The sequence below is a fragment of the Paraliomyxa miuraensis genome, assembly GCF_026337845.1.
Taxonomy (GTDB): Bacteria; Myxococcota_A; Polyangia; order Nannocystales; family Nannocystaceae; genus Paraliomyxa; species Paraliomyxa miuraensis.
The window spans coordinates 632,657-690,327 of record NZ_JAOVZF010000162.1; the positions used below are offsets into that span (position 1 = coordinate 632,657).

Consider the following 57,671-nt stretch of genomic DNA (forward strand, 5'->3'; position numbering starts at 1 on the left):
ACATCGAGCTGCTCGACGTGCAGGGCAACGTGGTGCACGTGCGGCTCACCGGCAACTGCATCGGGTGCCCGAGCTCGAAGGCCACGCTCGAGCAAGGGATCGCGCGGCGGCTCAAGCTTCGGATCCCCCAGATCATCGGGATCGCGTCGCCGCAGCTCGGGTGAGGGCCCGGGATCGCGCCGCAGTCCCGTCCGAGGCTTGCATGGCAGTCTCGAGGGCGTAGGGGGGTACCCGTACGCGAGGTCCCGAGTATTCACTGGTTGAAATCGCGCTTCGTCCCGCTCATGGCGTGGTCTCGATGCGGGATGGCCCCGCCGATCCAGCTCGAGCGTACGGGCATCTCGCTCGTCTCGCTCCACAATGGGACGTCTCGTCGACCATCCGTCCGTCAATGGCCATCACGCCGTTCGCAGTGGTCATCGTTCACAACGATCGATCGATCCGCGTCCCGAAATCATCAGTACCCAGATGGCTCGATTCGGTCATGCTGATTCTTGCGGACGTCCGAGCCGTGCCCCCAAGTCGGCTGTCTTCATCGCGTCGCTGGCCATTGGTCTGCGAGCTCGATGATGCCAGCCCAAACGACGACTGGACCGAGCCCCCCCACCGTCGGTCCCTTCCCCACAAGAGGAGTAGCGTGATGATCCACCAAGCACCCATCGTTCATGGCCACCCCCAGTCCCGACGCCGCATGACCGCGGCGACCCTTGCCGCGATGTTCCTGTTGCTTGCCGGCCCCGTGTCGGCCGCGCCCATCACCTTCCAAGACCATGCCGCCGACCCCGGGTCGGGGATCACCTACGAGCGCGTTCCGACCCCGGACTACCTCATGGCGCTCGAGGAGCTGCGGCAGGACTCCCTGGTCACCCCGCTGACCCTGGCGGACTTCGTGGGCTCGCCCTATAGCCCCCACGGACAGCCCGGGGTGGTGATCTTCGACCACGACGACGACGGAGATCTGGACGTCTACGTGACCAACGGTCCCGGGGCCGACAACAGCCTGTACTCCAACCAGCTGGTCGAGACCGGCACGGTCGGCTTCGTCGACGTGGGCGTCGCCACGGGTACGGGCGTATGGTGGCAAGACGGGCGCGGCGCGTGCGCGGGCGACGTCGACAACGACGGTGACAAGGACCTCCTGGTCCTCGGCGGAGACTCGCCCAACGTTCTGCTCGAGAACCTCGGTGGCGGGCAGTTCGCGGAGGTCGTCGCCGCCGGGATCGAGGGTGGGGATCGCAGCCACGTGTCCTGCGCCATGGGCGACATCGACAACGACGGCTTGCTCGACGTCCTGGTCGCGAATTCCTACGACCACCACAGCCTGGTCGCCTGCGTCGTCGAGACGCTCGCCGAGAATCAGCACAACCAGCTCTACCTCAACCTCGGCGGCCTCGCGTTCCAGGACATCAGCGCGACCTCGGGGATCGAGGATCTGACCGGGTTCGGGCCAGGCAACGATGGCTCGGCCGGCATCACCTGGGCCGTGGGCATGGTCGATCTCGACACCGACGGCGACCTCGACCTGGTGTTCGGCGACGACCAGTGCGCCTTTCCCAAGGCCGCGTACGGCGGCTTCGACCGCGGGTTCATCCACATCCTCATCAACGACGGTACCGGCAGCTTCGTGGACCACCCGCTCGTCGACTCTCCGGTGGCTTCGGGCTCGTGGATGGGCCTGGGCTTCGGCGACTTCAACTGTGACGGCAACATCGACATCTTCGGCTCGAACTTCGGCGACTACCACCTCACCACCGAGGGCCTACCCTTCACGTTCGGCGACGAGGCCAGCCGCTGGCTGCTGGGCGACGGCACCGGTGGGTTCTCGGACCCCGGTGTGGGCACCAGTGGTGCTTCGGTGTTCGGCTGGGGCAACGCCGTCTTCGACTACGACAACGACGGCGACCACGACGTGGCCTACTTCGGAGCGCTCCATGCCAACTTCTATGCCACGGCCGACAACCCCGGGACGATGCTGCTGAACCAGGCCTGCACTGCCGAGTTCGTGCCCGATCTCGATGCGCTGCGCCTCGACTACACCGACAACAACGTTACCGGGGTCGCCGGGGGCGACCTCGACGGCGACGGGTTCGTCGACCTGGTGACGGCCTCGCGCTACGTCCTACCCCCCGGAACGCCGCTGGCGTTCGGCGTGAATTCGTGGGGCGTGGTGTGGGATCCCACCGCCTACTTCGTACCCTCGTTCGGCCCCGGGCCCGACCCGGGTGAGTTCGTGTGGGCGGGCGTCGAGTTCGACAACGGCACCCTCGGCATCGAGCTCAACAGCGGCAACGGCAACAACCATGTGGGGGTGACGGTGGTCGGCTCGGTCGACCTCACGCCGGGGGGCTCGGTCAATCGCGATGGGGTGGGTGCAGTGATCACGTTCACGCCCCACAACAGCGCGAAATCCACGGTGGTCCCGGTGCACGCCGGTTCCAGCTTCGGGTCCCAGCACGCCCTCGAGGCCCTGTTCGGCCTGGGCAACAAGCAGAAGGGCGTGGTGGACGTCATGTGGCCCGGCGGCGTCAGGAACCGACTGTACAACGTGCACGACGGCGAGCGCGTCACGTTCCCGGAGATCCCGTGCAGCTACGACGCGAGCTGGGCGAACTTCCAGGCGTACAAGGGGTGCGTAGACGATGCTCTGGACGACCTGCAGGATGCAGGGGTCATCTCTGCGCAGATGAAGGGGCGCCTCTACTCCAGTGCCGTCAAGGCGTACCACCAACCGTAGCGTTCGCGTCGGGTGAGCGATCCTCTCACCCGGCACGCACGGTCCCCGAGGTGCGTTTCCCCGAGCAGAACCCCGGTCGCCCGAGAGCGGTCGGGGTTCTTCTCATGGTTCGTCAGTCCAGCCGGCGAGTCGGCAAGCCCTGCCGCGTGCCGGCGCGGGTTCGTTCTCCACGGCTGGTGGGACGCCTGGTGGCGGTGCGAGTCTGTGGGGGGACTTCGCCTCTCCTCCGCTCCTCCGATGGTGCGCATGGCTACTTTGGTCCAATTTTTCACCCTCGGAGAGCGGAGCAATCGTGTACCATCCGGGCGTGTGAACGGCGCGCTCGTGGCATTTCGGCCCATCGGCGCGTGATCGAGCGGCGCGACCACCCGCTGCTCCGTACCCAGGCGGGGACCGAACATGGATGTCGTCGAGCACCATTACGAAGAGATCTTCCAGCTCACGCCGGTGAGCTTGTGGGAGGAGGACTGGGCCGTCGTCTATGCCGAGCTCGACCGGCTTCGGGACGAGGGGGTGACCGACTTTCGGGCTCACTTCGCAGGGAACCCGGCGCAGGTGTTCGAGCTGGCATCGAGGGTCCAGATCACCGACATGAACGAGTACACCCTGGAGCTGTTCGAGGCCGAGTCCAGGGAGCAGATACTCGGGGCGCTCGCGACGGTGTTCGATGCGGAGTCGTTCCCCGTGTTCGCCGCACAGATGGTGGCGGCGGCGGAGGGCAAGCAGCAGGTCAGCTCGGAGGCCTATGCGCGAACGGTCAAGGGCAAGCGCATCCACGTGCTCATGACCCTCCGCATGCTCGAGCGTCGCGAAGGGCGCGTGCCCGTGCTGCTCAGCATGTTGGACATCACGGAGCGCAAGGCCATGGAGGACAAGATCCGCGAGGTCGTGGCCGCGCTCGAGCGCTCCAACAAGGAGCTCGAGCAGTTCGCCTACGTGGCCTCGCACGACCTTCAGGAGCCGCTGCGCATGGTCGCGAGCTACACCCAGCTGCTGGCCCAGCGATATCGGGAGCAGCTCGACGAGCGAGCGCACAAGTACATCGACTATGCCGTCGATGGTGCGAAGCGGATGCAGGACTTGATCAACGATCTGCTCCATCTCTCGCGTGTCGGCACGGAGGGCAAGCCGCTGGTTCCGGTCGCCCTCGAGGCCGTCCTGGACCAGGTGCTGGTGGATCTGCACGGGCGCGTCGTGGATACGGGAGGAGAGGTCTCGCGGGGTCCGCTCCCCACCGTCGACGCCGATGCGGTGCAGATGAGTCAGCTGTTCCTGAACCTCATCGGCAACGGCCTGAAATTCCGTCGTGAGGGGGTGGCACCCGCGGTCCATGTCTCGGCGCGGCCCGAGGGGAACGAGTGGGTGATCTCGGTGCGCGACAATGGCATCGGGATCGAGCAGCAGCACCACGACGACGTCTTCGTGCTCTTCCGCCGGCTGCACGGACGCGGCGAGTACTCCGGCACCGGCATCGGCCTCGCCATCACCAAGAAGATCGTGGAGCGCCACGGCGGCCGCATCTGGGTGGAGTCCACGGTGGGTGAAGGTTCCAACTTCCATATCGCGCTGCCGCGCTCGAGATCCACGCCATGATGCCCATCACCCGAATCATCGAAATCCTGCTCGTCGAGGACAATCCAGCCGAGGTCGATCTCGCCCGCGAGACGCTCGAGCTGGCCAAGATCCGCAACAACCTGCACGTCACCATGGACGGCGTGCAGGCGCTCCGCTTCCTGCGTCGCGAGGGGGAGTACGCCGCGATGCCCCGCCCGGATCTGGTCCTCCTCGACCTCAACCTGCCGCGCAAGGACGGGCGCGAGGTGCTCAGGGAGATCAAGGGAGACGCCAACCTCCGCTCGATTCCGGTCGTGGTCCTCACGTCGTCGAGCGCCGAGCGCGACGTGGTCAAGACCTACTCGCTCGGGGCCAACTGCTACATCACCAAGCCCGTCGACCTTCAGCAGTTCTCCGACGTGGTCAAGAGCATCGAGGACTTCTGGTTCGTCGTGGTCAAGCTGCCGCCGACGGAAGCACAATCGAGCCCGTGAGCGAACCCCACGGGAACGGGAACGGCGCGTGAACGGGGCGCAACCCACGGCTCGAGGCGCTTCCTCGGCAGACCAGGATGCATCGCGGCGTCGGGTTCTCGTGGTCGAGGACAACGAGGGCGACGTCGACCTCATTCGAGAGGTGCTGAAGGCACGGGCGCGGATCACCTGGTGTGCGACCGTGAGAGCGGCCCGCGAGACGCTCGAGCACCAGGACTTCGAGCTGATCCTCCTCGACCACGGGCTGCCGGACGGCAATGGCCTCACGCTGCTGGCCGAGCTGGTCAAGGCTCGGCCGACACGGCCGGTGATCATGCTGACCGGCCGTGAGGATCGCACGCTCGCACTCTCGGTGCTGGAGATGGGGGCGAGGAACTACCTGGTCAAGAGCGAGATCCTCGAGCACCTCTGGCCTGCGGTGTGCAGGGTGCTCGGCGGCGATCCAGAGGAGCCCTCGGTGCCTGGCACCCGGTTCGTGGACACGGCCGAGGCCTTCTATCCGCTCCTGCTCGAGACCATCGGCGAGGGGTGCTTGGTGTTCGACGAGGACGGAATCGTCACGTTCGCCAACCGGGCCGCGCGGACGTTCGTGGAGCGGCCCGACTCGCTCCTGGGAGCACCGGTGCTGGAGCTGTTGACCCCCGAGACCTGCGAGCCGCTGGCACGAGCGCTCGAGCAAGCGCGTGGGAGCACGAGCTCGGTTGGGTCGCACTTCAATGCGCGGATCCGGTCCCGCGGTGCTCCGCTGCCGGTGCGGATCTCCATGCACACGCTCCACCGGGGTGGCGGCAACGGTGGATTCGAGAACGGGATCCTGGTCCTGACCGACATGACCGAGCAGGTGCGAGCCCAGGAGCTGCGAAACGACGTGGTGCGCGCCATGCTGCACGACCTGCGCTCGCCGCTCAATGCGATCTACGGGTCGCTCAGCATGCTCGAGATCCTGGATCTGTGCACGGAGACCCAAGAAGCGCAGGAGTTCATCTCGCTGATCTCGATCGGGGCCCAGCAGCTGCTGGCGCTGGTCGACCAGAACCTCGACATCGAGCGGTTCGAGGCGGGGGACCTGCCGCTTTCGTGCACCGAGGCGGATCTGGCCGAGGAGCTGCGGCTCGCGATCCGGGCCCAGAAGGCGATCACGACGGACAAGGCGCTCGCGATCGTGTGCGACATCAAGACCGCCGATTCCGTGGCGTGGTGCGACGCGAAGCTCATCGGTCGGGTGCTGCAGAACCTGCTGGGCAACGCCATCCGCTACTCTCGCACGCACGAGAGGATCGTGATCGCGCTCGAGCGCATCCGCGGTGGCTCGTTGTCAGATGCCCACGTCGACGGGTCGTCGGCCGAGCCCGGCCCCGAGGAAGTGCTGCGCCTGTCGGTGAGCGACGAGGGGCCCGGCGTGCCGCCGGAGATCGGCGAGCGCATCTTCGACAAGTTCATCCGTGGCAAGGACGGCGGAAGTGGCCTGGGGCTGACGTTCTGCAAGATGGTCGTCGAGGCGCACGGCGGGCGCATTTGGTTCGAGAAGAACACGCCGCGCGGCACCAGGTTCATGGTGGAGATTCCCGTCGTTCGGTCCGCCTGAGAGGCGCGGCCGAGGGCTGTGGCCGCGGGCGTCGCGACTGGTCCCCATGACCGGCCTCATGACCGCGTCTTCTCCGCACCGAAGGAGGACGGCCGGAATCTCTCCGGTTGGGAACCAATCGCATCGAGGCGATGATGGGCCATGCAGTCGCCGCCCCCCGCTGGTATGCCGACCCGCCCCGGTTGGTACCCCGATCCGTGGAATCGGAACCAGTGGCGTTGGTGGGATGGCTGGACGTGGACGACGCACGTCAACGCCCGCGCCAAGAAGCCCGCGCTTCCGGGCTGGTTGAGCGTACCGGTGATCATCGCCTCGATCCTGGTCGTGCCCGTGGTGGTGATTGCGGCCGCGATGCTCCCCGTGGTGGTGGCGCTGGCGATGGTCCCCATCGCCATCGTGCTCCCGGTGATGCTGTGGCTCGATCGGGTGGAGCCCGAGCCCTGGGCGGCGCTCGTGCACGCGTTCCTGTGGGGAGCCACCGTGTCGGTGCTGGTGGCGTCGATCTGCAACGCCACGGTGGGGATCATTGGAGGGCCCGTGCTCGCGTCGGTGACCTCGGCGCCGCTGGTCGAGGAGGCGATGAAGGCGGGGGGCATCCTCTACGCCGTGCGGCGGCGCGAGGTCGACGGTCCGATGGATGGGATCATCTATGCCGGCTGGACCGCGGTCGGCTTTGCGGTGGTCGAGAACGTCGAGTATCTCGTGCAAGCGCAGCAAGAAGGACAGCTCGCCGCCGTGTTCGTGCTGCGAGGTCTGATGGGTCCGTTCGCGCATCCGCTGTTCACCGCGTGGACGGGGCTCGCGATCGGCGGTGCCGTCGCGGCCGGGCGTCCCGTGTTTCCGCGCATGCTGTGGGGCTACGCGCTGGCCGTGCTCAGCCACGCGCTCTGGAATGGATCCGCCGCGGCGCCGCAGCTGCTCGGTGACATGGGGGTGCAGCTGCTGGGGGCCACGGTGTTGGCGTTCGTGACGGTGTTCACCACGTTCGGCATCGTGCTCTACGTGGTGCGTCGCAAGGAGGAGCGGCGGTTTGCCCAGGCGGTGCCCTGGCTGGCGCAGCAGTACGGGCTGGCCGTGAACGAGGTCGCGCTGTTCGGTGATCTCGGGGCGATGAGCAAGACGCGGCGACGTCTCACCAAGGATCAGCGACGGTGGTTCGATCGCATGCATGCCGCGCTTGCCCGGCTGGCCGTGCTGCACGCTCGACCGGGGACGCCCGATCCGGGGACGCACCAGGCGCTGGCGGAGCAGCTCCAGCAGGCGCGGTTCGGGACGGGCGGGTGAGGTGCGGATTGCGGTGCAGGGGCGGCTGGAAGCGGGATCGCGGGGCGGTAGCGCTTGGGATGGCCCTGGTGCCCGGTCGCGGTCGGCTCGCTTGACCAGACCGAGGTCGACCGCGAAGCGTCGGTCGTCCTCGGGCACGTTGCCCAACAGCTCGCCGGCACGGACCCGCGGTGTTGAAGAACCGGGCCATGGGGACGGGCGCGACGATAGCAGGCTATCGTGGGTCATGCGCTTCGCTTCGCTTTGCCTCCGCACCCTCGCCATTCCCCTGGTCGTTGCTCCTCTCTCCGCTTGTGGCGACGACGAGGGCGAGACCGGCGCCACGACGACCACCACGACCAACTCGACCGCGTCGTCATCGAGCACCGATGCCGACTCGGGCACCACCGCGGTGGCGACCACCGACGAGCCCGGGACCTCGACCGACATGGCCTCGACCACGGCCGAGTCCGCCGACTCGACCACCGGGGGACCCGCGGGTGATCCCGCCTATCCCCCCATCGACAACGGCTCGTGCCCCAGTGGCACCGCGCCCGTGTTGCTCCCGGGCGCGCATGTGTGCGCGCCGTTCTGCGGCAGCGCCGATGACATGTGCCCGATGGCGGCCAGCGGCGACGCACCCGCCCAGTGCACGCCCTTTGCCGGCATGGGGGGCAGCGGCGATCCCTGCGACGACATGACGCCGTGCGCGATGAACGAGACCTGCAACGAAGGCACCTGCGCCGACGTGGCGTTCTGGGCCTGCCAGCTGGTGTGCGCCGATGGACAGGCCTGTCCCGACGGCATGCAGTGCTCCGGCGTGGGCACCTGTGGCTACCCGTAGCCGTTGCGGTAGGTTCGGCCCATGAGCCCTTCGACCCGGCGCGGCGCCCTCGAGCGCGATGGCTTCTCGCTGTCCTACTCGATCGAGGGAGCGGGCGTCCCCACGCTGGTGATCGGCAGCAGCGTCTACTATCCGCGCACGTTCTCCGCGGGCCTGCGTGGCCACCTCCAGCTGGTGTTCCTCGATCACCGCGGCTTCGGTCGCTGCACGCGACCGCTGACGCCATCCGACGTGGAGCTGTCGGTGCTCGTCGAGGACGTGGAGGCCCTGCGCGAGCACCTCGGGCTCCCGCGCGTGCTCGTGGTCGGGCACTCGGGACACGGCTACATGGCGATGGCCTACGCCAAGGCGTACCCCGAGCGCACCCTGGGGGTGGTCGCCCTGGCCATGAGCCCCGATGGGAGCCCCGCGAGCCAGGCCGCGGCCGATCGGTACCTCGAGGAATCGGTCGACCCCACGCGCAAGCAGCTGCTCGCCGCCTCGATGGAGGGCCTGGGCGCGGCCATCGAGCGCGACCCGGACCGCCGCTTCATCGCGTACTGCCTCGCGAGCGGTCCTCGCATCTGGTTCGACCCGCGCTTCGACGCCGCGGCGCTGTGGGAAGGGGTCGAGGTGATCCCCGAGGTCTTCGATCACGTGTGGGGTGCAACGTTCGCCACCATCGACATCCGCCGCGATGCCGAGCGAATCACGATGCCGGTGTTCCTCGGTCTGGGACGCTACGACTTCTGGAACCCGCCGCATCTGTGGGAGCCGCTGCGGCCGTTCCTTCCCACGCTGCACGTTCGGGTGTTCGAGCGCAGCGGTCACACGCCGCAGCTCGAGGAGCCCGAGCGCTTCGACGACGAGCTGCTGAGCTGGGCGCGAAGGCACGGGATCTCGAGCGGCGGCTGAACCGTTCGAGCGGCGAACTCGACCCCGCATCAGCTGCGCGATCGGCGAACTTGGCGCCAGCCTGGCGCGGCGCCGGTCCCGCTCGGAGCGCCGTTTCCGTCATCTGCGTGATTTCCGCCGGCGATGGACGGCGTTTCGTGAGGTCCAGGTGCGATCGAAGGCGCGCACCGGAAGGCGGGAATCCGGCCCTAGACCCCTGCTACGCCCACGATCTTGTCACTTGCGTCCCCCGGGACCCTGTGCGAGAACCAGCCTCGAAGTTCACTGACACGTGTGTCAGTGACGACATCGTCAGTGACGGCATCGTCACTGACGCAACCGTCACCGAACCTCCGGCCGCTGCCTCGCGCCCGACCCTTCTCTTCGATTTCAGGGAGACCCCGACCATGGCCACCCACGCCGAGAACCGCACCCAGCTCCTCAAGGTCATCCAGCAGCCAGAGGTGCAGCAGCTCCTCGACCAGGCGCGCGAGCGCTTCTCCGAGGAAGAGGGCGTCAGCTTCCACTCGATCAACATGCAGTTCCAGCGGCCGGTCGAGCACGGCTTCACCGCTGATCAGCGGCCGTTCACCACCATGCTGTTCGGCGGCTTCACGTTCCGGCACGAGTACCTGATCCAGGCCCACTTCCAGCGCCTGGGCTACAACGTCGAGCCGCTGCCCACGCCCAACACCGACGCGTTCCAGAAGGGCAAGGAGTACGGCAACAACGGCCAGTGCAACCCCACCTACTTCACCGTGGGCAACCTCGTGCAGTACCTCGAGTACCTGCGCGACGAGCAGGGGATGTCGACCCAGGAGATCATCGACAAGTACTTCTTCATCACCGCGGGCGCGTGTGGGCCGTGCCGCTTCGGCATGTACGAGGCCGAGTACCGGCTGGCGCTGCGCAACTCGGGCTTCGACGGCTTCCGCGTGATGCTGTTCCAGCAAAAGGGCGGCCTCAAGCAGGGCGACGTGAAGGCCGGCCTCGAGATGAACGCCGACTTCTTCATGGGTCTGGTCACCTGCATCAACATGGGCGACCTGCTCAACGAGCTGGCCAACCAGATCCGCCCCTACGAGGTGGTGCCGGGGCAGACCGACCGCGTGCTGGCGGAGGCGCTGCAGTTCATGGGCGATGCCATCAAGCAGATCCCGCCCGCACAGGTCTCGGGCAAGCTCCGCGAGATCCTCGCCAGCCAGAGCGAGGGCGCGCTCGACAAGCTCGATCTGGTGGTCAAGTTCCTCGACCTGCTCACCACCGAGGACTACACCGCGCCGCTGCGCGAGGTGGCTCGGCGCATGAACGAGATCGAGGTCGATCGCCTGCAGCCCAAGCCCGTGGTCAAGGTGACCGGCGAGTTCTGGGCCCAGACCACCGAGGGCGACGGCAACTTCAACATGTTCCGCTTCCTGCAGGGCGAGGGGGCGGAGATCATCACCGAGCCGATCGCGACCTGGATCACCTACTTGATGTGGCAGGAGAAGATCAAGGCGGCCGACCGCCGCGCGCTCGACGAGGCCGAGGGCGAGCTCAAGTGGTACGACGTCCGCAAGCGCGTGCAGCTCGAGAGCAAGTACTACAAGAAGCGCGCGATGATGGCCTTTGCCGACAAGGTCTACCGCCGCGAGTACGATCGCCTCAGGGGCGCCCTGGGCGGCACCACCCACGCCATCGTCGACATGTTCGAGATGGAGGAGCTGGCGCACAAGTTCTACCACACGCGCTCCGAGGGCGGTGAGGGGCACCTCGAGGTGGCCAAGAACATCTACTACACGGTCAAGGGCATCGCGCACATGGTGCTGTCGCTCAAGCCGTTCGGCTGCATGCCGTCGACCCAGAGCGACGGCGCGCAGTCGGCCGTGATCAACCACTTCAAGGACATGATCTACCTGCCGATCGAGACCTCGGGCGAGGGTGAGATCAACGCGCACAGCCGCGTGCAGATGGCCCTGGGTGAGGCCAAGGCCAAGGCCAAGGTCGAGTTCTTCGGCGTGGTCGAGGGCTCGGGCTACGCGCTCGAGGACCTGCGTGCCTTCCAGCGCTCGCACCCCGAGCTGAATCGGCCGCTGTTCCACGTGCCCGAGTACGAGGGCATGACCGGCACCGGTGCTCGCTTCGCGCGCTACCTGATCGAGCGCATGAAGGCCGAGGGCGTGCGGCCGGGCTCGCGCACCAGGCCGGACTCCGAGCTGGCCGCCGAGTAGGCCGCACGCGGTCCCGGCTTCTCCTTCGTCTCCTCCCGAACCGGATCATCGATGATGAGCGACCGTCAGTTTCGTATTGGCTTCGACCTGGGCTCCACCACCGTCAAGGCGGTGGTCGTCGACGTGGGCAGCGACGAGATCGTGTGGAAGGACTACCGCCGCCACGACTCCAAGCAGCCCGAGAAGGCGTGCGAGATGCTGCAAGACATCGAGCGCGACGTGGGCGTGCGGGCCGGCAACGCCCGCATGTTCATCACCGGCTCGGGTGGCGGCAACGTGGGTCGCCTGGTGGGGGCCAAGTTCGTGCAGGAGGTCAACGCCGTCTCGATGGCGGTGGAGAAGCTGCACCCCGAGGTCAACTCGGTGATCGAGCTGGGCGGCCAGGATGCCAAGATCATCGTGTTCAAGCCCGACCCCGAGAGCGGTCGCAAGAAGAAGATCCCCTCGATGAACGACAAGTGTGCCGGCGGCACCGGGGCGGTCATCGACAAGATCAACGCCAAGCTCAAGCTGCCGCCCGAGCAGCTGTGCAACGCGCGGCACACGGGGCTCAAGCTGCACCCGGTGGCGGGCAAGTGCGGCGTGTTCGCCGAGACCGACATCAACTCGCTGCAGAAGATGGGCGTGCCGGCCGACGAGCTGATGGCCTCGCTGTTCGAGTCCATCATCCAGCAGAACCTGTCGGTGCTGACCCGCGGGCACACGCTCATGCCCCACGTGATGCTGCTGGGCGGGCCCAACACGTACATCCGCGGGATGCAGGAGGCGTGGCGCGCCAACATCCCGCCGATCTGGGAGGAGCGCGAGGTGCCGCTGCCGCCGTGCGACGACCCGGCCGAGCTCATCATCGTGCCCGACAACGCGCAGTACTACGCGGCCCTGGGCGCGGCCGAGTTCGGCAAGGACGAGGACGACGTGGTCGGCCGCTACAAGGGCATGGACGGCCTGCGGTGGTACATCGACGTGGGTCGCAAGGAAGAGAAGAAGAAAGCCGGCGGCCACGGCCTGGCCAAGGACGACGCCGAGCTGCAGGCGTTCAAGACCAAGTACCAGCCCGAGAAGTTCGTGCCCGCCACCTTCGAGGCCGGCACGACCGTGCGGGCCTACGTCGGGATCGACGGCGGCAGCACCTCGAGCAAGGCGGTGCTCCTGTCCGAGGACGCCCAGATCCTCGCCAAGGTCTACCAGCTCTCGAAGGGCAACCCGATCGAGGACACCAAGGACCTGTTCGCCGACCTGCAGGGGCAGGTGGCAGAGTGCGGCGCCACGCTCGAGATCCTCGGGGTGGGCACCACCGGCTACGCCAAGGACATCCTCAAGGACGTGCTGCGGGCCGACGCCGCCATCGTGGAGACGGTGGCACACTGCGAGAGCGCGCTGCACTTCTACGACGACGTCGACGTGGTGTGCGACGTGGGCGGCCAGGACATCAAGATCATCATCTTGAAGAATGGCAAGGTGAAGGACTTCAAGCTCAACACGCAGTGCTCGGCCGGCAACGGCTACTTCCTGCAGGGCACCGCGGCGGGCTTCGGGTACGACGTGCGGCAGTACGCCGACGTGGCGTTCGCGGCCGAGTCGATGCCGATGTTCGGCTACGGCTGCGCCGTGTTCATGCAGAGCGACATCGTCGACTTCCAGCGCCAGGGCTGGGCCCCCGAGGAGATCATGGCGGGGCTGGCCAACGTGCTGCCCAAGAACATCTGGCTCTACGTCTCGCAGATCCCCAACCTCGCCAAGCTCGGGCGCCGCTTCGTGCTGCAAGGCGGCACCCAGCACAACCTGGCCGCGGTCAAGTCGCAGGTGGACTTCATCCAGGAGCGCTTCGTGTCCAAGGGGCTCGAGGCCGAGGTGATCGTGCACAAGCACTGCGGCGAGTCGGGGGCCATCGGCGCGGCGCTCGAGGCCCGACGCATGCATCAGCGGCTGGGGCACCAGACCCAGTGGATCGGGCTCCAGAAGGTCCCGGGCATCGAGTACCGGCAGAAGCGCGACGAGAGCACGCGCTGCTACTTCTGCAAGAACAAGTGCCTGCGCACGTTCATCGACGTCGACATCGAGCTCGAGAACGACGAGGCCCAGACCCGCATGGCGGGGGGCGAGCTGCTGCAGATCCGCAAGCACAGCGAAGACACCCAGATGGCCACCAAGCGCCTCATCATCGCCACCTGTGAGAAGGGCGAGGTCGAGGACGTCGAGTCGATGCGCAAGATCAAGAGCGGGCTCGACCGGGCCAAGAAGGACTACCCGAACTTCGCCGCGATCGCGGCCAAGGACGTGTGGAAGGCGGTCAAGCCGCCGCTGGTCGCCGACGATCCGGCGGAGGTCGAGCGGGGGCTCGGGCTGCCCGAGGCGATCGAGCTGCCGCCCACGCTGAGCAAGTACCAGGACAAGGTCAGCGGGCTGCTGAAGCGGATCAACCGCAGCGAGAAGGTGGCGCAGCTGCTCGAGCAGGCGGGTGATCGAGTGCCGGGGGCGCAGCAGGTCAAGGCGCGCGCCGAGGCGACCCGTGCTCGCGCCGAGAAGATCCGCGCCCGCGGCAAGCTGCGGATCGGGATCCCGCGCGTGCTGAACCAGTACTCGCAAAACCCGTTCTTCTCGGCCTACTTCGAGGCGCTGGGCGTCAAGGCGAGCAACCTGATCTACTCCGACTACACGTCGGAGGAGATGTACAAGGAGGGGGCCAAGCGCGGCGCGATCGATCCGTGCTTCCCCTCCAAGGTGTGCATCGCCCACATGCACAACCTGCTCGAGGTCAAGCACAAGAAGAAGCCGCTCGATCTGATCGTGTTTCCGCAGGTCGACTCGATGGACACGTGGCTGAGCTCGTCCGTGGGCGCGCGTGCGTGCCCCACCGTGGTCGGCTCGGCCGACACCACCAAGGCCGCGTTCGTGAAGGAGCGCGACATCTTCGTGGACAAGGGCATCCTGCACATCGTGCCGTTCGTGCACATGCGGGAGCCCAAGCTGTGCAAGCGCGAGCTGCTGGGCTACTTCGGCGACGTGCTGGGCCTGTCCGAGGAGGAGAACGCGCGCGCGGTCGAGGAGGGCTACCGGGCGCAGGAGCGCTTCGTCGTAGAGCTGCGCAAGCAGGGGCGGCAGGTGCTGAAGCAGCTCGAGGAGGACGATCGCATCGGGATCGTGCTGCTCGCCCGGCCCTACCACAACGACCCGGGCATGAACCACGAGATCCCCGACGAGCTGCAGAAGCTGGGCTACCCCATCTTCACGATCCACTCGCTGCCGATCGACGACGACATCGTGCAGCCGCTGTTCGCCGACGACATCGAGGCCGGGTTCATCAAGGATCCGTTCGACATCTACGACGTGTGGAAGAACAGCTACTCGGAGAACACCAACCAGAAGGTGTGGGCGGCCAAGTACTGCGCGCGACATCCCAACCTGGTGGCGCTGGAGCTGAGCTCCTTCAAGTGCGGGCACGATGCGCCGATCTACACGGTGATCGAGGAGATCGTGGAGACCTCGGGCACGCCGTACTTCTCGTTCAAGGACATCGACGAGAACAAGCCCACGGGGTCGATCAAGATCCGCACCGAGACCATCGGCTACTTCCTGCGGCGCTATCAGGAGGATCTGCGCACCGACAAGCCGGCGCGCGGACGCGTGGCCGAGAAGATGCGGCAGTACCAGGCCGAGCTGCTCGCGAAGATCGAGGCGGCGCAGGTCCGGTTGGGGGCCGAGGCCGCGGAGAAGCCCGACGTGCTGCTGGACGTCGCCGGGCTGCGGTCCACGGCGGTGGACAAGCGCTACCGCGACCTGGCCCACGCCAAGGAGGTCAACGCGTCGCAGGCCCAAACGCTCAACAAGACCGCAGGGGCGCACCGTGGTGCGGAGGCACCGCGTCCGGCCGAGGCGCCAGCCAGCGCGCCCGCGGCCAAGCGCAGCGAGCCGTAGACGGCTCGCCCCAGCGTCGCGACGGCGACGTCTTCCTATCCCTTGCGCGCCAGCGTGCCCTCGAGGCGGCCGAGTGTGACGTCGGCGTGATCCTTCATGATGACGAAGGGACGGGTCTCGAGATACAGGCCGCCCGAGCCGTCGTGCTCGACCACCTGCAGGGCCCCCATGCCGTAGCCCATGGGGCCGCGCGAGAAGTAGTTGGCCTCGAAGCGGTAGGGGTAGGCTTTTGGGACGCCCTCGATGGCAAAGCACTCGGGTCCGTAGCCATCGCGCACGTCGGCGTAGAGCGCACCGCCCGAAGGCAGGCTGCGCTCGCGGTAGTAGGCGTGGTCGCCGTTGCCATCGTAGACGTGGAAGTCCACGTCGTTGGCGTCCGTCTCCCAGGTCATCACGAAGCGCGTGGAGGCAGCGGTGGCGATGGTGACGCCCGCCTTGGCCGCGCGGGTGTGGATCTCGTCGGCGCGGGCGGGCTGGTCGTGGACCCACGCCGCCGCAACGAGGCCCGCATCCTCGCTCAGGATCCGCTGCGCGGCCTCGAACCGATCCTCCGGGTACTTCTGCTCCAGCCCGAACACGAGCGCGTCGAAGGCCGACTCGTACATGCCAGCGCGAGTCAGTGCGAAGGCGAGCATGCGGTGGCTCGACGGGTGATCGGGACGCTGCTCCACCGCATGTCGATGGGTGTCGATGGCCAGGGTGAGTGCCGCATCGTCGCCGAGTCGCTCGAGTCGGGAGCCGGCGTGGCGGCGTAGGTCGGCGCGAGAGGGGAACAGCTCGAGGATCGAGCCGTACGCGCGAGCGGCCGCGTGGAGCCTGCCCTGGCGCTCGAGCGCCTCACCGAGGGCCAGCAGCGCAACCACGTCGCCCGGCGACTCGTCGCGCCACTGCAGCGCCATCTGCAGCGCGGCGTCGATCTGGTCGGCCTCGAGCGCCTTCATCACGTCGAACATGCGACCCTCGTAGGGGCTGCCCTCGGTGCGCTTGGCCTCTGCCGCACGACGGGCTTCCTCTTCGATCCGCTGGGCGTCTCGTGCCTCGGCCGCGCGCTGGGCCTCGGCGATCTGGGCCTCCTGCTCGGGGGTGAGGGGTTCCGGTCGTGGTGCCGGTCCATCGCCGGGAGAGAGCACGAACGGATGGGTCACCAGCACGAGGCCGGAGCTGGGCGGCTTGGGGAATTTCCAGCGCTTGACGGCACGCGCGATGCACGTGGACACGCTGGCGTCGGGCAGCGTGGACTCGGCGACCGCCGACGAGGGCACCTTGCCCTGCGGGTCGATCGCGAACTGCACCGTCACGCGTCCGTGGAGGTTGGGGTCGCGCTCGAGCCCCTGGTTGTAGCAGTAGCGGACCTCGTTGATGTGGGCCCGCACGATGCGGCGAATGATGTCGCGGTCGAGCGTGCCCTGGACGGTGGCCTTGGCCATGCGAACCCGGGGGACCTGTCGGCCTCGGCCTCCAAAGCCGGCCCCCGCGCCTCGACCGTAGCCGCTGCGCTTGCTCGAGCCGCCGCCCTTGCCGATGAGGCCGGTGTTGCCGATGCCGACGGTGCCCTCACCGGTGCCGCCGCCACCTCGACCGGTGCCCACCAAGCCCAGGCCGCCCACGCCAAACGACTCTCCGACCTCGGTACCGGTCAGGCCGCCCCACACGTCCTCGTCGTCGTTCATCATCGGGAGCGACGAGTCCGGTGGCGGTGGTTCGACCGCGCCGAGGTCGGGATCGAATGCGCGCGCCATCTGTGGGATCGCGTCGGTCGGCGAGGGTCGACTCGCGGTGGGCTCCCCCTTGGGCTCGTCACGAGCGAGCCACTCCAGCCCGTGGGGTCCCACCACGAGAATGTCCGAGAGCCCTCGCCGGGTGAAGCCGAAGCGCTCGTAGTCCCACTCGGTCTCGAGCACCAGCAAGGCGGTGAAGTCCGACAGCACGCGGTGGGTCACGGAGAGGTCCACGATGCGCTGCTGCAGACGCACGCGACCGCCCGTGTCGCCGGGATCGAGCTGCGAGCGCTGGAGCTGGAGGTCCTGGATGCGGGCGCCCGTCCATGCGCGCTGGAGCAGCGGTCGGTCCACGGCGGTGAGCGGGACCTCGGTGCGGATGGTCTCGGTGCCCTCGAGCACCACCGTCATTGCGGCGCTCTTGGGCAGGTTGGCGTAGACGAGCACCTCGTCGCCGGGCTGTAGGCCCTCGACGGTGCGAGGCCAGCTCCACGTGCTGCCCTCGACCGAGATCGCCACGTCGGGCAGGGTGGTGCGGAGGAGAGCGTCCGCGAGGCGGGCCGGTGGACGATCGGCGTCGGCCACCGTTCCGTTGCGCGCCAGGGCGGTGGTGATCTGCTGGAGCACGGCTCGGTCTTGCAGGCCGCCGTCGATGATGGCGTCGATTCGTCCCACCCCCACGCGCTCGAGGCTCTGGGCCGCGGCCGTGAGCTCGGAGACCTCGTCGTCTCCCGCCGTGGTCACGCCATCGGTCATCAGCAGCACGCGGCCGTCGCTGCCGCTGATGGTGGCCACGCGCCGCAGGGCGCTGGCGAGGTCGGATGCCCCGAGGGCGCGGCGGGTGTAGAGCGCCTGCAGGTGCTCGGCTCCGAACCCGCTGGCCTTGCCGTCGAAGACGAGCGACATGTCCTGATCGAACGCGGCCACGCGCAGCGAGAAGTCACCGGCTCGCGAACGCAGCGCTTCGATCACCTCGCCGAGCTGGCGAACCTTGGCGTCGAAGCCGAGCGCTCGCGAGGCGCTCGTGTCGAACAGAATCGTCAGATCGGTGAGCGGCTCGGGGGCGAGCGAGCCCTCCACCGTGACGCGGGCCATCGCGATGTCGTCGTTGCGCAGCCCCACGGCGTGCCGCGGTCGAAACGCCGCCACCTCGAGGTCCCGGTCGGGCATGTGGTGGGTCTCGTGAATCTCGATGACCTCCCGCTTGGTGGCGGTGCCGCCCGGTGTCGGCTCTCCGGCGGGGCGATCGACGAGGATGCGCGCGTCGAAGGCGTCGAGCTCGGGCAGGCCCCGCAGCGGCAGGCGGTAGGGTTCTTCCGCGTCGGGAAGCTCCTGCGAGTAGGAGACGATGAGCTCCTTGGTTCCCTTGGCGGGAATGGGGAAGACCCGCGCGCTGAAGCGGTTGCCGGCCTCCTTCTCCATCAAGGCGGGGTCTTGCTTGCGGTGCAGGAAGTCCTCGTAGGCCACGCGGGCGGCCTGTCGCTCGAGCACCTCGCCCTCTTGCCACCGACCGTCGATCTTCATCGCCAGGCGGGAGATCGCGGCGCGCGGGGGTAGGTCGATGGTGAAGCGTCCTTCGAGCGTGCGGTTCTCCGGGTTCTCGAACACGAGGTGCAGCTCGGTGTAGGCCAGGGGCTCTTGCACCGAGGCGTTGGCTTGCAGCGACACCAGTCGCAGGCCCGTGCCGTCCGACGCGGTCAGCGACAGCGGAGGGGCGGTCGAGGCGGCGTCGGGGGGTGGAAGTGTGCGGCTCGGAAGATCGGACGGGATCGAGGTGACGGGCGTGGGCGGGATCGAGAGCTGCTCGGGGGTCGCCTCCTCCTGGAGAGGCTCGCGCGCCGTGCACGCGACCAGCAACAAGGGGGCCGTCAGCAGGGTCGAGCGCGAGCGTCGGGAGGGCCTACGGACGGGCGAAGGGCGCGGCATGGGCGACTGGACAAGCCGAGGCCGCTTCGGTTCCCGTGCGATCGGCCGAAAGTCCTCACCCGAGCGCACGTTGCTCGCTTGCCGGTGTGATCGCACGGGGCCAGGCCCGCAGCAGGCGCTGGCTCAAGGTCCAGGGCTGGGTCACCAGGGCGCGCGCGGTTCGGCTGCCGGTGGCGCTGAAGTAGTCGCGTAGCAGCCCGAGCAGCTCGGCACGCTCGTCCTCCTCGATGGGAGTGGCGATCACATAGCGCTCGTCGAGCTCGGAACGATGCTCGGGTGGAAGGAACAGCCGGCCTCCGGTCATGCCCGCGCCGGCGTTGGCGGACAGGGGCCCGAGGATCACCACGGTTCCACCGGTCATGTACTCGCACGCGTGTAGGCCGGCACCCTCGACCACCGCCGTGGCGCCGCTGTTGCGAACCGCGAAGCGATCCCCCGCGCGGCCATGAACGTAGAGGGTGCCCCCCGTGGCGCCGTAGAGCGCCCCGTTGCCGATGATCACGTTGTCCTCGGGGAGGTAGCGGGTGCGGATGGGCGGGCGAACGACCACTCTGCCTCCTGCCATCGACTTGGCCACGCCATCGTTGGCCTCACCGCGGAGCTCGATGTGCATGCCGTTCACCGTGAACGCGGCCAGTCCCTGCCCGGCGCTGCCCTCCAGCTGCAGGTGGAGCGTGCCGGGATCCGGGTAGAGGGCCGCGGGCGACGGTGCGGGCTCGGTGGGTCGGCGCTGGCTCTCCATGCGGCGGACGTGGGCCGCCCGCGCGAGCTCGCCCGCGAGTCCCGTGGCCACCGCTCGATCGGTATTGCGGACCGACGTGCACACCTCCACCCGATCTCCGGCCGCGAGCTGAGCATGGACCTCCTCGACGAGGGCGCGTTCGTGGTCCGACCACTCGCCGCCCTCGGTCACCGCGCGCCCGGGGTCACGTGACCAGGCGACCGGCTCGAGCATGGGCCCCACGTCGATGCCGCGCTCGGCCACCAGCGTCTCGTGGCGCGACGAAGCTCGTAGCCAGCGCCGCTGGCCGACGAGCTCGCCCAGCGAGCGGACACCGAGGCTGGCCAGCAGCTCCCGGACCTCTCCCGCGAGCCTACGCAGCAGGGCCACCACGTGCTCGGGCGTGCCCTTGTACTTGGCCTTGAACTTGGGATCGTGGGTGGCGATCCCCGTGGGGCAGCGGTTCTTCTCACAGACCCTCGCCATGATGCAGCCCTGGGCCACGAGCAGCAGCTTGCCGAATCCGAACTCCTCCGCGCCCAGGAGCGCGGCCATCACGATGTCGCGGGCGGTCGAGAGCCCACCGTCGACCCGCAGGCGCACGCGATCGCGAAGCCCCAGCTCGACCAGGCGACGATGGACGTCGACCAGCCCCAGCTCCCAGGGCAGGCCGGCATGCTGCATCGACGACAGGGAGGCCGCTCCGGTTCCGCCGTCGCCACCCGAGATCTGGATGACGTCGGCGCCGGCCTTGACCACGCCGGCTGCGATCGTGCCCACGTTGGCGCCGGCGACCAGCTTCACGCACACGGGGACGCCCGGGCACAGCTGACCGAGCTCGTAGATCAGCTCCGCGAGGTCCTCGATGGAGTAGATGTCGTGCATGGGGGGTGGCGAGATCAGGTCGACCCCCGGTCGCGCAAAGCGGGCTCTCGCGATCTGCTCGTCGACCTTGACCCCCATCAGCTGACCGCCTTCGCCGGGCTTGGCGCCCTGGGCGATCTTGATCTCGATCTCCTGAGCCGTGACCAGGTACTCGGCCGTCACGCCAAAGCGCCCCGATGCGATCTGCTTGGTGGTGGCGGTGGTCCCATCGACGAAGTAGTAGGGGTTCTCGCCGCCCTCGCCGCTGTTGCAGCGGGCTCCCACCGAGCGCATGGCCACGAACAGGTCGCGCTGGGCCTCTGCACTGATGGCCCCGAACGACATGGCGCCCGAGCCGAAGCGCGCGAGGACGGCCTCCTCGGGCTCGACCTCGGACAGCGGAAGCGGACGCTCGGCGCGCCTCAGGTCGAGGAGGTGGCGCGGGCTGATCGGCTCGCCGGCCTCGCCGAGGTGCCCGTACTCGTCCCACAACGCTCGCGGCTCGCGGCCGCGAAGTCGACCGCGGACGAGATCGTGAACCAGCTTGCTGCGCTCGGCAGTCATGGCGTGGCGCTCGCCTCCCTCGAGGCCCGGCTCGGTCCACCCGCGCTTCTTCTCCTTGAACAGGTGGGCGCTGGGCAGGGGCATGGCGGGCGGGTGTTGCTCGGCCCACGCCACGCTGCGCTCGAGCCAGGCGGCGAGCTGGGGCAGCTCGAGACCGCCGAGCGCAGAGGGAAGCAGCCCGAAGTACTGGCGCAGGAGCCTGGGGCCCAGTCCCAGCGGCGTGTAGAGCTTCGAACTCTGGTAGCTGCGTACGACCGAGATCCCCATCTTGGCCATGACCTTGAGCAGCCCGCCGAGGAACGCCTTGCACAGTCGTTCCTCGCGGAGCTCCGGGGCCACCGAGAGCAGCTCGGGGTGCTCGCCGAAGCGAGCTTGCTCGAGCGCGAGCCGAGGGCATACCGCGGTTGCGCCGAAGCCAATGGCGCACGCCAGCGCGTGAGTGCTACGGATGTCGCTGGCTTCCACGAGGATCGACGTGTAGAGGCGCAGCCCGTGGCGGTTGAGCACGGCGACCACGGCACGCAGCGCCAGCAGGCTCGGTATGGGGGGATGGTCGAAGTCCGCGTCGCGATCGCTGAGGATGAGCAACGAGCAGCCATCGCGTACCGCGGCCAGCGCCTGGTCTCCCAGCCGACCGAGCGCTGCGGCCAGCCCCGCCTCGCCTCCCCCTCGCTCGTAGACGGCACCAAGCTCGGCCGCCAGGGTTCGCAGCGGCGACGGCATGCGAATCCGCAGCGCTCGCAGCTGCTCCATCGGCTCGAGCCGTATCACCGGATCCTCGAGATGGAGCGCAGGCGGCGGTGGGAGCAGCTCCTTGGGCGCGAAGATGTTGGGCCGCCGGCCGAGCTGCGTGCGGAGATCGGTGACCATGGCCTCTCGCAGGTAGTCGAGCGGCGGGTTGGTGACCTGCGCAAAGTCTTGATAGAAGAAATCGTAGAGCGAGCGGCACTGCTCGGAGAAGATCGCGGGGCGTGCCGTGCTGCCCATGGAGCCGATGGGTTCCTTGCCCGTGAGCATCATCGGACGGAGCACGCGATCGAGCTCTTCCTCGGTCAGCCCGTGCAGGGCCTGGCGGGGGAGCGCACGGGGCTCGATGGCGGCGATGGATGCACGCGCCTCGGGATGCAGGTGGCGGCTCACCTCGCCCACCGGGACGAGGCGTGCATCGAACGTGGCCCCTGCGTTGTCGCGAGACTGGCTGGGATCGCGAAAGTGGACCTTGCCCGACGAGAGTCCCACGGTCGCGCCCGAACCCGCTCGCAAGATGCCCTTGGCGATGACCTCGGTCTCCGGCACCCCGAACGCGCCCGCTTCCGAGGCGAGGTAGAACGCGTCTTGCGTCATGCACCAGCGCGCCGGTCGAAATCCGTTGCGGTCGAGTCGCGCACCCACGGTCGCGCCATCGGCGTAGACCAGCAGCGCCGGTCCGTCCCACGGCTCCATGGCGCGCCCCCAGAACTCGTAGAAGTCGCCGCGGGCGTCGGCGGGGGGAACCATGATGGCCAGGATGTCGTCGAGGTGCGGGATGCTCGAGCGGTACTTGAGCGCCTCGACCATCTCGTTGAGGCTGCCCGAGTCGCTGATGTCCTGGCGGGTGAGCAGCTCGTCGCGGTCGAGCCCCAGCGCCTGCTCGCGCGAGAATGCCCAGGAGCGGTTGCCGGCGACCGTGTTGATCTCTCCGTTGTGCGCGACGAGGCGAAACGGCTGGGCCTTGTCCCACGTGCTGCGGGTGTTGGTGGAGAATCGGCGGTGGAACAGAGCGAAGCGGCTGAGGAAGCGAGGATTGGCGAGATCCGGGTAGAACTGGTCGAGGTCCATGCCCCGGCAGAGCGCCTTGTAGACCACGGTCGAAGTCGACAGCGACACGAAGAACAGGTCCGTCCACGCGTCGACCGCCTTGAGCTTGGTGCGGGTGACCTGCTTGGCGTGGTAGAGCCGTGCGTCGAACGATGCATCGGTGCGGCACTCGGCGGGGCGGCGCAAGGTCGCATGCACGATGCGAGGGCAGCTCTCTCGAGCCGCCGGGCCGAGGACCTCGAGATTGTGGGGAACCTCGCGATACCCCTGGATCTCCATGCCCATGAAGGCACAGGTTTGCTCGAACACCTCGAGGGCTCGCTGGGCGCGGGCCGCATCGCGGGTGAGGAACAGCGTGGCCAGGGCGGCAGCACCGGGCTCGTGGCCGAGCAGCGCGAAGGGAATCTCCGTCATGAGACCCGCTCCGTCGCTGCTGCGACCGTCCGGCCCGCACGCTCCGCGATGCTCCACGCAGCGCAGGGCATGCAGGGCCGAGCGCACGATCGCGTGATCGCGACGACCGCTTCGCGCCGCGATCAGGCCGACCCCGCAGCTCGAGTATTCTTCGACCTGCTCCATCGATGGCCAGGATGACGACCCGCCGCGGCCGCGTCGAGTCGCACGTTGGGCGATCTCCGGCTCGTGTGACGATTTACGTACACACCGGGGGCATGTGTAAATCACTTACACTGGGTCGGCTGGACGCCTGGAGCGACCAGAGCCGGGAACGGCAAGGATCGTTCCGCCAGTGGAGACCGCGGCGAAGGCAAGGGATCATGCCTCCCCATGCAGTCCCCCATCACCATCGACTCCGGGACCACCGCATGGATGCTCACCTCCACCGCCCTCGTGCTCCTGATGGTGCCCGGGTTGGCGATGTTCTACGGGGGCTTGGTTCGCACCAAGAACGTGCTCGGGACCATGCTCCACGCGTTCGCGGCGATGGCGTTCATCGGGGTGCTGTGGGCCGTGTGTGGCTATGCGATGGCGTTCGGGCCCAACGTGGCGGGTGGCTGGGTGGGCTGGAATCCGGACTACCTGTTCCTCGAGGCGGCCGACGAACGCATCATGGATGCGGGCGTGCCCGAGTACGTCTTTGCCATGTTCCAGGGCAAGTTCGCGATCATCACTCCCGCCATCATCGCGGGGGCGTTTGCCGAGCGGGTGCGCTTCTTTGGCTACTGCGTGTTCATCTGCCTGTGGGCGCTGCTGGTCTACAATCCCCTGTGCCACTGGGTGTGGGCGCCCGACGGGTTCTTGTTCAACCTCGGCGCACGGGGAGCCATCGATTTCGCGGGGGGCACCGTGGTCCACATCTCCGCGGGCGTGGCCGGCTTGGTGGCCGCGCTCTACCTGGGCGCGCGGCGCGGATACCCGGCCACCGCCATGCACCCCAACAACCTGGTGATGACCCTGATGGGGGCGGGCCTGCTGTGGGTAGGGTGGTTCGGCTTCAACGCCGGCAGCGCGATCGCGTCGGATCTCCAGACCGCGCAGGCCCTCACGGCCACGCAGATCGCGGCGGCGGCGGGCGCCGTTGCGTGGATGCTCATCGAGGCCGCCCACCATGGCCGGGCGACCAGCCTCGGCGTCGCGTCTGGCGTCCTCGCCGGGCTCGTCGTGATCACCCCTGCGGCCGGAGTCGTGCAGCCCAAGGGCGCGCTCGTCCTCGGTGCGTTGGCGTCTGCGGTGAGCTACGGCGCGATCCTGATCAAGAACCGGCTGCGCTACGACGACACCCTCGACGTGTTCGGGATCCACGGGGTCTCGGGCATCGTGGGGGCCGTGTTCCTCACCTTCTTCGTGCGCGACACCTGGATGGCCGAGGCCGAGCAGATCCGGGGGGGTGCATGGACCGTGCTCGATCAGCTCGGCGTGCAGCTGGCGGGCGTGGGGGTCACCATCGTCTATGCAGGCGTCTCGACGCTGGCGATCCTCGTGCTGGTGCAGCGAGTGGTCGGGCTGCGTCTGAGCGAGAAGGCCGAGATGGCGGGCATGGATCACAGCGAGCACGGCGAGGACGGCTACGGCCTCCTCAACGCCGGCTGAGTCCATCAGTGCGCATCGACATCCCCCGGCGCGGGCCCGCGAGGATTCCATGGCATGCTCGCGGGCGATGACGATGCGCCTGTTCGGCACCACGACCTCTCCCTACGTTCGTCGCGTGCGAATCGTCGCCCTCGAGCTCGGCGTGCCCTTCGAGCTCGTGGACGTGTTCTCCGAGGGCGGTCAGGCCGCGATGCGCGCGGTCAACCCGCTGTGGAAGGTTCCCACGGTCGAGATCGACGGTCGTGCGATCTTCGACTCGCGGGTCATCGATGAGCACCTGATGCGAACCCACGGTCCGGGTCCGCTCGCACCGCTCGGGGCCGATGACGTCGAGGCGCACAACGTCTGCACCGTGATCGACGGAGCCCTCGATGCGCTGATCAATGCCTTCTACCTCGCTCGCGATGGGGTCACGGGGGCGCAGGCCGCCTACGTCACCAAGCAGCACGAGCGTGCGGCGGCATCCCTGGCGTGGCTCGAGGCCCGGGTGGACGATGTTTGGCTCACCCGTGCGCGCGCGTTCGGGCTGCCCGAGATCGCACTGTGCACCGCGCTCGAGTGGATGCGCTTCCGCGACACGTATCCGGTGGATCGACACGCGGCGCTGGTGCGCTGTGTGGAGCACCACGGTACCCGTGAGAGCCTGGTGGCGACCAGACCGCACGCCTGATCGTCACGCGCGCCGAGTCATCAGCAGACGATGCCGCACACGCTGCCGACCTCACCCACGCAGATCCCGTCCCAGGAGGTGCTGCAGCAGAACGGGTCGACCGCGCAGATGCTGGTGACGCAGGGATCGCAGCCGTTGACCAGCGCAACGCCGGTCAGGCAGATGTCGTGGGCGCAGTTGTTGCAGCCATCGTCGATCGCACCGTCGCAGTCGTCATCGAGACCGTTGGCGCAGATCTCCGCCACGGGCGCGTTGTTCTGCTGACAGGACAGGGCGCCGCCCGTGCACTGCTGGGTGCCGGAGCTGCAGATCCCCGGCATTCCGGTGCTGCAGCCTCCTCCGCCGCCCGGGTTGCCGTCGTCGACCTGTCCGTCGCAATCGTTGTCGAGGCCGTCACAGACCTCGTTGGACGCGGCGGTGTCGGGGATGCACTCGAGGCCGCCCCCCGCGCACGAGCCCGTGCCGTCGGCACACACGCCCGGCATGCCGGTGTTGCAGGCGCCCCCTGCGTCGGGATTGCCGTCGTCGGCTTGGCCATTGCAGTCGTTGTCGAGGCCGTCGCAGAGCTCGGGCGAGGGGGCGACGTCGGCGATGCAGGCGATCGCTCCCGCTTCGCAGACGCTGGTGCCCGTGGAGCACACCCCTGGCATGCCGGTGTTGCAAGCCTCTGCGCCGCCCGGATTTCCGTTGTCGATCTCACCGTCGCAGTCGTCGTCGAGGCCGTTGCACATCTCATCGCTGGGGGTGCAGGTCCCTCCCGAGTCGGCACTGGCGGCCGTGTCCGCGCTGTCGGCCGAGTCATTGCCCGTGGCCACGGACGTGGCCGAGTCTCCGTCGTCGGTGTCGGTTGCACTGCCGGCGTCGCCCTGGGTGTTGGCCGCCGTCGGGTCTCCGAACGTCAGCGAGCCGCCGGAGAAGCTGGTGCCGGGATCTCCGACCGCGCAGCCCAGGGCGAGGAGGAAGACGGGAGCGACGCCGAGACCAGACCGAGAGAGCAAGGACATCCTGGCATTGTACCAGTCCGGGACGCTTCGTGACGTGCTCGTGACGAGCGCGGTGCGCGGGAGCCTCCGGTCGCCAGTCGAAGTCGGGCGGGGGCCAATGCCATAGTTCATCGCGGTGAGCGCCACCGACCACGAGCCCACGAGTGAGCCGACGGAAGAGGAGCTTCCACGGCTCGCGGCGTCCCTCATCGAGGAACACCTGCGCCGAGACCGGGAGCAGCCGATGCGGTCGCACCGTACGGCCGATGAACTGCTCGACGCGCTGCCCGTCGCGATCGACGGTCGGCCACTCCCCTGGCCGGACACCTGGGAGCTGCTGCGGCGGGTGCAGGAGTGCACGCCGAGCACCTCGAGCCGGCGCTTCTTCAACCAGCTCTTTGGTGGGCGCGATCGCGTGGCGACCTTGGGGGAGATCGCGGCGGTCCTCGCGAACTCCCCCATGCACACGTTCAAGGCCAGCGGCGTACAGGTGTTGATCGAGCGAGCCGTTCTGCGCCGGATGGGGGCGTTGGCGGGCATGCCGGACGGCGACGGGCTCTTTGCGCCGGGGGGATCGCTCTCGAACCTGGCCGCCCTGATCATGGCTCGCAACGAGGCGCTGCCGGAGTCGCGTGAGCAGGGCACCTCGGGGCAGCGAGTGGCGCTCTACACCTCGGCGGCGAGCCACTATTCGATCCGAAAGGCGGCCGGGATGGTGGGGATGGGGCGCAGCTGCGTGCGCGTGGTCCCGGTGGGGTCCGACGGTCGCATGCTGCCGCCGGCGCTGGCGCGGATGATTGCGGAGGATCGAGCCGGGGGCGTGGTGCCAGTCATGATCAACGCCACGGCGGGGACCACCGTGCTGGGAGCGTTCGACCCGCTGAGCGAAGTCGCCGACGTGGCCGAGCGCGAGGGGGTATGGCTCCACGTCGATGCCGCCTATGGTGGCTCGGTGTTGCTGTCGGCCCGTCATCGCCACCACATGGCGGGCTGCGAGCGCGCCGATTCGCTGACGTGGGACGCCCACAAGCTGCTCAGCATGCCGCTGACCTGCTCGGTGCTCTTGACCCGCCGTCCGGATCGAGCCGCGCGCAACTTCGACGAGGCCGCGAGCTACCTGTTCCAGGACGATGCATTGCTCGATCCCGGACGTGGCTCGCTCCAGTGCGCGCGTCACAACGATGCGCTCAAGCTGTGGCTGAGCTGGAAGCACCACGGCGATGCTGGGTTCGGGCGGCGAGTCGAGCGTCTGTTCGAGCTCGCGGCGTACATGACCGCGAAGGTCGAGGCTCACCCGCGGCTCCGGCTCCGAATCCCCACCGCGTCCATCAACGTGTGCTTCGAGGTCGATGGCAAGTCCAGCCGTCGCCTGTGTCGGGCGCTATGGGAGCGCAACGTCGTGCAGGTCGGGCATGCGGTGGTCGACGGACGCGAGGTGATCCGCTGGGTCTTCGTCGATCCCGAACGCACGGAGGAGCAGCTCGACGCGCTCGTCGACGAGGTCATCGCGACGGCGGATGCTCTCCCCGACGATGAAGGGGCCGCAGGCCCTACTCCCGCGTGATCGCTCGTCGTACGTGGGCCAGCGGTGCTTGGTCGTCGAAGAAGATCTGTCCGTCGCTCCGCTGCACGCCGAGCTCGGTGTAGAGCTGGTCGAGATCCACGTCGCCGGGGGCCTCGGCCATCCGGGCATAGAGGTCGCGCAAAACGGTGGTTCCCGTGGCCGCGTCGCCCACCTCGATCACCCGTCTGGTGGACCACGTCACCCGGCCGTTGCCACCCTCCCGCAAGAGGCCCTGGATCACGTGGCGCAGCGATCTGCGGTTGTTGGTCTGGGTGCGCAGCTCGACGTCGGCCATGAGCCAGAACAGCGCGCCTCCCCAGTAGGTGCGCCCCCATGTGTGGGTGATGTCGAGCCCCTCGTCGCCGTCGGCTGGGCGTCCGTGGTGCATGGAGCGGGTCCAGCGGCGCCAGACCTCCTCGTCGGTCGTGTTGCTGGCCCGGGCTCGAACGACGGGCTCGAGGTACGTCGACAGACCCTCTTGCATCCAGCGATGGCGCCGCTCCAGATCGGGGAAGGCGGCGTGCAGCATCTCGTGCACCATCACCCAGTCGTTCTCGAGCCCGCGCTCGGTGGTATGACGCCCGCAATAGATGGTGATCCAGCGACCGTCCTGGTGCGTGCCGAAGCCCACGCCTCCCCAGCCGCGCCCCACCAGGGTGACTTCGAGGCTGGGGACCGGGAATTCGCCGAGGTAGTCGGCGACCATGCGTGCGGAGCGTCGGACCCACGCGTCCATCACCTCGGCCGGGAGCGGCGGCTCGTTTCCGTCGTACTCCACGCGGATCACTGCGCCGCCCACGTGGATGCGGCCCAGGCCTTCGGGCTCGACGTCGGTCGGACCGGCGTCCTCGGGCGCTTCGGTCACGGCAGCGGGAGCCACCGAGGCATCTTCGGTTGGTGACTGGCAGGCCGTCGCGAGGGCCGCGCTCAGGAGCAACCAGCGGGTCACGGAGGGCGATCGTCGGCGGGCTGGCGGGTGTTACGCAACCCACGGACGACGATGGCCGACCTGGAGACCAGTACGGCGACCGCATGTGCGTTCTTCGGGCTCGCGATGAGCCTCAGCGGCTAGCGTCGCGCGGCGAGCCGCTCCCGTCGCGCACGACCCCACGCGGCGTAGACCTCGCGGCGGGCTCGCAGCAGGCGTAGCGCGTTGCGGCGGCCGCTGCGAGGGATCGGCGGCAACAGGCGCTGCAGCGCGGCCCGACGCAGCAGTGCGTCCGGGAGCTCGAGCCCGAGTTCGTCGAGGATCTCCGTGGCCACGCGTTCACCACTCTCGGCCCCGCCCTCCATCCATCCCTGGAAGTCGGGGCTGGTGTGCTCGCCACAGAAGTGCAGGTCGCCCTCGGGTTCGCCCTCGAGCGACCAGAATGCCCACTGCCCGGGTTGGTAGCAGGTGTAGCTTCCCTTCTGCGTGGGCACGGTCGGCCAGTGCATCCGTACCGCGCTACCGGAGCGGTAGGCGGCCGCGCTGCCGGGATGGACCTCGTCCAGACCGGGCAGCAGCACGGTGGTGACCCAGTCCTCGGGTTCGCCTGCGGCCGAGTCGAGACCCGCTTGGCCGCCGAGGAAGTTGGTGAGGATGGCGGTGGCCCCGTCCTGGCCCAGAGAAGTGTCCCACGACTGCTGGAAGGGAAGATCGGTGGTCACTGCCCCCGACGCCCCGTGGTCCTCGCGCCACACCGGGCGCTCGAAGCCCGCCATCACCTTGGCGTTCGTGCCGTAGCCGATGGTATCGATGATCTCGCGCTTCTCGTCGCTCAGTGCGAGGCCTGCCGTGTCGACCTCGCGCAGGATCGAGAAGGGGAGGGCAAACACGACCTTGTCGGCCTCGACGCGGAGCTCTCCGTCGGGGGTCTCGAACGTCAGCTCGAACGGTCCCTCGCCCGTGGCGGCCACCAGGCGGTGCTCGAGGGCCACCGCGCCGTCGGACAGTCGAGCGGCCAGCTCGGTGACGAACGTGTCGTTCCCCAGGTGGGTGTGGTAGCGCTCGTCACTGTCGCCGAAGATGCGGAAGGCGTCGGTGTCGAGCCCCAGCAAGTAGATGAGGTTGAGTGCCGATTGCTGGTCGTTCTCGAGCCCGTACTCCCCGCGATAGGCCACGTCGAGCACGACGTGCAGCTCCCGGTATTGTGCAATGGGTACTCGACGCTCGAGCCAGTCGGTCAGGGACTCCACGTCGAGCGCGGCGTAGGCCGCGTCGTCGTTCTCGGCTGCGTCGAAGTCGGCCTGGATCTCGCCGATCACGGCCACCAGCTGCTGCAGCAGCGTGTCGTCGTCCACGGCCGCGCCATCGATCCAGAACGTCTCCACCTCGAGCGCGGCGTAGGGCCCGGCTTGCCGGTCGTCGAGCTGGATGGAGAACTCCTCGGACAGCGCCCAGAGCGTGGCGTGATTGGTGTCGATGAGCTCACCCCCGAGCTCGCAGACCTGTCCGTCGGGGTAGAGGTCGCGCCCCGTGAACATCCGGCCGCCCAGGCGATCGGAAGCCTCGTAGAGGGTCACCGTGGCTCCGCCCTGCTCCAGTCGGTAGGCACACAGCACGCCGGCGATGCCACCACCCACGATCGCGATGCGGACGTCGCCCGCGGGGGGGTCATCGTCGCCTCTACAGCCGGCGAAGGGCATGGCCGCCAGAGCCAGCGCGCTACCCATGCCGGTCACCACGTCGCGACGCTTGAGATCGTCGCGGTACGTCGATGCCACGGCTCGAATGGCGGCAGGATCGTCGAGCCCACGAGCGCGACCAAGGCGAGCGAGGGCCACCAAGTGCTGAAATCGTTTGAACAGGGGGGAGCGGGCCATGTCCCCATGACCGTATCACCCGGGGTTGGTCCCCGCAGCCAGCGATGCCCCGCGTCGGTTTCGTGGGTCGTGGCACGGCTCTGGCCTCGAGTGCGTCGCCCGGGGGAGGCACGCTCGGACCCGCCCCTGGGTCCCCGTGCGGGCGCGCGACCATCGTGACCATCGTGACCATCGTGATGCGCTATCGTGGCCGTGATGAGGAGGATCGAGCGGTTGCAGTGGATCGTGGCGAGCCTGCTCCTCGTTGCTGCGTGTCGCGAGGATCCGAGCGAGGTCCCCGCGTCCGATCCCACGGCGACCGGCTCGACGACGGGCTCGGACGTCGATGCCGAGGATGCAACCACCGTCGTGTCCTCGGAGTGTGTGCCCGGCGAAAGCCGCCCCTGCTACGAGGGACCGCCGGGGACCGAGGGCGTGGGCATCTGCGCGGCCGGGGTCCAGGTTTGCGCAGAGGATGGCGTGGGCTGGTCGGCCTGCGGCGGGCAAACGTGGCCCGAGGCGGAGGAGCGCTGCGATACCCCGCAAGACGACGATTGCGACGGATGGTTCGTGTGCGAGCCCGCGCTCGCATGGACGCAGGAACTGCCCGGCTATGTGCGAGGCATCGGAGCCACGCCCACCGGGGACATCGTGGTGGTGGGGACCGACGGCTGGGGGGGCTTCCAGGGCGAAGACCTCGCCGGCATGTTCGTGATGAGGCTCGATTCCGAGGGCACGTTGCGGTGGGTGAGGAGCGTCGCCGGTCCGATGCCCAATGCGGTGGCCGTGGGTGAGGACGGGACGATCACGGTCGTCGGGGTCTATGAAGGCACGCCCGATCTCGGCGGAGGGCGCTTGCCCGCGTCGGTCGGCAATGATGCGTTCGCGGTGCGCTACGGCCCCGAAGGCGAGTTCCAGTGGGATCACGCGGCAACCACGTCGGGCTACCACGCGGTTGCGGTGGGCGCCGACGGCACGACCTATGTGGTCGGCGGCTACATCTTCGAGGACGATGGTCCGGAGGCGATCGAGGGGCGGTTCTTCGTGGAGGCCATCGATGCCAGCGGTGCTCGCTCGTGGATCCAGGTGGGGCAGGGAGACTTCGGCATTCCACCCGAGAGCATGTCCGTGGCCGTCGGCACGCAAGGCCAGGTGCTCTTGGGCATCGCGCTGACGGGCGACGGCCTCTCGTTTGGGCCCATGGCGATCGAGGTCGATGGGATCCAGGTGGCGCTGATTCGGATGGACCACGAGGGCAACCCGCAGGCGCTCGTACGGGTCCCGGACGTGGGCACCTCGTGGGTGGGACGTGTACGGACGATGGCGCGCCCGCAGGGGCCAATCGTAGTGGCCTCCGTGCATGCCCAGGACACCGGCCACGCGAACGTGATGCTCGCCGCGTTCGATGATGCGCTGGAGCTCCAGTCGGAGCACTGGGTGGGGCAAGATGCCTACCTGGGAAACGCAGGGGCCCTCCCGGATGGCTCGACGGTGTTCGACGTGGAGTTCGCCAGCAACCTCGAGCTGGGTCCGCTTGGGGTGACCGGGTTCGAATACCAGTGGCTCCCGGCACTGGCGGCCGTGGACGACGACGGCAACGCGCGGTGGGTCGAGGTGCTGTACTCGCAGAGCTACATCGAGATCTTTCGGATGGCGCCCACCCCCGATGGTGCGATCGTGCTGTCTGGTCTCGCGTACGAGGAGGGCGCGAGCCTCGGGGGCGGCACACTGCAAGGCTCGTTCCTCGCGCGGCTGCGTCCATGAACCGCGCGGGATCCGGGATCCCGCGCGAATCGGCTACGCTCGTCGAGATGGCGTGCAGGGCGTGGCAAGGGCTCGGTGGGATCGGCGTGGCGGTGGCGCTCGGAGGCTGCTCGGTGCCGGTTCCTCTCGTCGATGAGGCAACGGGAACGAGCGGATCGTCGACCGTGGACGACGGTGGTACGACGACGTCGAGCGTCGGCTCGGGGCCCGACTCGACCACGACTGGGCTCGAGACCACGGGGCTGGATACGACCGAGTCCGGCACGACTGGGACCGACGACGGGGCGCCGCTTCCGTGCGATCCCACCACCACCGGAGCCGAGATCCCGCCGCCCGAGGATCATGGCTTTGCCACCGAGCCTCCACGAATGGCCCTGGCCGACGCGTTCTACGGCTACGAAGCTCGGACCCGCATCGGTGATTGCTCGACCGATCGCGTGCGCTGGACGTTCGTCGCCGGCCCCCCGGGAAGCAGCCTGGAGGTGGGGGGCGCTCGGGCGCTGTCCCCGGGCGAGTCGCTACAGTGGGAGGACGGAGGCAGCGCACGCGAGCGAGCCAAGCTCGTATGGGATCTCGCGGGAGTCGGGTCAGGGTGCCACTCCCTCGAGCTGTCGTGGCAAGCGTGGCTCGATTGCGGCCTCGGCGACGACGGTGCGTGGGGTCCCGTGATCTCCCAGGCCTGGGAGCTGGCCGTGCGCGACAACCACTGGTGGTCGGGGGATCTCCACGTGCACACGCGTCACAGCGAGCGAGGGGACGAGGCAGGGGGAGTACAGGCCTACTACGAGCGCATGATCAACGTGCGGTCCGACGACGCCGGACACGACTTCTCCGACCGGCGTCTCGATTCCCTGCGTGGACGCTTGCACTGGCTCGTGTTCTCCGACCACACCAACAACGAGCTCGAGGAGTGCGGCCGGCACTTCTCCTCGTGGTGTGCGGCGGCAGAGGGGCCCGAGGTGGCGACCGGGCGCGACGTGGTGCGGGCCATCACCGAAGCCGACCCCAGTGCGCTGCTGGTGGTGGGCTCGGAGATCTCCAACCAATTCGACGGGCACTTTGGCTTCCTGCCCCGCAATCCCGTTCCTGGCCATCCCGTGTACGCGCCGGGCTACATGGCCGACCCCACCGACTACGATCACGACGCGGGCTTTGGCCCCGGCATCTTTCGCGAGCGCTGGGTCGATCCCACGGCTACCAACGCAGAGGAGCTCGCCCTCGCTCATGCGATGGGCGGGCTGGCGATCGTCAACCACGAGTCGGCGATCGCTCCGTGGGTGGAGTACGACTGGTCGAGCCTCGACTTCGACGGCCTGGAGGTGTGGAACGGCGGCAATCGTCACGACCAGGACGACGACAGCGCCTACCACGGAGGGCTGGATCTGAACGCCGTGGTCGCGGGCGATCTGCTGACGACCGAGCTCCCCGAGCAACCGCTGGAGCGCTCGTGGGTGGGCATGCTCAAGCACGGTCGCTGGCCGATGATGCTGGTGGGGGGCAGCGACGTGCACGACCACACCGAGGTCGTGTGCGGCTCGTTCCCCTGCGATCCCACCAACGCCGAGCTGGCATCGCCCACCACCACGGTGTGGGCGCCGAGCTTCGTGTGGACCAACGGCGCCGACGGTGTGCTCGACGGCCTGGCTGCGGCGCGCGTCGTGGTGCACGATCGCAGCACCTTCATCGACCTCCGCGTGACGATCGATGGCCAGGAGTACCTGCTGGGAGACACGATCGACTACGTGCCCGGCCAGACCCTCATGCTGCGCGCGTTCGGGCGGGTGTCCGACTACATCGACGGAGACAATCGCGTGCTGTTGGTGCTGGGTACGAGCGGCGACGCCGCCGACCCCGTGGTCGACGTGCTCTACAGCTCGGAGGACGCGACGCACTTCGTACAGCCGCTGGTGGGCAGCGACGAGATGCAGCGGATCCGCCCCGACAGCAACTTCGATCGGAGCATCATGGTGAGCCTGGATGCGTCACGGCTGGGCGCTTCGGGAACGTACTTGGTGTGGGCGCAGCTCATGCCCTGGCACAATCCCCTCTATGCCTTCGGCAACGGCCGCGACCATGCGCTCACGGGCGCGATTCGTCTGCGAGCGCAGTGACACGGAGGCTCGGCTCCGCACTACTCGGCCTCGAGTGCACGCAGGCGTCGTCGGGCGGCTTTGTGGTCGGCCTTGGACCCATGGGCCGCGGCCGCGAGGCGATACATGCGAATGGCCTGGGTCCTGCGATGGAGGGCCTCCATGGCCGCCCCGGCCGCCATGAGACGATCGGTCGAGGCCTCGTCATCCCAGCGACGAACCCCGCGCGGGCGGGTGCGACGCAGCACCTCGAGCACGCGGCTGGGGGCGAAGCCTGCGAGCTGCTCGAGCGCGTCGGGGTTCATCCAGCGGTGCTGCCGGTGTTGCAGCATCAGCGCCCGCACGAACGGCTCGGCGAGCACGTCCCGTGCACGACTCTCGGCTCCGGCGTCCACGAGCAGGTGGGCGAGGCGTTGGCAGGCCGGCAGGGGCAGACGCTCGGGGTGCCGAACGAGCCCGAGCAAGGGCAGCCCGAGCTCGGGACGAGCCCCGATCTCGGGCAGCGCGATCACCATGGGAGCGATGGCTTCATCGAGCTTGGGGGTATCGAGGACGCGAGCCACCAGCTGGGGGAGCGTGGCGGGGGGCACCTCGCGCAGGGCCTCGCGAAAGCTCGAGCCCTCGTCGAGCGCGGCGAGCTGGCCCACGATGTCGACGGGGCCATCGTCGTACCAGTCGGGCGCAAGGAGCCTGGGAATGGAGGCTCGACCCACCACGATCGTGCCCATGGCTTCGGCGAGCCGGCGGGTGAAGACGGTCGAGTGGTCCTCGAACTTCGTACCCTGGTCGTGGCAGTAGGCGTTGAAGGCGAGCACTGCGCCGTCCCGGGTCAGGCACAGCAACCGGCGCCCCACCACGCCACCCCGCACGTCGCGGGCGTAGAGCACCCGCTTGTTGATGTCGGCGGCGTTGGCGAAGACCGAGAAGAAGTTGCACTGGCCGGGGCTGAGGCACGTGCCGAAGTGATGACCCATGTGAAAGACCTCGAGCGGATCGTCCTCGAGGCGAAGTGTGAGCCGGTCGGTGCCCTTGCCGACCTCGACGGGCGCGAGCCCGTCGAGCCAGGGGCCCACGTCGAGGCCGCGCTCGACGAGCGAGGCAAGGAACGCGGCATTGGCCGGGCGCGTGCGCAGGTCCCAGGGTGGAGGCCCCGCCCGGGCCTGGAACAGCGTGCGCGCAAGCTGGCGGATGGCCTCGGGCTCGCGTCGCAGCGGGCCGATCAGCGAGAGCACGCGCTCCTCGAGCGCCCAGGACGGGGGTGGCGAAGGCAGACCCAGCTCGTGAGCAACGGCGCCTGGCAGGGCTGCATCGGCCTCGCGCTCGAGCGCCTCGAGCCGAGCCAGCGCTCCACGTCGACGCAGCTTGGTGCGCAGTCGCTCGAGCTTGGCGACCGAGGGCGTCGGCGCGGGCCGAGCCTGCTGCTGCTCGAGGAGCGTCAGCCGTGCCTCGAGGGTACGCCGGCGTGCGGGAGCGGCACCGGGGAGCATGGCCTCGATGGCCCGACGCTGAGCCGCGGTGTCCTCAGGGGGGCGGTGGATCGAGCGCAGCAGCTTGGCCGCGATGGCCTCGGCTCGTGGTGATTGGTGGCATAGCCACACGAGATCGTCGCGTAGCGACGCGGGGTAGTGCTGGACCCAGTCGGGGGGGAGCGCGGGCGTGGGGACGGCCGGCGCCACCGGGCTCCCGAGGGCCTGGAGAGCTGCGAGCTTGCGCCCACACCTCACCAGCAGGCCCGGATCGTCGTCGAGCAGCAGCGCGCGCAGCAGGGGGCGGTCACCATGGAGCGCCGTACCGACGGCCTGGACCAACCCCAGGGGCCGCAGCTCGGTCAGGTTCTCGATGCGCTCGAGCACTCTGACGACGTCGGCGTAGAACTCCGGGTGAGGATCGCACGCCATCCAGGCGGCGCGGAGGGTCTCGACGGAGATCCGGGCGCCGCTTACCCGAGCGCGCTCGAGCTCGACCACGAGCCTCGCAGCGAGCTCTGCATCATGGGTCGCCTCGACTTGGCGCAGCACCCCGTCGGCCGCTGCGTCGAGTGCAATCGAGGGCTCGTGGGCCTCGATCCAGCGCAGCGCCTCGAATACCCGGGGAACGTCGGCGAGTTCGATCCCGCCGTCTTCTTCCAGGAGATCTTGATCGATCGAGCTACGGCTGCGGCCCGTGGCCGCGATGGCGGCCATGTCCTCCCGCCACGGGGCGATGCGTGCAGGGGTCATGGTGTCGACTCGCAGGTGCTCGTCGATCGTTCGGAGCAAGGGCAGCAGGCGGCGTGGGTTCCACCACGCGTGCTCGGCCGTGAGCAGGTGGCTCCACTGAATGACGAGGCCGGCGCGCAGGGGGGCGAGCTCGAGCCCGGACAAGCGGCCGAGGATGCGGCCGAGCGGCGCGTGGGCCTCGGGCAGCCGCGCAACGAGCTCGCGCAGCGCAGCCAGCAGCTCGCGAACGGCGACCTCGCCGGGGTGTCGTTCGCGGAGCGCGATGGCCTTGCCGCGCAGCGCTCCCAGTCGCCGCGAGCGCTCGGGCGACTCGGCTTGATGAGCGCAGATCGCATGAGCCCGGGAGACGAGAGCGGCAGCGGCGGGCCACCACTCGTCCCAGGCGATCAGGAGCGGGACGAGGTCACAGCGTGCGAGCTGCTCCAGGGATCGCTTGGCAGTGGCCCGATCCTGGGCGAGCAGCCAGCGTGCGTGGGTGGACAGCGCGCCGGGCAGGCGAATGCGCGGCTCCGCAGGCTTCGTGGTGCGATACGGCGCGCAGAACAGGGCATCGGCTCGTTGCAGGTACTCCACCGCGCCGTGGGCCGGTGCGCGGTAGCTCGCGGGCTCGCCCACCAGTCGCAGCAAGGGCATCACCGCCTTCGGCCCCAGGCTCGTCGCGAGCTGCACGAGCTCGATGCCGAGGGGGATGGCCACCGGCGCGGGCTGGTGCTCCAGCAAGACCGTCAGCGCCTCGGCCTCGCGGTCCACCCAGGCCAGTGCCTTGGCTGCGGCCACGGCTCGAGTCGCCATCACCCACGAGAGCGCGTCGACCAGGCCGCGCAGGCGCGGGTGCTCGCGTCGCAGCGCGATCGCTCGGGCACGAGCGGTGCGCGAGTAGACCTCGGTCTCGAACAGCTCGGCCGGCGGAGCCTGGCCGTGGTGTACCCAGGGCTTGAGTGTGGCCAGCACGTGGCTCACGGCGTGCTGCCAGGCATCGACGTCCCCCACCAGCACGGGCAATGCTCGCGGAAATTCCCCTCGCAGCTTGTTGGCCGTGTAGGTCGCCCGCCGTAGGTGATCGCGATCGAGCACCAGCTCCTCGGTCGAACGCTCGCCATCACTGGGGACCACGGTCCAGCCCTGCGCGCTGGGGTAGCCCCACAGCCACCCCAGCTTGGCCTTCATCAGCATGCGTGCGCGGGCCAGACCGGATGTCTTGGACCGTGCGGTCGGATCATGGCCTCTCATGGGTCGATCGGGTCCATGTGCCGTGCATCATCATGGGGCCGCAGGTGCACCCGGTGCTCTCGGAGGCCGAGCTTCGGGCTGCGCTCGAGCAGCAACTCCAGCATCAGCCGGTGGCGCACCGGGGCCGGCTCCGCCCGCCTCGCGCGGCGGCAGCCACAGGTTGGTGAACTTGGTGCGGTCGTCCTGGGGATAGACGCGCAGCAGCGTGTCGACGTCGGTGGGGACGATCCGACGCTTCCACTCCTCGATGTCGAGCAGCGAGTATCCCGTGTCGACCAACGTCTGTAGGCACCGGCGGGGCTCGTCGCCGAGCTGGGCCAAGGAGTGGGGCGTGAACTCCATGACGATGCCCAGCTCGGGGTGGCTCGCGATCGTGCGGCGGGCTCCATCGAGGATCGAGCACTCGGCCCCCTGGGTGTCCACCTTGAGCAGGTTCACCCGCTCGATCCCCCGCTCGTCGAGGTAGGCATCGAGCGCGATCACGTCCACGTCGATCGACGAGCGCCGACCGGTGGGATCGTAGATCCGGTGATCCCCGCGGTTGTTCTTGGCCAGGTAGAGCTGCAGCCGCCCCGCCTCGCGGCCCAGCGCCTTGTCGACGAGCGTGACGTTGTCGTACCCGTTCAGCGCCACGTTGCGCTCGAGCAGGGCAAAGGCCTCCGGCTCGGGCTCGAACGCGTAGACGTGGCCGGTCTCACCCACCAGGCGCGCAGCGAGCAGCGTGTAGTAGCCGATGTTGGCCCCCACATCGACGACCACGTCCCCCGGCCGCACCGTCTGGGTGAACAGGCGGGTCTCCAGGGGCTCCCAGATTCCGTCGCGCCGAATCACCCGGCTGACGATCGTGTCGTTGGGGTTGAGGACCATCTTGCTGCCCTGGACCATGACCACCTCGTCGGGGTCCACATGGACCTCGTCCAGGGGGAGCAACCGAGGCTCGGCGACGGGCACGGGCTCGGGGGCGGCCGGCGCCGGAGAGGCATCATCGCTCCCGCACGCGCCGATCGGAGCCAGCCCGACGGCGAGCGCGAGCAGGAGGCAGCTTGGGACCGACGACGACATCGCTCGGCACGATCGTACACGATGCGCCGAGCCGACGGATCCTCGCGCTGACGGCCGCTCAGCCCTCGCAGTACCAGCTCAGATCGTTGGTGGGCACGTCCTGCCAGCAGTCGTCGCACTCGGGCTGCGGTCCCACCCAGAACGTCCAGCGGTAGATCGCCACGTAGGGCTCCTGGCAGATCGGCTCGGAGTCGAACGAGGCCGGGTTGGTCTCCACCACGATCGCTCCCAGCGGCGGGATCATCAGCGGCTCGACGGGTCCTGCACAGTCGCAGTCGAAACGCGGGCGCGCTCGTACGCCAGGGCCCGTCGGCGGTGTCCTTGCGCTCGAGCTGGAACGCCGCCCCGTAGCAGCAGTCCTGATGAACGTAGGCGTTCGCGGGCAGGCAGTTGGTGATGGTGACCGGAGCGCCGGTGGGGCCGAGTCCCTCGTCGAGGACCTCGCCGACGGCCACGTAGTCGGCCGTGGCTCCCTCGCAGGCGGGCGAGGGCTCACCGGTCGTGGCTGCGCTGGTCGAGTCGCCGCCGACCGTGTCGTCGGTCGCGCCCGCGGAGGAGGTGGAGCCGTCGCTCGAGGTCGATGCCGCCGACGATCCGGCTGCGGTCTCGTCCCCGGGGGCACCGGGGCCGGGACAGCCGAGCATCGCCGTCAGCAACGCGCAGACCAATGCAGGACCCCGTGTCATGCGCTCAGGCTAACACGCCGCGCGGCTCGCCGAGCGGCGTCGGTCCAGCGCGGGTTCGCTCAGGCGATCGCCGCGTCGACCTGGGCGTGGAATCGGGTCAGCGCGTGTTCGTAGGCGCCAAACGTCAGGGTCTCGTTGGCCCCGCTGGCGAGGTTGCGGTGGATGCCCTCGCCGAGCGCGAAGTCCTCGTCGACCGCGGAGTAGAGGATGCGCATGTTGGCGTCCCAGTGGCCGCGTGCCTTGTCGCCGCACGGGGCCTCGGGGATCACGGCGTAGGACAGCAGGCGGGTTCGATCGACCGCCAGCGGGACGACGTGGAGTACGGCGCTGTGATCGGGCTGGATCAGCACCAGCGTGTTGGGGAACAGCACATAGAGCACGTTGGCATGCTCGCGCAGTCGCCAGTGCTCCCGGGGCCGTCCGGCCAGCTCGACGATGGTGCGCTTGGGGAACACGTTGCGCAGGTGCGGCGGGTAGGGGTCGACCAGGTAGACGTTGTCGAGGAACATCGGTGCGATCGTGCGGGCGTGGGCCACACGCACGTGATAGGCCTCGAGGAAGATGTCGAACACCAGCTTCCAGTTGAGTGCGTAGTCGCGTGCTCGCTCGCCGAAGAGCACTCCGTCGTGCAGCCCGAAGCCTCGCAGCTCGTCGGTCAGCGCGCCCATGCGGGGGTCGCCCCCTGCCCACAGCAGCCCGGCGGTCTGCTCCACCGCCACTGGCTGCAGCGAGTGGGTGTCCTCTTGCACGCCGGGAAAGCCGCGGCGATGGGGGATCCCGGCGAGGGTGCCGTCGAGGCGGTAGGACCACCCGTGGTAGGGGCAGGTGAAGCGAGCTCGGTGACCTCGGGGCTCGTGCTCCACCGGGGTGCCTCGATGGCGACAGACGTTGAGCATGCCTCGCACCGATCCGTCGTCTTGTCGCACGAGCAGCAGCGGGCGTACGCCGTCGAGGTTGAGGAAGTCGCCCGGCGACGCGAGCATCGAGGCATGCCCCAGCGCCATGGGGCCGCTCGTGAACAGCCGTCGCTCGCGCTCGAACCGCTCCGGGTCGATGTACGCCGAGACGGAGCGCTGTGACGGCTCCTCGAGATCGGTGCTGTGGTGCTCCACGTGGGCGAGCAACCGCTCGACGAGCTCGACTTGAACGGCCTGATCCATGAGGATGCGCGTCTGGTGACGACGCTAGGCAGGCCGTGCAGGCCTGTCAAATTGCGGCGCGTGGCTAGCGTACCCAAACGCGGTACGGGACCGCTTGTTCGCGTCCTTCGGCGAGCAGCTCGGCCTGGACCTCGTGCAGGGCCATGGCCGCGTCCGCCCCCGCGCTCCGGCCAAAGCGCGCATAGAACCTCCGCGCGATCTCCAGCCCCACCGCGTCGTCCACGTTCTCGCGCGAAGCGACCACCTGCTGCCCGTCCGCGAGCAGGAATGCCAGCGCGAGGCTGGTCGAGCCCGCGTCGAGCTCCACCAGCCCCGTCTTGCACCCGGCCAGGAACGCGACCGGAGGGACGGGTCGCCGGGCGAGGATGTCGTGCACCTCCAGCCGGGCCTTGGGCCCGACCTGCAGGTGGGGCAGCCTTCCTGCCTCGCCCGCGGGGTAGGGGGCCCACACCCTCACCTCGTCTTCGTTCGTGGCCGTGTGCGCGGCGTAGTGCAGCAGGGTGTAGCCCGACAGGCTCAGCTCGCTCGATGCCTCCGCAGCACTGGTGCGAGGCACGGCGACCTCCCAGCGCGCATCCACGAGCTCGCGCGCGATCATCTCGACCTCGGCCTTGGCGCTCATCAAGGTCCCGGTGGGATCGGCCAGCAGCAGCGCTCGTGGGGGATCCTGGTCGGCCGGAGGCTCGAGCACGGGTAGCTCGACCCCGTAGGTGACCGGGAGCCGGGCCAGCAATGGGCGCCCGTCGAGCGGGATCGAGTGCACGTCGACGAGCTCGGCCTCTCGATCGGCCAGCACGCGTACGCTCGTGGCTCCGGCCAGGGCCCCGGCGATGGGCGCGAGCAGCCGACCGAGCGCGCTCGGACCCGCGACCAGCTCGGCCGGGGTCGGAGCCGGTACCGCTGCCGCACTGGTCTCGTGCTCGCCCTGGGCAAACAGCAGCCACTCGTCCTCGCACGGGTACAGGCCGACGAGCAGCTCGCCCGGTGCGGGGGGGACGAGGCCGTCGCAGCGCGGGCTGGCGGTCGCCAGCATCAGCGCCTCCACGACCTCGTCGACGAGCGCGTTGGCCTCTTCCACCGCGCGGCTCGCATCGTGGCGCAGGATCGGCTCCTGCGCTCGTGGTCGCGCATCGATCAGCGTCTGGGTCTGCTCTGCCCGGCGCTTGTGCTCGTGGTACACGCGGATCTTCTCGCGCATCGCCTCTCGCTGGCCCTTGGGCAGGGCATCGAGCCCGGCGGCGGCGCTGCGCCGTCGGGCGCGGGCCTCGCGGGCCACACAGAATGCGCGCTCGTGCTGGCCCTGGTCGACCAGCAGCGAGACCAGCTCGGTCGTGCCCTCGAGGTAGCGATCGGCCGTGGCGGTCCGCGCCACGCCCACGACGGCCTGCATGCGCACCAGACGGTCGAGCCGCTGCTCGGCGAGCTCGAGCGCTGCGAGGGCACCCGGCTGGTCGCCGCCCTTCGAGAGCAGCTCGCCCAGTCGCACCTGCTCACGCCACCGAGCGTCGTCGTCGTCGACCTCGTGGGCCGCCGCCTCGAGCTCGCCCCACGCGTACCAGGCACCGACCACGTCGTCGAGCGCGAGGGCCAAGCGCACCCGAAGGTCGGCCGCTCGCACCCGATCCTCCAGGTTGAGGGCGCCGACGTCGGTCTTGTGGAGATGTCGCTCGGCCTCGTCCGAGTCACCGTCGCCGAATGCGAGCAGGGCCAGGCTCAGGCGGGCGCCGCTCGTCTTGTGGGCGCAGTCCTCGTGGTCGAGGTAGAGGTCGATCGCTCGCTCGAGCAGCGGAACCGGGTCGTCGTGGGGTTGCTCCCGGGCGTGCAGCACGAGGTTGATCCAGCCTGCGGTCCGCAGGACCGAGGCCTGGTCACAGGCGGTGGCGGTGCGGTTCTCGAGGCTCTTGCGCGTCCAGTGGCGAGCCTCTTCGTAGTAACCCAGCCGCGCCAAGACCTCGGCGTAGATCGGCAGCGAGTCCGACATGCCCAGGGGCTCCTCGAGTCGCAAGGACAGGCGCGCCCCGTCGCGCAGGAGCGGGGCCGCCTCGTGGAAGGCTCCTCGAGACCACACCAGCAGCCCCTGGTGGCTCGACACCATCATGCGGCCCATGGGAATCGCACCCCCGATCGCCTGCGCCCGCTCGAGCAGCCGCTCGGTGGCATCGAAGGCTCGCAGGGCTCGCAGGTGGAACGAGGCCTGGATGAGCACGAGCGTTGCATCCTGGACTCGACCGGCCTCGAGCAGCAGATCGGAGAGGCGCGTGGTGGTCCGCTCCATGCGATCGAGGTCGGTGCCGCCCAGCGCCTCGCTCCAGCCGGTGATCGCCTCGGTGTTGCGGGCCTCGTCGGCGGGGAGATGAGCGCGCCCCAGCATCATGGCCCAGCCGCGCGTGCCCTCGGCATCGGGGACCACGACCTCGAGCTCGAGCGCGCCCTCGGGGATCGGGACTCGAAGGCCCTGGCCGAGGGGTTCTTCGGCCACGGTGAACGGCTCGACCGGGACCTCGACTCCGTCGACGCGCACGCGGGCTTCGGCGGCCCTCGAGTGATCGATCCACAGCCGAACCGGATCGGCCGGATCGGCCGCGCATACGATCATGGAGTCGCGCATCTCGACTCCGCAGTGAGACCACTCGACGGCGAGCGGCTGCTCCCACTCACCCAGCGAGTGGTGCTCGGGCTCACTCGAGCGCGCGCGGCCGAGCACGAGCAAGACCGTCAGCGCTGCCCAGCCCCCGGCCATCCGACGCGCCGCTCTCGCGGACGGTCGGCTCACGGTGCGGATGGATCGGTACTCACGATCTCGACCTCGTCGCTGCGCACATCGTACGGCGCTTCGCGGTCTTCGTGCACGTCGTCGTGGCGGAGGGGCAGGTGGTGTGGCCAGCCCACCACCACGACCAGCGTCCACCGGCCCGCCGACAAGCCCATGTCCTGCGGGGTGCCGACGATGGAGACCACGCCCTGATCGTTGATCATGGGCTCGATGGCCAGCCGGTGGCTCGAGCCGTCCTCCACGGCGACGGCGAACGCGACCGCCCCCACGGGCTCGGTCACTGCCTGCGCGGGGCGAAGGTGGAGGGTGATGCGCTGGCCTTCGTAGTAGCGACGAGGCTGCGACGGGTCCGCATGCTCGGCGCGCTCGTCGAGGTAGCCGGAGGACAGCTGGAGCTCGTAGCCGCCGTCGAAGGCGGGAGGGGAACGGGGAACGAAGACCAACAGCAGCAAGCTCGCCGCCAGCATCGTCACCACGCTCGCCACCACCCACCGCGAACGCGAGCGAGAGGGCGTGGCCATCGAAGTCGGGCTCGAGGCGGGGCCCGGCTCGGCGAAGTGAGCATCGAGCAGTGCCTGCAGGCGACGGTCCTCGTCCTCGGCCGAAGGCGGGGCGAAGAGCACTCGACTGCGCTCCACGAGCTCCTCGGGCTCGGTGGCCGACGCTGCGGCCGCGGCTTGGTCGGCGGAGACGTGACCATGGAGGTGGTCGAGCCACACGTCGGGAAGCGTGGATAGCGCACGATGCGCGGCGAGCTCGTCGATGGCGAGGGACGTTCGCATGGGTGACCACCGACCTCTATGGAGCCCCGCCGGGGAAATCGGACAGGACCTCTGCGATCGCGACGAAGGCCACGAGCATGACCAACGGGACGGGTTCCTGACCACCGTGCGAGGCCAGCTCGTCGGCGATCTTCTGGATCTTCGCGCGGAGCCGGTGGCTGCGCCGGTAGGCCGCATCCTTGCTCAGGCCCAGGGCCCGACCCACCTCGTCGATGCGACGCCCTTCCACGTAGACGTGCTCGAAGATGGTCATGTCGGTGGTGTCGAGGCGGGTGCGGATGGCCTCGTAGAGGCGCTCGAGTGCATCACGCCCGAGCAGTCGGCCCTCGAGGCCATCCTGGCCGAACAGCGACACGAAGGGGTCATCGAGCTCGACCAGCCTTGTGCGTCGCAGGTACTGAGCCGCGAGCATGCGGGCCATCGCCCACGTACGCATGCGCAGGTAGTAGCCGAACGAGCCCCGCTGTGGATCGAAGCCGTGCAGCGGTCGGCATCCGTCCACGAGGAAGCGCGTCCAGACCTCCGAGAGGATGTCGTCGAGGTAGGGGACCAGCTCGGCTCGAAAGCGAATCGCGGCGGCCACCGAGGCGCGGACCCTCAGGCCATAGCATCGGTAGAGCTCCGCAAAGGCTGCCCGATCGCCGGCCAGAGCATCGGCGATCCGTTCGGGGGGCAGCTCGGGGTACTTGCTCTGCGGCAAGGCGATCCTCGGGGCGAGGGTAGCAGCGCTCCGGCCCAAACGCCCCGCTGTGGGCCGCCGCAGCGTCCCATCCCGGTCCAACCGATTTTTTCGAGCGGACGACCGAAGATCCTCGTAGCTCAGCGCACTGAGTCTGCGAGTACGGAACGCGCTTCGACGACTGCCCTCGGACCCGCGGGATCTCGCGGTCGAGGGCGGGCGGCGATGACTCCAAGACCACGTGCTCGGTGAGCCGGCCTCGTTCGCGCAGGGCCGGAGCGCCCTACCCCGCTTGCGCGCGTCCCCGAGGAGTACCCCCATGTCGATGTACATCTGGAAGACCCGTATCGCGACCATGATGCTCGTGCTTGGTAGCGCCACCGTGGCCCGGGCCCAGAGTCTGGAGCCCACCGACCCGATTCCCGTGGTGTTGGTCGACGACACCGATGTCTCGGAGACACCGGACCCGGTGTGTGGGGTCTGCTCGATCGTCATCAAGCCCACGAGCAGCTCTTCGTCCACCACCACCACGACCACCATCACGATCCCCAGCGAGGACGCGTTCCACGGCGATGTGCAGCTGGTCGTGTGGCTCGAGGGAGACGTGCGGAAGGTGGTGTGGATCCCCGCGGTCACCATCGGCGCGGCCGACGAGGTGGTCGTCACGCTCCAGTCCGGCTCGGACTGGACCTGGGACGAAGTCCAGTACGCATGGACTCGCATGGTCCCCACCGCGTGAGGCCTGGTGAGCGTCATGGCCCGTGGCGGTTCAGTTGCTCTGGTCGATGCGCCGTAGCGACGACACCCAGGTGTCGAATCCCATCGACACGGAGGCTCGCTGCTCGCTCGACTCGGCCAGCTCTTCGAGACGGCGCCGGAGCTTGCCCCGCGCGCGATCGATTCGGCCGTTGACCTGGGCTCGGGAGAGTCCCACGCGCTCGGCAATCTCGTTTTGGCTGAGCCCCTCGGCGTAGGTCCAGACCAGGTAGAGCTGATCCTCGATCGACATCGAGCGCAAGGCTCGGGTCAGCAGGCTCGCGTCCTCGGCCTTCGCCAGCCGCGAGACTGCGCCCACGGTGGACTCGACGAGGTCCGAGACCGAGGGATCGGCTTGCTTGCCCAGCTGTCGTCGAAAGTGGCCCAGGACCTTGCGACGAGCGATTCCTCGCAAGTAGGCGCCGACGTTCTCGACGATGTCGTCGCGCTTGTCGAGCACGACCTCGAACACGCTCTGGGTGAGGTCGGCCGCGAGATCGGTGGCTCCGTTCACCTGTGTCAGGATCTGCTTGTAGACGCCGGGGTAGTGGGCTCGGATGAGCGTTTCGCCCGCCTCTGCCTCCCCATTGCGCCATCGGCGGAGGAGCTCCAGATCCCCGGCCACGGTCGGATTCTATCACGCTTCCTCCCACCATCTGCTTGTACTGCCAACCCTTAGGCAGGCCACCATTGGAGCGACCGAGGGGCGTCTCATGGCCCGGAGGGAGCGAAAAAACATCGAAACGGGCCGTCCGATCCTATGCTCGACCCTCGATATCGATCCATGATGGACTTCGTGACCAGCGACGACACTGGCCGCCTCGAGGGGGCCGTGCTCGACGACCGCTATCGGATCGAGCGTCCGCTCGGCTCCGGGGGCATGGGCACGGTGTACCTGGCTCAGCAGCTCACGCTGCAGATGCCGGTGGCGGTCAAGGTGCTGCACCGCGACTGCACGCAGGACCTCGCCTATCACATTCGCTTCGTGCGTGAGGCGCGGGTCGCCGCTCGCGTGGTCCACCCCAACGTCGCACGCGTGCTCGACCTCGGCCGGACCCCCGATGGGCGGGTGTACTCGGTCTTGGAGTACCTCCGCGGCGAGGATCTCGCCGAGCTGCTGGCTCGCGAAGGCGCGATGCCGTGGACGCGAACCGCTCAGATCATGGGCCAGACGATCCGCGGTCTGCAGGCCGCGCACGCCATCGGGGTGATCCATCGCGACGTCAAGCCGTCCAACGTGTTCCTGGTGGCGCCCACCGAGGGCGTGCCCGAGATGGTCAAGGTGCTCGACTTCGGGATCGCCAAGTCCAACGAGCCCGGCTCGAGCTTTGCTCGCGACCTCACCCAGTTCGACAAGATCGTCGGCACGCTGGAGTACATGGCACCCGAGCGCGTGCTGGGCGAGCCGGCCGACGCTCGCACCGATGTGTACTCGCTCGGCGTGATGCTGTTCGAGATGCTCACCGGACAGCATCCGTGGGCTGGCGACACCACCAGCAGCAACGCGGTGCGAGCCGTGATGCGCCGAGTGAGGGAGCCGCCGCCGTCGTTGCCCGAGTTCCTGCCGGGGGTGCCCCGTGAGGCGTCCGAGCTGGTGGATCGAGCGATGGCGCGGGATCCCGAGGATCGCTTCTCGTCGCTACGCGAGATGAGCATGGCGCTCGACGTGGTGACGGCGGCGTCCTCTCGGCCGCCGGTGGATGCCGGGCCCTCGCGGGCCGGGGCTCGCCCGGCATCCAAGGTGTCCGCGAGGGTGGAGACCCTGCTGTGGGCCGGCCAGATCAGCTCGCCGCACACGGCGCGCTAGCCGCGGCGGAATTCAGCCCCAGGGCGAGGCTCCACCGAGCAACAGCGCAGCGGCGGCCGCAGCGGCGGCCGTGAGCGGGATCGACAGGTTGTCGTCGATCCTGCGGCTGAACAGCTCGGCCAGGCCGCCCGTGAGGGCAGCGACGAACGCGGTGCCCCACAGGGTCGAGGGGCCGGCCGTGGTCTCGCACAGCAGCATGGCGGCGCGGGCCGCCAGGGTGCCGACGATCACGAACGTCAGCGTGCCCTCGAGGCTGCGGCCGTTGATCAGCCGGATGCGACCCATGCGGCGACCCACGAGGCCGGCGAGGGGATCGGCGAAGCCGAGCACGGCGACCGCGGTGGCGCACAAGAGCGGCGAGAACGTCAGCGCCAAGAGGACCAGCGCGGTCATGTACCAGGTGGCCGAGTTGACGCGGTCGCGCTCTTGCTCGTGGGCGATGGGGCGGAAGAACGTCATCATGGCCGCGTTGGCGCGCGACGAGATGCGGCGAAGCCCCTCCATGGTCCATGCCCATGCGGCAAAGGCACCCGCGGCCCAGGGCAGCTGCTGGGAGTCGAGGGCCACGATGAGACCCAGGCAGACGACCGCCGCGCTGGCGTGAAAGGCCGAGCGCGTGAGGTTGGCGGGTCGCAGCTCGGGCACCCGCACTCGCTCTCGGCGTAGCGCGGTGGACAGTCCGGCGTAGGTCTCACGCAGCTGGGCCTCGAGCTCGGCCCAGCGACTCACGTCGTGTGGATCGATCGCGGCCCACGAGCGCAGCATCTCGGCCACGCGCTCGATGCTCTCGCTCACCGAGTCGGGGACCAGGCTCCAGTCGGCGGCGAGCCACTCGTCGAGGCGGCGGGTGGCGGCCTCGAGCTTGTCGCGGACCAGCTCGGGCGTCTGGATGCGCAGGTCGAGCGCACGAAACAGCCCATGGAGCTCGAGGGCGAGGGCGTGGGAGAGCTCGAGGGTGGCGACCTGGGCCGTCATGCAGAAGCTCCGAGAATGCTCCACTCTAGAGCGGGTCTCCTCGGGGAGGCCATGAGAAGACCCACGGAGCGCTCACTCGGCCCGCTCACCGCGGGAGCTGGTGCCCTGCGGCGCGCGAATTCCTCTCGGCGCCGGTGGTGAGGGTTCGCACCCATCGGTCGAAAGCGACCCCGAGGTGCTGCGGGGGCCAGCGAAGCCCCCTGGGGATTCCACGACTACCGCGATCGCTCGGTCGCCTGCCGGACCACCAAGGTGCGTCCTTCGAGGTCGACTCCGTTCAGGCGGCGAATCGCCTCCGAGGCGTCCTTGCGGTCGGCCATGGTCACGAAGCCGAACCCGCGCGAGTCGCCGGTGTCGCGGTCGAGCATGACGATGGCGTCGTTGACTCGCCCGATGGACTCGAAGGTCTGACGCAGGACCTCGGTCGTCACGCCCCACGCGAGTCCCCCGACGAACAGGCGGCTCGGGATGGTGCGCTGCGCAGGACCGCCGTCGGCGTCCTCGGGGCCTCCCTGCATGGACTGCATGACCTCGTCGATCGACATCAGGTTGCCGCCACCCTGGAGCTCCTCGACGGTGGCGATCGGGATGCTGTCGCCACCGCCGGCGGCACGCTCGCGCTTGCGTGCCTCCTTGTCCCGCTTCTTCTTTTCCTTGCCGAGCTCCCGCTGCCGCTTGCCGAACGAGTAATTGGTCTTTGCCATCTGAGGTCGTCGTGTGCTTTCTCCGAGGGATCCTTGGCCCAGTCGGTCGTTGCCGTGCTGGGCTAGCCTGCTGGACGCGGACTGTCAAATCACCGCGTGTCACCGCGCGTAGGGCGCTGCGTTGAACGCACCGGGGGACCAAAATCGGGCGCCTTGGGCACCTCGATGCCGATCCCGCCTCACTCACCCATGAGGAGGCCCACGTTCTTGCCCTCGATCACCTGATGGTCGAAGAGGCGGCGGCCGGCCCCGGAGAGGGAGATCCGGTGGACTCGGGTCATCCAGTCGCTGGAGGAGAAGGGGATCGCCTCGCCGCTGGAATCGAAGGCGCGCATGGACAGCGGTCGGCATTCGTCACGGAACCGCTGCATGGCCTCGGCCTCGTCGAGGCTGGTCTCGGCCTGGCTCAGCTCGGCCCCGTCGCAGATGCCCGGCGTCTGGTTGCAGCCGGCGAGTCCGAGCAGCAATCCGAGCAACGGCCCGAGCACTGGAGGTATCAGCGAGGATGGTCGCGCGAGCCTCTTCACGGGCGTGATGATGGCATACCGAGGTGGTGCTGCACCAATGGAGCCGGGGGGAGCCGGGGCTAGGGAGGAGGTTGGTCGGGGGGAGCGCCGCCTTCTTCGACGACCGCGGGTGCCGGCGCAGGCGGGGGCGCGGCGGGTGTGGGTGGCGGCGCCTCGCTCTCGGGCTCGACCAGCCGCGGCACCTCGGCGCGATCGGCCAGGTCCCACAGCACGCGGAAGGTGAGCTCTGCGTCTCGGCGCAGCGCGGCCATCGACAATGACGGCGTGGTGCCGTCGGGTTCGGACAGCGCCGGTCGAGTGAGGGTGATGGCGGGCACTCGCAGCTCGAGGAAGGCGGCATGCCCGTAGCGGTGCTCGCCCGGTGTGATCGAGCGGGCGGTGGGCTCGAGCGCCGTGACGTCCTTGAAGAGGGTGGAGCGGCTGCCGTCGACGACGAGGAGATCCGAGTCGGGACCACCGAGCTGCTCGAGGCACACCACGGCCACGATGTTGGCGGGGCGGATTCCGCTGGCCTCGATGAATTGATCGATGCCGCGGTGACCGAGGCTGCCCGCGGCCTCGGCCACGAACACGATCGAGCGGTCGGGGCGTCGCCCCGCGCTGCGCCAGCGCCCGGCCATCTCGGCCACCGACAACAGCACGGCCAGGCTGCCCGCGTTGAGCTCACCGCCGCCGTCGGCGAGGGGCTCGGACAGACCACCCGCGTCCCAGTGCGTGACGACCACGATCGCCTGCTCGGGTCGCCGCCCTCCGGCGAGGCGCCCGATCACGTTGGCGTTCTCGAACCAACGCTCGGTGGTCTCGTACTCGAGCCCGACGACGGCGCCCGGGGTGCTGCGGGCATCGAGCAGGGCTTGGTAGACGTCGCCAGCCACGAAGCCCTGGAGATCGAGGGCGGCCGGGGGATCGCGCCCCAGTCGCAGCGATTGCACCTCCGGCTCGCGCCAGCGCTCGGCCGCGCCAAGGGTGGCCGCATCCTCGCCGGGGATCGGCAGCACGGCCACGCTCATGCCATCGTGCCACGCGGACTCGAAGGCCTCGCGGTAGCCGGACAGCGGCGACGCGCTCGCGATGATCGCCGCCGGGTCGATCAAGCGCAGCTGCTCGGGGGGTGGCGTCTCTTCGGGGGGCGGAGGCTCGGGTGGTGGCGGTAGGGGGGGCTGTCCCTCGGGGCGCAGGCGCAGCGAGCCGGGACCGGCCGAACCCCGATGTTGGAGCCACAGCCCCTCCTCGAAGCGTTGCGGAGGTGGTGCCTTGCCCTTCTCGGGAGGCGGCGCCTGCACGGTGATGGTCAGCCCATGGGTGTCAGCCACGCGGACACCCACCCCTTGGGTCCATCCGAGATCGGGGCCGTTGGGCGAGAGGCCGGCCGATTGCAGCACGGAGATCACGTGTCCCACCGTGAGCTCCGCCCCCGGTGTACCCGGACGCCGACCTCCCAGCTCGGGACTGGTGAGGAAGCCCAGATGGCGCTGCAGGCCCGCGTCCCACTCGGCGGCGCTGCGATCGTCGGCGGGCAGCTCGCTCGAGAACGGCCGGACCACGGTGGGGAGCACCAGGGGGCTTTCCTCCCGCAGCTCGAGTTCTTCGATCGGCTCGATCTTGCAGGCGCAAACCCAGACCAGGAGTGGAGCCAGCACGACCATGCGTAGGGTGGGGATGCGCCTCATGGGACCTTGGCCTCCCATTGATTCGCCTGCGCCGCGGCGCGCAGCTGGCGATCGATGGCCCGAGCCGCGATGTCGGGCCGACGCGTGCACCACGTTTGGAACGTCATCACCCAGCGGTCACCGTCTTGGATCACGGCGGGGCGGCTGCCGGCGCGTCGATAGGGGCTCAGGTGCGCCACGCGGCGCAGCTGCTCGCGGCGCTCGGGATCGTCGGCCGAGCTGGGAAGGGGCACGGTGATGGGGAGGGCTTGTTGTTCGCGTCCCACCTGTACGGCCGAGCGCACGATGTCGCGGTTGGGCAGCCACAGGGTGCGCCCGTCGGGAAGGCGCAGCATGCTTCGTAGCAGTCCGATGTGGCGCACGGTGCCCGAGAACCCCGCGATCTCGATCTGATCGCCCTCGAGGAAGCGGTTGCGCCCGGCCAGGGATACGCCGGCCGCGAGGTCCTGCAGACCACCCGGGAGGGCCAGCGCAGCGATGAGTCCGCCCAGCGCGAGCACCATGATCAGCAACAGCGGCACCGCACGAAACAGCTCGCGTCCCAGCAGCAGAGCCGCGGCCGTCAGCAGCACGATCTCGAGGTAGCTGCGCACGCGGGCCAGGCGGCGGTTGGGATCCCAGCCCAGGCGCCAGGCCACCCGCACGGCCAGGGTGAGGGCACGTCGCAGCGCGAGCACCACGCCGAGCACCAGCGAGACCACCAGCACCATGCGCGGGGTGAACACGTCGCCCAGGTGCCACATCTCGGCGAGCAGCTCGGCGCCCAGCTCGGTGGGGGGCTCGGAGCGCTCGTCGAGCCGCGCGCTGCAGGCACCCAGCCAGAGGGCGAGACACGCGAGCACTCGCACCCCGAGTGCTCGTGCGCGGGCATGGGCTCTGGTCATCGGTCGATCCCTCCCACGGCTCCCGACTCGCGCAAGGAGAGGACCACGTCGTCGACCACCAGCTCGGTGATGCCGTAGGTCCCCGCGGACAGCTCGACCAGGCCGCTGGCGAGCAAGAAGCGCAGGTGGACCTCGATCTCCTCCTCGCTCGCTCCGAGCGCCTGCGCGAGGACGGGGCGACCGAGCCGCTCGTGGCGGACGAGCAGGGTGAGGATGGCCTGGGTCTCCTCGCGCAGCTGCTGCACGAACGGCAGGCGCCACGACAGCGAGGCGAGCGTGCGCAGCCGCAGCAGCTCGCCTTCGGGCTCGGCGTGGGCGCGGAACAGCGCCATCGCACGGCGCAGGTTGCCGGCCGAGGCGACGGCCAGGCGGCGCACGTAGGTCTCCTGCGGCGAGCGTCGCAGCAGCTTGCCCAGCCCGCGCGGGGCCGGAAACTCGCAGCGCTGGCCGCCCAGCTCGCGACGCGCCTCGAGGATCTCGGTCAGCTGTGCGGGCTCGATCGGCTGCAGGTGCACGCGACACGGGAATGCGTCGTCGAGCGGGACCAGGTTCTGCCAGGCCAGCATCGATTCCTCGGCCATCGCCAGCAACCAGAACGTGTGCTCCTGCGAGGCGACCACGAGCGCGATGAACGACTCGAGCGCGGCCAGGCCCTCGGCCGAGGGCGGGAAGAACTGCTGCAGGTCGTCCACGACGACCGCGGCCGGAGCGGCTCGCAGCGAGGCGAGCACGGCGGCGTCGTCGTCGGGCACCCCCAGGGCACGGGCGAGGGCGCCCCGCAGGGTGGTGCCTTCGCTCTCGAAGCTGCGTACCGAGACCACGCGCCGCGTGCCGAGCTTGAGCTGGGCGATTCCGATGGTGGAGCTCTTGCCGGTGCCCGATGGTGCGATCACCAGCACCGCATTGCCGGACGACGGCTGGCTCTGCCACGCGCGCTCGGCCCTGACGATGGTCGAGAGCGCGTCGCGGTTGGCCACGAACAGCCGCGGGTCGCGGAGCGGCTCCACGGTGAACAGCGAGCCCGGCAGGCCCGTGAGGCGGGTCTTGCGAAGCGCGCGCTGATCATCGAGGAACGAGCGGATTGCCAGGGCATCGAGCCGCTGCAGGCCCGCGCGCAGGCGGTAGCGCAGGGCCAGGTCCTCGGCCGCCTGCCCCACCTCGCCCGTGCGGAGGGTTCGGATCAGGCGACGCAGGCCCCCCACCACCTGATCGCGCAGTCGCTGCGCCCGCAGCCGCAGCCGGGTGAAGCGATCGACGCGAGTGGTGGCCTTGCCATGGTCGCCACCCGCCGTGGCCGTGACCAGGTCCGACAGCTGCTCGGCCATGCCGGTCACGGCATCCATCAGCCGCGGGCGTGCGGCCTCCCAGCCCTGGCACGCGCCCACCTGCAGCGCCTCGAGCATGGCGTGGCCGCGATCGAGCGCCTCGTCGAGCGAGGTGGCGGGGCCACCGTCGTCCACACTGCGCCGCGCCGAGTCGAGGCCGAACTCGGCCAGGCTCTCGACCTCGCGCATCTGATCGCGGATGGCGGAGAACGCCACCGCCGCGTCGCTGAGGCACTCGTCCATCAGCGGCAGCATGCGCCCGGCCAGCTGCACCTCTTCGAGCTCGCGGGCGTCGATCGTCACGATCTCCACCTGGGCGGGCCGCGGAGCCTCCGCGAGCAGACCGAGCGAGGGCACCACGGTGATCTTCTCCTCGCCCTCGGCCATGAATGCGCGCAGCTCCACCCCGGCGGCGTCGCCGGAGGTGGCGCGGCGAACCTTGGTGCCGAGCGTCCGCAATTCCTTGACCACGGGCTTGGGCAGGACGGCTCGTACCTGGGCCTCGGCGCGTGACCAGGCGTCGGCGTCGGTGAGGGCGGTCGAGCGCGGCAGGGAGTCGAGTCGGCGCAGCTGGTCGGCCACCAGCTCGCTCGCGCGGGTGAATGCGACGTCGAGCGGGCCCAGCACCTCCTGCTGCAGCCGGGCGCACACGCGGTGCTCGACCAGCTCGGACTGGGCGGTGAAGCGCAGGCGCTCCACGGCGGCGCGGCGACGGGCCGGCCACGCGGTCACGTCGTCGTCGAGTCGGCGCAGGCAGGCCTCGAGCTCGCGCTCGACCGCCGAGTACCGCGGCAGCCGTCGCTCGCCCGGGGCACCGAGGTCGGCGAGCTGCCGGCCCAGCTCGCGCACGGCGGCCCACAGCGTGGCCTCGTGGTTGCTCGCCACCTTCTCGAGCAACAGCCGCTCGCGCTCCTGCAGCTCGGTCGTGAGCGCGTTGCTGGCGGCGGTGCCCAGGGCGGTGCGCTCGAGCACCTCGAGGCACTCGATCTCGAAGCGCTGCCAGTCGCGCAGGCTCTCCTCGGCGGCGCGGGCCATCGCGGGCTCGATCACCGCGCGGGCGGTGATGCGCACGGGAACCTTGCGGATCCTTCGGTCGCCGCGGCCGCTGAGCACGGCGCCGACCGTGCTCATGCGCTTGGACCAGCGCACGCGCCACGGATCGGTGGCCTGGGCCCGGGCGTTGCGCTCCTCGAGCGGCACGGCGGCGGAGATCGGCAGCTCTTCGAGGTGCTCGAGCAGCTGCGCGAGCACCTTGCGCAGCCCGGCGGAGCGATCGCGGACGTCCTCGAGCACCACGCGCTCGAGCCCTCGCTGCACCAGCGCTGCGCCGTGCTCCACCGCGCGTGCGTCGGCGGGGACGCAGAGGCTGTTGGACCAGCGTCGCGTGGAGGGGCACAGCTCTTCGTTGCGCCACTCCGCCCACGGCCGCTGCAGGTCGATGCGAAGGCGCCCGAGCAGCTCGCGGAGCTCCGGCGACTCGAGCTCGTCGGGGAGCTCGCGAATCGCGTCGGGGACCTCGCTGCGGCGCTCGCTGGAGCCCGAGGTCGTGGGGGTGGGGCTGGGGTCGCCGATCTCACCCGCGGCCTTGAGCGCCATGCGCAGAGTGATGGGGCCGGCCAATAGGTTGATGGCGACGATCGCCATCCCGAGCGTCTTGATCTGGTCCGACAGTGGGGACACCTGGTTGGCCGCGATGCCCACGAGCCCCAGGGTGACGCCGGCCTGCGGCAAGTAGGCCATCCAGGCCACCCGCTGCACGGTGGGGCTCTCGCCTCCGGCCGCCGCACCAAAGCGCCCCGCGGCATAGAAGGTGAGCGCACGCGCGGCGCACAGGGCGAGCGCGAACGGCAGGATCTCGATCGTGGCTCCCAGGTCGACGCCGGCCCCCGCGTTGGTGAAGAACACCACGAACACCGGCAATGCCACCATCTCGAGCGGGTGCAGCAGCGTGTGCTCGTACTTGGTGAAGTTGCGGACGATGAAGCCCGCCACGATGAATGTGAGCAGCGGCTCCATGTGCAGCAGATCGCTGACGTGCGTGACCACGAGGATCATCGCCGCCACGAACAGCAGCATCTCGGCGCCCAGGAAGCGCATGTAGAGGTAGAGCAGGCCCGCGAGCGCCACCCCGAGGGCGATCTCCTCGCCCAGGTGCAGACCCACGTTGATCAACACGCCCGCGTCCAGGCTGGCGTTGGGGTCGAGCAGGCTCATCGTCACCGCGGTGGCGACGGCCAGGCACACCACTACGACCGCGTCCTTGAGCACGGCCAGGCCCAGGGTGAGGTCGGCCATGGGGCCCTTGGCGCCGGTCTCGCTGAGCACCGCGAGCGCGATCGAGGGTGAGGTGCCGACCGCCAGCGCGGAGAACATGATGGCCATGCCGAGCGTGGCGCCGAACGTATCCAGCGGCAGCGGTGCCCAGACGAGCTGGAGTGCGACGAACGTGCCGCCCACCGCAATCGGCAAGAGCCCCACCTTGAGCCCCACCGTGGCCGACAGCGAGCGCCACTTGCGGGCGATGCCCTTGGCGTCGAGCTCCAGGCCCGCGCTGGTGGCGATGAGCCCGATCGCCAGGTCGTTGAACATGCGCATGTCCGTCACGACCTGCTTGGACAGGATGTCGGCCGCGTAGGGGCCGAACACGATCCCGGTCACGATGTAGCCGGTGACCTTGGGCAGGGTGAGGCGGCCGCCGAGCTCGGCCAGCGCGAACGCGGCCAGCACCACGAACCCGATCGCGGCCAGCGTCAGCGGGTCCGTGCCAGGAGCCGCCGCCTGGGTCTGCAGCTCTTGCAGGCCCACCATCATGACGAGCAGCACGAGGACGACGAACAGGCGACGCATGGTCCTAGCGCCTCCAGCACTCCGGTGAGAAGACCGCGAACAGGGCGAAGATCTCGAGGCGGCCCGCGATCATGCACAGGCACAGCGCGCCCTTGCCCAGGCCCGGCACGAAGCCGAAGTTCTGCGCCGGTCCCACGTCGGCCAGCCCCGGGCCCACGCTCGACAGGCAGGCCACGGTGGCGCTCATCGACGAGATCATGTCCAGGCCCAGGAACACCAGCACGAACGAGGTGGTGGCGAACAGGAGCATGTAGGCCACGAAGAACGTGCCGATCCCACGCACCACGTCGGGAGGCAGGTTGCCGCCGCCCACCCGGATGGTCTGCACCACGTTGGGGCGCACCGCCGACCGCAGCTCGCGGAGCACGACCTTGATCAGGATGAACACGCGCGAGGCCTTGAGACCCCCCGCCGTCGACCCCGCGCAGGCGCCCATGAACATGCACAGGAACAGGGCGAAGCGGGCGATGTCGGGGTAGGTGTCGAAGTCCTCCGTCATGAACCCGGTGGTGGTGGTGACGGCGGCGGTCTGGAACGCCGCGTAGCGCACCGCCTCGATCGGGTTGGGGTGGCGGTCGAGGATCGACACCGCCACCAGGGCGATCACGGCCGCGTTGAC

Annotated in this window: 38 protein-coding genes (2 of these 38 running past the window's edge); 18 read left to right on the plus strand and 20 right to left on the minus strand. The window is 69.2% G+C overall.

Going from position 1 to position 57,671, the window contains the following annotated elements; all coding sequences use genetic code 11:
• The 10 genes from OEB96_RS40005 to OEB96_RS40050 all read left to right on the plus strand — a co-directional run.
• Positions 1–164, plus strand: the end of a protein-coding gene (locus tag OEB96_RS40005) for a NifU family protein (RefSeq protein ID WP_266222184.1). Its footprint begins 1,102 nt before the window's first position; 164 of the gene's 1,266 nt are visible here — the last part of the coding sequence; the start codon falls outside the window, past its left edge; it ends in the stop codon at positions 162–164.
• Between the two features lie 527 nt (positions 165–691).
• The gene (locus tag OEB96_RS40010; RefSeq protein WP_266222185.1) at positions 692–2,734 is read left to right on the plus strand and encodes an FG-GAP repeat domain-containing protein; all 2,043 of its coding nucleotides are present in this window, start codon (positions 692–694) and stop codon (positions 2,732–2,734) included.
• Between the two features lie 399 nt (positions 2,735–3,133).
• Positions 3,134–4,327 (plus strand): sensor histidine kinase, encoded by a 1,194-nt coding sequence (locus OEB96_RS40015; RefSeq protein ID WP_266222186.1) that lies wholly within the window; start codon positions 3,134–3,136, stop codon positions 4,325–4,327.
• Positions 4,324–4,782: a response regulator gene (locus OEB96_RS40020; protein ID WP_266222187.1), complete on the plus strand. Its 459-nt coding sequence runs from the start codon at positions 4,324–4,326 to the stop codon at positions 4,780–4,782. Before OEB96_RS40015 ends, OEB96_RS40020 begins: the two co-directional genes overlap by 4 nt.
• 100 nt (positions 4,783–4,882) lie before the next feature.
• Positions 4,883–6,367: a hybrid sensor histidine kinase/response regulator gene (locus OEB96_RS40025; protein WP_266222188.1), complete on the plus strand. Its 1,485-nt coding sequence runs from the start codon at positions 4,883–4,885 to the stop codon at positions 6,365–6,367.
• A gap of 141 nt (positions 6,368–6,508) precedes the next feature.
• Entirely contained in the window at positions 6,509–7,651 is a 1,143-nt protein-coding gene (locus OEB96_RS40030) for a PrsW family glutamic-type intramembrane protease (RefSeq protein ID WP_266222189.1), read from the plus strand.
• A 226-nt stretch (positions 7,652–7,877) separates the two neighbouring features.
• Complete coding sequence (locus tag OEB96_RS40035) at positions 7,878–8,474, plus strand: hypothetical protein (protein WP_266222190.1); 597 nt, start codon at positions 7,878–7,880, stop codon at positions 8,472–8,474.
• Positions 8,475–8,495: 21 nt separating this feature from the next.
• Entirely contained in the window at positions 8,496–9,368 is an 873-nt protein-coding gene (locus OEB96_RS40040; RefSeq protein ID WP_266222191.1) for an alpha/beta fold hydrolase, read from the plus strand.
• Between the two features lie 386 nt (positions 9,369–9,754).
• Complete coding sequence (locus tag OEB96_RS40045) at positions 9,755–11,557, plus strand: 2-hydroxyglutaryl-CoA dehydratase (protein WP_266222192.1); 1,803 nt, start codon at positions 9,755–9,757, stop codon at positions 11,555–11,557.
• A 51-nt stretch (positions 11,558–11,608) separates the two neighbouring features.
• Entirely contained in the window at positions 11,609–15,472 is a 3,864-nt protein-coding gene (locus OEB96_RS40050; RefSeq protein ID WP_266222193.1) for a BadF/BadG/BcrA/BcrD ATPase family protein, read from the plus strand.
• Between the two features lie 35 nt (positions 15,473–15,507).
• Here the strand turns inward: OEB96_RS40050 and OEB96_RS40055 are convergent, their stop codons facing one another.
• A complete protein-coding gene (locus OEB96_RS40055; RefSeq protein WP_266222194.1) occupies positions 15,508–19,116 on the minus strand; it encodes an AgmX/PglI C-terminal domain-containing protein in 3,609 nt (1,202 codons plus the stop codon).
• Positions 19,117–19,171: 55 nt separating this feature from the next.
• On the minus strand, positions 19,172–23,641 hold the full coding sequence (gene gltB / locus OEB96_RS40060) for a glutamate synthase large subunit (RefSeq protein WP_266222195.1): 4,470 nt from the start codon (positions 23,639–23,641) through the stop codon (positions 19,172–19,174).
• Between the two features lie 207 nt (positions 23,642–23,848).
• Between gltB and OEB96_RS40065 the strand changes: the two genes are divergently transcribed.
• Positions 23,849–25,111, plus strand: a complete 1,263-nt coding sequence (locus OEB96_RS40065; RefSeq protein ID WP_266222196.1) for an ammonium transporter — start codon at positions 23,849–23,851, stop codon at positions 25,109–25,111.
• Positions 25,112–25,178: 67 nt separating this feature from the next.
• Complete coding sequence (locus OEB96_RS40070) at positions 25,179–25,781, plus strand: glutathione S-transferase family protein (RefSeq protein WP_266222197.1); 603 nt, start codon at positions 25,179–25,181, stop codon at positions 25,779–25,781.
• Between the two features lie 20 nt (positions 25,782–25,801).
• Here the strand turns inward: OEB96_RS40070 and OEB96_RS40075 are convergent, their stop codons facing one another.
• The gene (locus OEB96_RS40075) at positions 25,802–26,785 is read right to left on the minus strand and encodes a MopE-related protein (protein WP_266222198.1); all 984 of its coding nucleotides are present in this window, start codon (positions 26,783–26,785) and stop codon (positions 25,802–25,804) included.
• A gap of 115 nt (positions 26,786–26,900) precedes the next feature.
• Here OEB96_RS40075 and OEB96_RS40080 point away from each other — a divergent pair, with 115 nt between their 5' ends.
• A complete protein-coding gene (locus tag OEB96_RS40080) occupies positions 26,901–28,328 on the plus strand; it encodes a pyridoxal phosphate-dependent decarboxylase family protein (RefSeq protein WP_266222199.1) in 1,428 nt (475 codons plus the stop codon).
• On the opposite strand, the gene OEB96_RS40085 is transcribed toward OEB96_RS40080, so the two are convergent.
• Positions 28,315–29,277 (minus strand): hypothetical protein, encoded by a 963-nt coding sequence (locus tag OEB96_RS40085; protein ID WP_266222200.1) that lies wholly within the window; start codon positions 29,275–29,277, stop codon positions 28,315–28,317. The two genes, OEB96_RS40080 and OEB96_RS40085, sit on opposite strands and share 14 nt — an antisense overlap.
• 119 nt (positions 29,278–29,396) lie before the next feature.
• A complete protein-coding gene (locus OEB96_RS40090) occupies positions 29,397–31,034 on the minus strand; it encodes a flavin monoamine oxidase family protein (RefSeq protein ID WP_266222201.1) in 1,638 nt (545 codons plus the stop codon).
• A gap of 294 nt (positions 31,035–31,328) precedes the next feature.
• On the opposite strand from OEB96_RS40090, the gene OEB96_RS40095 reads away from it, so the two are divergent.
• Both OEB96_RS40095 and OEB96_RS40100 read left to right on the plus strand, forming a co-directional pair.
• On the plus strand, positions 31,329–32,876 hold the full coding sequence (locus tag OEB96_RS40095; protein ID WP_266222202.1) for a hypothetical protein: 1,548 nt from the start codon (positions 31,329–31,331) through the stop codon (positions 32,874–32,876).
• A 47-nt stretch (positions 32,877–32,923) separates the two neighbouring features.
• On the plus strand, positions 32,924–34,987 hold the full coding sequence (locus tag OEB96_RS40100; RefSeq protein WP_266222203.1) for a PHP domain-containing protein: 2,064 nt from the start codon (positions 32,924–32,926) through the stop codon (positions 34,985–34,987).
• Positions 34,988–35,007: 20 nt separating this feature from the next.
• Here OEB96_RS40100 and OEB96_RS40105 read toward each other — a convergent pair whose 3' ends face one another.
• The 3 genes from OEB96_RS40105 to OEB96_RS40115 form a co-directional block, all read right to left on the minus strand.
• Entirely contained in the window at positions 35,008–38,352 is a 3,345-nt protein-coding gene (locus OEB96_RS40105; protein ID WP_266222204.1) for a hypothetical protein, read from the minus strand.
• 93 nt (positions 38,353–38,445) lie between these two features.
• Entirely contained in the window at positions 38,446–39,477 is a 1,032-nt protein-coding gene (locus OEB96_RS40110) for an FkbM family methyltransferase (protein WP_266222205.1), read from the minus strand.
• A gap of 58 nt (positions 39,478–39,535) precedes the next feature.
• Positions 39,536–39,721, minus strand: a complete 186-nt coding sequence (locus OEB96_RS40115; RefSeq protein ID WP_266222206.1) for a hypothetical protein — start codon at positions 39,719–39,721, stop codon at positions 39,536–39,538.
• A gap of 221 nt (positions 39,722–39,942) precedes the next feature.
• Between OEB96_RS40115 and OEB96_RS40120 the strand changes: the two genes are divergently transcribed.
• Positions 39,943–40,176, plus strand: coding sequence for a hypothetical protein (locus tag OEB96_RS40120; protein WP_266222207.1), 234 nt, complete (start codon positions 39,943–39,945; stop codon positions 40,174–40,176).
• 46 nt (positions 40,177–40,222) lie between these two features.
• Here the strand turns inward: OEB96_RS40120 and OEB96_RS40125 are convergent, their stop codons facing one another.
• The 4 genes from OEB96_RS40125 to OEB96_RS40140 form a co-directional block, all read right to left on the minus strand.
• The gene (locus OEB96_RS40125) at positions 40,223–41,323 is read right to left on the minus strand and encodes an aromatic ring-hydroxylating oxygenase subunit alpha (RefSeq protein ID WP_266222208.1); all 1,101 of its coding nucleotides are present in this window, start codon (positions 41,321–41,323) and stop codon (positions 40,223–40,225) included.
• A 64-nt stretch (positions 41,324–41,387) separates the two neighbouring features.
• On the minus strand, positions 41,388–44,096 hold the full coding sequence (locus tag OEB96_RS40130) for a CHAT domain-containing protein (RefSeq protein ID WP_266222209.1): 2,709 nt from the start codon (positions 44,094–44,096) through the stop codon (positions 41,388–41,390).
• Positions 44,093–44,878: a hypothetical protein gene (locus OEB96_RS40135; protein WP_266222210.1), complete on the minus strand. Its 786-nt coding sequence runs from the start codon at positions 44,876–44,878 to the stop codon at positions 44,093–44,095. The genes OEB96_RS40130 and OEB96_RS40135 overlap by 4 nt, the downstream gene beginning before the upstream one ends.
• Positions 44,879–44,894: 16 nt before the next feature.
• Positions 44,895–45,578: an RNA polymerase sigma factor gene (locus OEB96_RS40140; protein ID WP_266222211.1), complete on the minus strand. Its 684-nt coding sequence runs from the start codon at positions 45,576–45,578 to the stop codon at positions 44,895–44,897.
• 298 nt (positions 45,579–45,876) lie between these two features.
• Between OEB96_RS40140 and OEB96_RS40145 the strand changes: the two genes are divergently transcribed.
• A complete protein-coding gene (locus OEB96_RS40145) occupies positions 45,877–46,296 on the plus strand; it encodes a hypothetical protein (protein ID WP_266222212.1) in 420 nt (139 codons plus the stop codon).
• Between the two features lie 30 nt (positions 46,297–46,326).
• Here the strand turns inward: OEB96_RS40145 and OEB96_RS40150 are convergent, their stop codons facing one another.
• Entirely contained in the window at positions 46,327–46,938 is a 612-nt protein-coding gene (locus tag OEB96_RS40150; protein WP_266222213.1) for an RNA polymerase sigma factor, read from the minus strand.
• Positions 46,939–47,109: 171 nt separating this feature from the next.
• Here OEB96_RS40150 and OEB96_RS40155 point away from each other — a divergent pair, with 171 nt between their 5' ends.
• Positions 47,110–48,120 (plus strand): serine/threonine-protein kinase, encoded by a 1,011-nt coding sequence (locus OEB96_RS40155; RefSeq protein ID WP_266222214.1) that lies wholly within the window; start codon positions 47,110–47,112, stop codon positions 48,118–48,120.
• Positions 48,121–48,132: 12 nt separating this feature from the next.
• Here OEB96_RS40155 and OEB96_RS40160 read toward each other — a convergent pair whose 3' ends face one another.
• The 7 genes from OEB96_RS40160 to OEB96_RS40190 all read right to left on the minus strand — a co-directional run.
• On the minus strand, positions 48,133–49,095 hold the full coding sequence (locus OEB96_RS40160; RefSeq protein WP_266222215.1) for a diacylglycerol/polyprenol kinase family protein: 963 nt from the start codon (positions 49,093–49,095) through the stop codon (positions 48,133–48,135).
• Positions 49,096–49,310: 215 nt separating this feature from the next.
• The gene (locus OEB96_RS40165) at positions 49,311–49,799 is read right to left on the minus strand and encodes a hypothetical protein (RefSeq protein ID WP_266222216.1); all 489 of its coding nucleotides are present in this window, start codon (positions 49,797–49,799) and stop codon (positions 49,311–49,313) included.
• A 179-nt stretch (positions 49,800–49,978) separates the two neighbouring features.
• The gene (locus tag OEB96_RS40170) at positions 49,979–50,326 is read right to left on the minus strand and encodes a hypothetical protein (RefSeq protein WP_266222217.1); all 348 of its coding nucleotides are present in this window, start codon (positions 50,324–50,326) and stop codon (positions 49,979–49,981) included.
• Between the two features lie 59 nt (positions 50,327–50,385).
• On the minus strand, positions 50,386–51,996 hold the full coding sequence (locus OEB96_RS40175) for a M28 family peptidase (RefSeq protein WP_266222218.1): 1,611 nt from the start codon (positions 51,994–51,996) through the stop codon (positions 50,386–50,388).
• On the minus strand, positions 51,993–52,880 hold the full coding sequence (locus OEB96_RS40180; protein ID WP_266222219.1) for a mechanosensitive ion channel domain-containing protein: 888 nt from the start codon (positions 52,878–52,880) through the stop codon (positions 51,993–51,995). The genes OEB96_RS40175 and OEB96_RS40180 overlap by 4 nt, the downstream gene beginning before the upstream one ends.
• The gene (locus OEB96_RS40185) at positions 52,877–57,052 is read right to left on the minus strand and encodes a cation:proton antiporter (protein WP_266222220.1); all 4,176 of its coding nucleotides are present in this window, start codon (positions 57,050–57,052) and stop codon (positions 52,877–52,879) included. The genes OEB96_RS40180 and OEB96_RS40185 overlap by 4 nt, the downstream gene beginning before the upstream one ends.
• A gap of 4 nt (positions 57,053–57,056) precedes the next feature.
• Positions 57,057–57,671, minus strand: the final stretch of a protein-coding gene (locus OEB96_RS40190) for a TrkH family potassium uptake protein (RefSeq protein WP_266222221.1). The gene runs 831 nt beyond the window's last position; 615 of the gene's 1,446 nt are visible here — the last part of the coding sequence; its start codon lies beyond the right edge, outside the window — the gene reads right to left on this strand; the stop codon is at positions 57,057–57,059.

What these genes read in the sequence shown, in the direction of transcription:
- OEB96_RS40095 (WP_266222202.1), top strand. Translation starts at nt 31,329, where the DNA reads ATGAGGAGGATCGAGCGGTTGCAGTGGATCGTGGCGAGCCTGCTCCTC.
- OEB96_RS40145 (WP_266222212.1), top strand. Translation starts at nt 45,877, where the DNA reads ATGTCGATGTACATCTGGAAGACCCGTATCGCGACCATGATGCTCGTG.
- OEB96_RS40160 (WP_266222215.1), bottom strand. Translation starts at nt 49,095, where the DNA reads ATGACGGCCCAGGTCGCCACCCTCGAGCTCTCCCACGCCCTCGCCCTC.
- OEB96_RS40055 (WP_266222194.1), bottom strand. Translation starts at nt 19,116, where the DNA reads ATGCCGCGCCCTTCGCCCGTCCGTAGGCCCTCCCGACGCTCGCGCTCG.
- OEB96_RS40175 (WP_266222218.1), bottom strand. Translation starts at nt 51,996, where the DNA reads ATGAGGCGCATCCCCACCCTACGCATGGTCGTGCTGGCTCCACTCCTG.
- OEB96_RS40075 (WP_266222198.1), bottom strand. Translation starts at nt 26,785, where the DNA reads ATGTCCTTGCTCTCTCGGTCTGGTCTCGGCGTCGCTCCCGTCTTCCTC.
- OEB96_RS40065 (WP_266222196.1), top strand. Translation starts at nt 23,849, where the DNA reads ATGCAGTCCCCCATCACCATCGACTCCGGGACCACCGCATGGATGCTC.
- gltB (WP_266222195.1), bottom strand. Translation starts at nt 23,641, where the DNA reads ATGGAGCAGGTCGAAGAATACTCGAGCTGCGGGGTCGGCCTGATCGCG.
- OEB96_RS40070 (WP_266222197.1), top strand. Translation starts at nt 25,179, where the DNA reads ATGACGATGCGCCTGTTCGGCACCACGACCTCTCCCTACGTTCGTCGC.
- OEB96_RS40100 (WP_266222203.1), top strand. Translation starts at nt 32,924, where the DNA reads ATGGCGTGCAGGGCGTGGCAAGGGCTCGGTGGGATCGGCGTGGCGGTG.
- OEB96_RS40010 (WP_266222185.1), top strand. Translation starts at nt 692, where the DNA reads ATGACCGCGGCGACCCTTGCCGCGATGTTCCTGTTGCTTGCCGGCCCC.
- OEB96_RS40040 (WP_266222191.1), top strand. Translation starts at nt 8,496, where the DNA reads ATGAGCCCTTCGACCCGGCGCGGCGCCCTCGAGCGCGATGGCTTCTCG.
- OEB96_RS40020 (WP_266222187.1), top strand. Translation starts at nt 4,324, where the DNA reads ATGATGCCCATCACCCGAATCATCGAAATCCTGCTCGTCGAGGACAAT.
- OEB96_RS40035 (WP_266222190.1), top strand. Translation starts at nt 7,878, where the DNA reads ATGCGCTTCGCTTCGCTTTGCCTCCGCACCCTCGCCATTCCCCTGGTC.
- OEB96_RS40115 (WP_266222206.1), bottom strand. Translation starts at nt 39,721, where the DNA reads ATGATCCCGCCGCTGGGAGCGATCGTGGTGGAGACCAACCCGGCCTCG.
- OEB96_RS40030 (WP_266222189.1), top strand. Translation starts at nt 6,509, where the DNA reads ATGCAGTCGCCGCCCCCCGCTGGTATGCCGACCCGCCCCGGTTGGTAC.
- OEB96_RS40105 (WP_266222204.1), bottom strand. Translation starts at nt 38,352, where the DNA reads ATGAAGGCCAAGCTGGGGTGGCTGTGGGGCTACCCCAGCGCGCAGGGC.
- OEB96_RS40135 (WP_266222210.1), bottom strand. Translation starts at nt 44,878, where the DNA reads ATGCGAACGTCCCTCGCCATCGACGAGCTCGCCGCGCATCGTGCGCTA.
- OEB96_RS40185 (WP_266222220.1), bottom strand. Translation starts at nt 57,052, where the DNA reads ATGCGTCGCCTGTTCGTCGTCCTCGTGCTGCTCGTCATGATGGTGGGC.
- OEB96_RS40125 (WP_266222208.1), bottom strand. Translation starts at nt 41,323, where the DNA reads ATGGATCAGGCCGTTCAAGTCGAGCTCGTCGAGCGGTTGCTCGCCCAC.
- OEB96_RS40180 (WP_266222219.1), bottom strand. Translation starts at nt 52,880, where the DNA reads ATGACCAGAGCCCATGCCCGCGCACGAGCACTCGGGGTGCGAGTGCTC.
- OEB96_RS40045 (WP_266222192.1), top strand. Translation starts at nt 9,755, where the DNA reads ATGGCCACCCACGCCGAGAACCGCACCCAGCTCCTCAAGGTCATCCAG.
- OEB96_RS40165 (WP_266222216.1), bottom strand. Translation starts at nt 49,799, where the DNA reads ATGGCAAAGACCAATTACTCGTTCGGCAAGCGGCAGCGGGAGCTCGGC.
- OEB96_RS40110 (WP_266222205.1), bottom strand. Translation starts at nt 39,477, where the DNA reads ATGTCGTCGTCGGTCCCAAGCTGCCTCCTGCTCGCGCTCGCCGTCGGG.
- OEB96_RS40050 (WP_266222193.1), top strand. Translation starts at nt 11,609, where the DNA reads ATGATGAGCGACCGTCAGTTTCGTATTGGCTTCGACCTGGGCTCCACC.
- OEB96_RS40015 (WP_266222186.1), top strand. Translation starts at nt 3,134, where the DNA reads ATGGATGTCGTCGAGCACCATTACGAAGAGATCTTCCAGCTCACGCCG.